Source organism: Paenibacillus sp. JT31N11, assembly GCF_056269285.1.
The window spans coordinates 1-50,916 of the sequence record NZ_JBWDNQ010000029.1 but is presented as its reverse complement, the minus strand read 5'-3'; the positions used below and the strand labels follow the sequence as shown (position 1 = coordinate 50,916).

Here is a 50,916-nt window from a genome sequence, read left to right as displayed (position 1 = left end):
ACAGATTTCGCCATGCGCAAGCATCCTAGCTACAAGGGTGGCTTGGTCCCTCCCTTGGTTGGACTTTCACCAACTAGATAATGCGTGCCTCTGGGCACGCCAAACGAAAAAAGAGCTGCCGCGCGGCAAGCTCCTCAACTCGTTAGCTTAACTATCGGAAATTTTCAGTTCCCCTTTTATGAATGTTTCCATCTCACTTAAGTAAGGGGAGTTACAAACGATCCCATTCTTATTCACCAGGACGTACATTGGATATGATTTTATGCCCAACTTTTTTAGATTTTTATTCAAGCGCTTATTTTCAGAATGACCAGCCATTTCCGTTACGTTAACCAGAATTACGCGGTAATCAATGTATTCCAGTTTTTTTTAAATTTTTTGCTGTATCTAGTGAGAAATTGAACGTATAAATTAATTTAAGGAGGTTGTTAATGGAGTTAAAAGGGGAAGTGATTAGATATATATTAATAGGTTTTTTTGAAATAATCATTCTTAATGGGGTGCAGTAGTATTAACTCAGAATAGTTTATGAAGGGATTAAAACCACAACGTAGTAATTATAAATTACATCTGTTTTATATTGGAGATACACCTCAAAATGACATGGATAAAGTACAAACTTTCATGCATTCAACACTTTTTAAGTTTTAACTTTTCCGTCCTATCATATAGCGGTCAAAATTGGTAGGGGTCATCTGACTCATCTTTTCCCAGCATAATATAAAGCTGCAGGATGTTCAGTCCTATTATCAAGGATCGGTACCCAAAAAAATCACTCTCCGCCATAACTTACCTAAGATGACGGTTCATCATGAATCGTCTTTTTTATTTCCATCGGATCCATAAATATAATCACTTCCATCATTTGGTTTAAAGGGGAAAAGGTATTGAATTGCAAAAGAAAAAACCGCCTATTATAAGGCGGTTTGAACTATTGTTGATTATTCATTTCTTACCGATCACGAGCTTTCCCCTATAGAGAAAACAGACTGACTGCCAACGTACTGATCAACAAACCCCGAATCCGAAGACGAAACGATAATAAGCAAAGAGCCGATTGTTTGAAGGATAAGATCATTTCGCATACCACTGGGGACAACATTTATGTATGCACGGGTCATCAGTACAGCCACAATAAATATCACTGCGGGTTACTTTGCTTTCTTCGAAGGAAGCCAACGTTTTTTCATTTTGCATACCATCGTATAGGCAGGATTAAAAACATTGCCTACCTCGTATTCTACGCACTGACCCATTAATTGACTTGCTTCCTGTACGCTTAAGCCATAGCCGTTCTCATCGGTCAGCCAGCGAAGCATCTCCGTCGATGCATGCTGAAGGGCCTGCTCAAGAGGTCTGGCGTTTCCTACCGTAAAAATCGAATCCTCCGACTCTCCGCGCGGCCAGCCGATCGTTTGCCCTTTGAGCAATGAAAGCGAGAATGTCGTATCCATTGAAATTTCGAGCCCTGTGCCCACGATTTCGCCGTCTCCTTGCACGGCGTGGCCATCCCCGAGATGAAAGAGCGCACCTTGGACGAATACAGGCAAGTAGATGGTCTCGCAAGCTCCAAAGCCTCTGTAGTCCATATTGCCGCCGTATTGGCCGGAGGTTGCGGTACCGATAGCCTGTCCCAACGCCGGAGCGACGCCGAAGCAGCCGAAAAAGGGAGCAAGCGGAAGCTGCAAGCCGGCGATCATGTCGGATTCGAGCTCCGGCTGAGCCGTCCGGCTCTCGGTATTGATCTTCCATCTCTTTCTTTCCGCTTTAGGAAGGTTCGGAACATAGGACGGATCGACGACATTGGGAGCAAGAACATCCATCGACCATGCCCACTCGCGGTTCGGCACAATCGATTCGAAGCGGACGACAAGCGTGTCCCCGGGCTCCGCGCCTTTCACATAAAACGGTCCGGTCATCGGGTTACCCGCCATCGCAGCCGAGTTTCCGTGCCGATCCCATCCTCGGGCATCCACCGTCGAGGTCGTTATCCGGTCGCCGTCGTTGACGGTCAGTACCGGCTCATGCGAGCCGATCGTATTCCAATACCTGCTTGGCGCCAACTCATGTACAGCCATTCAATCACCTCAGTTTCAAATTGTTTTTGATCCTTTAAGTATACTCTCATTAAGAGTAAATTCCACTTTATTGAGAATGAAAAAATTTTAAAAATATAAGAAAGTACAGATTTATACTTTGCTTATATTCGAAGGAGAGGAAAACGACTTCGACGCCTCTTTTTCATCAATCAGCTTGCATTACTAGCAGTTCTGTCCTACAGGTTGAAGTTTTTATTTGATGTTCGAAAATCTTGAACATGCACCGAGACCCGCTTTACTATTGTTTTCTTAAAAAAAACTCATTTGATAGAAGTGATCTCTCAAATTCATTATATGATACAATCGGTATCATCAATTCCATATAACGATACATAATTTATCTGTATTAAGCTGTTGTCTTTTCATGAGATCATTCAGAACGTTTATGCAACGGACAAGACATCTAAACATTGGAGGTAATCAAATTTGATCAGAAATCGCTTCGCAACCCGTGTACATCCGCTCTTTTTGTTTCCTATGGCTGTCTCAGACAAACTTCCGTCTTCCAACTTACCGGACAGATAGCTGACATTAACAATAAGCTCGCGGCAGCCGCTGCTCCAGCCATCAGGGATGATACCCCGGCTATTCATAAAAATGATCGATGAAGCGCCAAGCGGAGGCAAAATCGTCATACCCCTGGAGTTTATAATATTAATAAAAATCCGGAGCATATTGTTTATACGGATTATGGGAAAAGCTATTCCACTTTAAAGACACGGTATTATTATTTTCAAGAACAACGCGATGAGTCCCCGTAAAGGAGAACCGAACGCCGGAATATACGTTTCCTATACGGGAGGCGGACTATTATACAAGGAAATACAACCAATATAGGCAAGATCATTTATGGGAGCACGGTCGTAGAAGAAGATATAAAAGATATATTTGTTAATTTTGCAGCCAATATCCTGAAATAAGAAGGACCGGCCGTGCCCGTTTGGCGGCGTTGTACTGCCACTACTGAGTACAATGAAAGACTGTAAGAAATCACTTTGAAGGGAGGTGATAACATGGAACAACAAGTTAAGAATGTCTGGGAACAGCCAACCCTGGAAACGCTGCAAGTGAGCAGAACGCTGGAGGGAAAAGGCATGAAGTACATTGACGCTGTTTCTCCGAGCGATCTTGATATTACCGATACGCCTCCGGTCTCGTAATGTGTACTTAACCTGAAGCAAGTCCAAGTCCCTTATACATTTTTGTATAGGGGCATTTTTTTCATGACTATTCAAGGCGTTATTTACGGTGAAGGTTTGGGTAGATTCGCGCATTTAAGGATTAGGATTGTGATCGTTAAGTGGTCATAACTCAAAAACCAAAAGAGGAGCTGCCGTTTGGCAAGCTCCTCCACTATCGTACCCGTTAGCGTAATAACACCTGACTGAGATACACATCATTTCCAACCAGCACGTTGTAGTATCCCTTTCACAAAATCGCTCTTAGCATTTGTGTATGCCAAACGGTCATTGTGGAATCGTTGTGCGAGTTCCAACTTCAATTCACCATACATTTTGGCGTCCTCTGGATGACTTCTCAAATAATCTCGAAAAAGGATATGACGTTTATATTTGGCGTTTTCCATTGTGCACACGTAGAGGTGATGCCAAGACTTAACGTTTACAGCTGCCCGATCTAAGCCTATTGAATCTTAGTAGCTGCATAGCCTGACCGGCACTTCGTGCTGGTGGCATTCCCCTCCAACAGCCGGGAGGAAGCCAGCCCGATCAAGTATCGATACACATTAAGAGATCTGTTTGATCCGAAATGCTTTAACAGCCATGAAGATAACGTGTACGGCAATAACTAATCCTATCAGATAGATTAAACCTTCATTGATACGAGCCCAAATCTCACTCACTCTTTCAAATGCCTCGCTGCGGACCGGCGTTATACCGGATTGCGCTAGTTGCTGCATAAAATCGGAATTCCATATCGCCATATCCGAAAACATGAACAGCGCGAGGACGAAATAGAGCATATTGAGCAAGATTTCAAAGCCGACTAGCCTTACTGTCCACTTCCTTGAAATCATCATCAAGATATCTTTCAAGATGCTTAAGGCCAGCAGGATCCATATCATCGGCAGGAACCCGCGAAACACTTCTTCATCGAAGAATGACACAACCGTCGAATAACCGCCGTCCTCAAACCTCCATACACCAAGAAGGTCGATTGAGAAGGTAAACAGCACGAAGAATAAAACGGTAATGATTATGCTTGCTATAGGTTCTGCACGCTTAATTCGAATCCGACGATCAGGCAGGGCTGGTAATTCAGACAGTTTCCAGTCATGGGTGCCCTTTATTCCCAGCTTCCTTTTCTTCGCATTTACAACCTCTATTATGACAAACATGATCGTCACCCAGGCGAAGCCTTGAACGCAACCCACGATAAGGAAGGAAACCAGATTGCTCACCAAATGGTGAAGGACTTGCGATGGATTCATGAACGTTTCAATCGTGAACACGACTGCCATTGCAACTGCAATCGAGATAATTACCATCTTGAGAACGGACAGATAGGTCGAAAAGATTGCCGGACTAATCAGATATCTCTTATCTCCCCTGTACCTTTCAGATAATTCACTCGGATTCCCGAGTTCAAGAAGCACCTCTTCCACATCCGTTCTGGTCGCTTCTCTGCCTTGGACGCGCTCTTCAAGCATATCCTCGATTAAACCTTGCAGCTCTTTTTCTATATCCGTCCTCTGTTTCTCAGGCAGCCTTTGCGTCACCGCAAAAATGTATCTATTAACTAACTCCATCCCCATCGTCTCCTCCAATTAAATTTTCAAGGCTCATGTTCATGCTCCTCCATTCTAGACAAAGCTGCAGGTAAACTTCCTTCCCCATAGAACTGAGCAAATAGTACTTCCGAGGGCGAGTTTCATTGGTGTCCCATTTGCTTTCAAGCAATTGCTGCTTCTCCAATCTACGCAAGAGCGGGTACAAGGTGCTTGGATCGATGTTAATGCCCTTCTCCTCTAGGATGGAGACCAGGGAATAACCATACTGCGGTTCGGATAATTGACTGAGCACGCCGATAATAATCGTTCCACGCCGCAACTCCTGTGTTAATCCGCTGATCGTTTCATTGATATCCATTTATTTCATCAACTCCTGATTTCATAATACTGTATGCCACACACTGTTGTAAATAGTGCAATAACATTTATTTTATAATATTTGCGCAAAGGCCGGGATCCTCAAAATGAGAAAGTCCCGGCCCTTTATATGATGTACAGACCATACGAGCGTCTGCTCGATTGAGGTTACATGAAAGTATTTCTGCTGCCAGGTGTTGACATCGGTCCCTGCTGAATACCTATACAGGCCATCCTGCTGTCAATGCCCTGTCTTCAGAGTTCGACTTTAAACGCAGTGCAGATTTGCCGCAGCTCGTGCAATCGCTCCAGGTAACGATCATCCCGCTGACGATTGTCAAGATACATAATTGAGTAAAGAACATTTGCGCCTCGGCAATCCGGTTCTCAGGACATCCAAGCTTTTTCTCATAGTTAGTAGCTGACCAGCTCCAGTCACGTTATTTTTTGTTCCGGGATTCATTCTCTGAGAATGATGGCAGTTTGACCCGCGTGTTATTAAGTCATGTAATATGACACAAAAATAATTATTTTATAAAAACGTTTATGATTTCTTGAGTTTTAAGGAGTGCAAATATTCGTCAACCCCATATCCATATAAACCTCTGATAACACCAAAATATATGAATTATATGTAAACAAGAGAGAAATAGATTAATAGGAAGATAAACATAATTTTAAGCGCTTTCATCGACTGAACTCCTGATTGACTACAATTTTCCAATTGCATAGGATACAATTGTCAGATTAACTTCCACATGAAGTCATGTGGGTCACTTGCTGTAGAGATTTTATAGTAATCTATGTACCTATTAAAAGGGAGGTTTGTGAGATTTTGACCAACAACTTAAAGAAAATGAGGATTGCAGCACTTTCACCCAGACTAGGTTCTCAAATGAACCTAGTCACGTCGCACGATTCGTCGGGATCCTCGAGCAGACGAAAAAAGAACTTGTCTATACTCCTTGCTGGCATGATCGCATTTGGATCTTTGAGTGTCGGGTTATCCCCTAACTCCGTATCCGCAGTTTCAAGCATACCTTCCGACAATGGTATCACTTGGCAGATCCATGACGCTGCTCCGCCGGGACTTGATACCGGCAGCATCCGAACAGCGAGTGAATCTTCGCTTCAGGGGTTTGGCAATATTTTTGTCCGCGTGTCAACGAAGCCTGAACCACGTTTGAACGGTCAAATGATACGCGGTTTTGGACTTAAGTTCGACGGAGTTGACACTTTTGCAACCACGCAGGCCGTTGATCTTGGGGGCGTACATATCACCCGCGAAATAAAGGTTGATAGTGACGGCAGCTGGACGAGGTTCTTTGACACCTTCACGAATACCACCAAAGAACCCGTTACGGTTGATGTTTCGTTTGGAGGGGATCTCGGTTACGGTTCAGGCAAGGCTCAAGGTATAATACAAGCTACTTCGAGCGGCGATAAAACGATCACTCCGGAAGATTCGTGGACGCTGGCGGCGACTCCTAACCAGGAGCAGCGTCCGGTCGGCGTGGTGCTGGGAACACCTGGTCCATACCCGGGCGCGCTGACAAAAATGGGCAACCAGGAACGGAACCCGTTTGAAACGCCTCTGGCTGCCTCCGGCAATGAGGCAAATTTCTATGGATACGTAAACAGCTTAACCGTCAAACCGGACGAAACAAAGTCATTGGCCCACTTTGTATTCCTGGGCGCGACTGGTTCATCTGCAGTGAGCGCCGCTGCTAAAGAACTTAAGGAACTTTCAGTGGATCCGGAATTTTCTGATCTGTCCTCACCAGAAGTCTGCTCGTTAGTGAACTGGGATGTATCCAATCTGCCATGGTTTGACGCCAGTGTTTGTCCTGATGTCACCCGGCTCGATATTCCAGCATCTCCCGAGGCAGCTGAGCCGTATACAACGTCCAAATACGACATTGTAAACAAGTCTATTGGAGAGATGCAAAAGGACATGGAGGCGGGTATAACCACTTCGGAAGAAATCACCCGCGCCTATCTCGACCGGATTGCTGCGTACGACGGCGGACAGTTTGGATTTAATGCATTCCTGTACGTCGCAACCGATGCAATCGATCAGGCAAAAGCCGCTGATCAGGCTCGTAAGAACGGGGAAACCGGTGAACTTCTCGGTATTCCACTTGCGATTAAAGATCTGTACGATACCAAAGATATGCCAACTACTGGCGGGACTCTTGCACTTGAAGGCTGGCAGCCAGATACGGATGCCTACCAGGTAGAGAAGCTGCGTGAAAGTGGCGCCGTACTGATTGGGAAGACCAACATGTCCGAGTTCGCCAATTCAGGCAGCTACAGCGAAAGCGGCTGGAAACAGGTCTGGAACGCTCTCTATCCGTCGAAGACATCCTTCGGATCAAGCGGCGGCTCCGCTGTAGCAGTGGCTGCGAGCATGGCAGCCGGTGCACTGGGCAGCCAGACAGGCGTCTCATTATATGCTCCCAGCACGGGTGCCAGCTTGGCAACGTTCAGAGGCACCGACGGTATGGCAAGTACCCGCGGAGTCATGCCGCTTACTTGGGGGCAGGACTACGGAGGTCCTATCGCCCGGACTGTCACGGATCTGGCATATTTGCTTAACGCGACAACAGGGACAGACCCTCTTGATGTGTTGACTAAGAACGCTGATACGTACAAGCCGGATAATTGGACGGATTACCTCGACGCCAATGCGCTTAATGGCAAAAAAATCGGTTATATTCCTGCCTCCTTCGTCTCCAGCTACGCAGACGATGGAACTGGAGACGCGTTAATGGACAAATTTGCTGAGATCGAAGCTGCAGGCGGCACGATGATCGAAATGACGCCGCCGCCAAGCGGAGGAAGCAGCCCCGAGGGCAGCCGAAGCGAAGAAGGCTGGGCACGTTATATCGGTCTGCATGAAGACTTCCCATTCGCTGACGGAGACCAGCTGCTGGCTTCTCCTCTCGTCCTGCCGTACAATCAACGGGAGCTTCGTGACACCGCCAGAATGACTCCGGCCCAGGTCGACTCCTATCTCACCTATCGTGCGGTTTATAAACAAATCATTGCGAACTGGATGGATGGTTTTAATGTTGATGCCGTACTATATCCCGGATTTATCAGCGACATGTACAACAATGGCAGCGCCGATTCCCAGCTGTCTTCCGACCGGGGCACTGGCGTTCTGACTTCGAACGTCGGTCTGCCGACTGTGATCGTCCCAGTGGGCACAAATCCGCACGGGTATTCGATCTCCATGCAGCTTGTGGGACGTGAGTGGAATGATGGTAAAATCCTTGGAATGGGCTACGCCCTCGAGCAAAAATTCCACGGGCGGCAGCTATCGGCCTTCGCACCGCCGCTTACGTACAAACCTTAACTCGGATAAGCAACCCGGATAAGCCAGGGGCTCGCAGTTCATTGCCCGCCTGCACGCGTTCACCTGCTGACGTTTTCGCTGGCCGGACAAAAAAGAGAGATCAGCCCGTTTTTTCTGGCTGATCTCTTTTTAATTCGTTGGGTTGGTAAAAGACAACAGGAGTCGGACCTAACTGCCCGCAAGACCATGATTCCGTGCGCTAAATATAATATTGTGCCAGTCTGGATCTTTCCAACTAAAGACACTACTATAAGACCACCCGTAACCCTACTCCACCAATCCGGAACGTTCCACGCCTTGAATGAAATACCGTTGTAGAAAGAGATAGACAAGCAGCATCGGAACCAGGGCAAAGAACGTAGCGGCCATAACGACCGGCAGACTGAATACTTCAAAGCTGCTGCCCGTTAGCGTATCCAGTGACTGGTAGAGCCGCGGCAGCATCATCGGCAAAGTAAACTTTTCCTGGGATGTAAGAAAGATAGAAGGCTCGAAGAAGTCATTCCAATGCCAGACTAGGGAAAGCAGCGTTGTTACGACAATTGCGGGAGGAGTAAGTGGCATGATGATTTTCCAGTACACTTTAAAGCTCCCGCAGCCATCCACCCTGGCGGCATCCTCCAGCTCCCAGGGAAGCCCTCGAAACAACTGACGAAAGATAAAAATGAACAAGGCGCCTCTAAGCCCGTTTGCGAAAAATGCCGGTACGACGAGAGGCAGCATGCTGTCCAGCCATCCCATAGTTTTGTATTGGATAAATAAAGGCACAATGATCGTTTGCGGCGGAATGATCATCGTAAACATACACAAAACAAACAGTGCTTCGCGCCCGGGAAACTTGATTCGGGCAAATCCATAGGCAACAAAGGAACATGACAATACTTGCCCAACCACGCTTAAGACAGAGATAAGGGCGGAATTGTTAAAATGAGGCCAATATTCAAGACCAGCCATCCCATAATAGAAATTTTCCCAAGCCAGACTTGTAGGAATCCATTTGATCGTAAAATCCATAAGATCGGCCGGCTGCTTGAGCGACGTTGTAATCATATAAATGAAAGGATATAGGAATACAAAGGCCAAGTCGATCAGAATCATATAGACGAAAATACGATAAATCAACGCAATCCAGCGGCTTTTGCTGCCTATTCGGCTTAATAGACTATTATTCCTCTTCACGCAGCGATCACCTCCTCAATTATTTTTCTCCTGTGTAAATGACAAAGCGTTTGGTCGACACGAATACAATAATGAGCAGCAGAAATATAAACAAGAAGTAAATCCAGCCCATTCCCGAAGCGTAGCCCATCTCGATCTTGGTGAATGCCGTATCTTTAATGTAAACCATCATCCGGTTGTTAATGTCGGTGAAAGAGTCAACACAGGTGAATACCAGATTCAGTAGAATAATTGGCGTAACGAGCGGAAGGGTTATCTTCCAGAACATTTCCCACTCTGTGGCTCCATCGCATCTTGCGGATTCATACAGAGATAAGGAAATGCCCTGTAATCCGGCAAGGAAGAGCAGGATCTGCACACCCGTTTTCCAAAATATCACAGTTAACCGGCTCAACATATCAAAGACGATTTGGGAGAATGTCGGACCCATATAAAGAAACACTTCATCAGGCACGCCGATTCCGTTCACCAGTGTATCTTTTCCAACCCCCGCGTACAGCAGCTGCTGCATGGCCAGCCCCGAACCAATAAGTACGGGAAGAAAGAATGCGGCACGAAAAAATGCCCTTCCCCTGATGTTATGATTGAGCAGAATGGCGATAAATAAAGAAAACACTAAAATGAGCGGTGTATTGATAACGGCATCTTGAATGACGGAGATAAATAAAGGAATGAATTCGGTATCGAGTACGAAGGCTTTGTTGAAATTTCTCCAGCCGACAGATTCAAGCTGGAAATTACCAACGCCTACGACTTCATGAAAGCTAAGCCAAAGGGAGTAAGCGAGCGGATAAAACATAAACAAGACGAAGCCTAAGGCCCATGGGGCAATATACACGTAGCCTGCCAGCATTTTTTTTCTTTCCAAGCCGATTCTTCGCTCTTTCACGCTTATCCCCCCTTGGGCACGACGATATAGTTTTTATCCGGAACACGAAGACCATCGATTTCAATTTCCCGCGGTAAATAATTGACAATGACACGAGTGCCATCTCCATAAACGACTTCATAAACATCCTTTTGCAGTTTTCGATGCACCTGGATCGATAGAGACCATATTGGCTGCAGTTTCTCATTCATCTCTTTATACTGTTGGACCGATTGATCTACCCAGTTGTTGTACGAGGAACTGAATAAATCGCTATAGTAGGTGTCTTTTAGCTCTTCCGAGAAATTCTTCGTCAATTGATAGTAAGGCATATAACCATATTCCACCATTTTAAGGAACTGCAGCTGGGGATCATAAAACAAATTTTGCGGATATCCCGAGTAGGGAATGAGTCCGTGTACGACCATTTGGTAGAATGGAATGGTTTCATCGGTGAAGAAATAACCGCTGTCCTCCATTGGAATATCGAATAAGCGGGACGCTTTCAGAATGCTGTACCCATTCCCGCCTACAGCAGCGGCACCACCAAATTGCTTGCTCGACTTTTCCATCATCTCCATCCATTGCATGGCCGTTCCTTCTCGTGTCAGGGGGTAATCCTTGTTATAGTCATAGTAGTCCTGATAACCAATGCCATCAAAATTAATGCCGGTAATACCCAGTTTACTTAGCGGATCAAGCACGTCTCCTTGAAATTTCAAATTTTGCTTACCTGCATTCAGATTAAACGTTTCACTATAACGATCCGTCACGGCAAAATGGTTGGCTCCGACAACGACGTCGCTGCGTGTCGAGAATCCTCCGCTTCCCTTCCAGGCGTCGACGTAATTATCCTGAAGAAATAACTGGAATTTGTTATTTTTAGTATAAACGCTTAATTTATTCAAGCCGCTCAAACCGCCCAATTGACCGGAGGGAACGCTTCCAGAAGGATATTCCAGATAACCTTTTCTCGTCCATCCAAGCAAATTTGCGGAAATGGATTCCACACCCCGTTTCTTCAAGTCTTCCATCATTTCCTGCGCCTGAGGGAATGTAGTGGAAGCAATGAAATCATCGAACAGGATCTGGTGCTTCTTGATCCCCATCAGCAAATCAAGACCATACGGAATAGGATCCTCTTTCCTGATTTTTGAAGTCAGCCCTTGTTCGTTGACCAGGTATTCCCGGTATGCCGAGGCCATGTGACTGTAGTCGGCTTCCTCCCCGCTGAAGAAAACATAGCGGATCGTATGATCTTCCCGTATCAAGTTTTTCTCCGGTTTCTTGGTCAAATTCCCGTCCTTCTTGACAGCTTCATATTCCCGTCTATAGACGAGCTCGGAGGAAACCCGGTTTAAATTAATCAGATAGCCGCTTGGCGAGTAGAGAATATTCGCATCATAAGCGCCATCCGTAATCATCCCAAGGAATGCGTTATTACCGACCTTCAGACCGAATATGGGAAGCAGCGCATTCTGCTGCCTTTGATAATTGTTGAATGATATGGTATCCGGGCCGTAGACACTCGCCCGATAAGGATTCAAATAGTTGGGATGATTGGTTTTAAACGTAGACAGCGCGCCGGGACCGTCAGGATAAATGGAATACCCTTTCTTATGATCCGATGCCGCTCCGAAAAAAGGAAGCGGAGCAATCGCCATGACCCAATTATCGCTGGATTCCTTGATAGACTTTCCCGGTACTGTGACCTCAAGCGAGTTCCCCTTCAATTGAAAGCTCATATCAAAACTAATTTGCAATCTGGGCAAATCGTAGTGTACGGATATCCCGTTTTCCAGAGAAACGGCCTTCATCTTCGGCTGCTCCATGACCGAGTTTGTTTCCTGGGTCTCCAGGGCAGGCAAGCTTGGATCCGTGAACGTCAGATGAAAGGCCGACTGACTACTCGCCGTCCACAGCTCATTCCCATCTGTCTCCACGTCCTCGAGCGGTACTGCAGATTCCCACTTATATCCGTTCTTCTTATCCTTCACCACAATGGCGGAATCAGAGGAGCGGAACATTAACTCAAGGCGGTCCGTTTCCCCCACCTTCTCAAATTCGCTTTGTTCATGCGCCGGCTGAGCATCCGAGGCAGATGGTTCCGCAGAAGCCTCCACGACCCCGTTTTTCGGTTTTATTTCCTGATGTGCCCGGTCAATGGCTCTTTGCAGAGAGGGTAAGGCCAAGAGCACGAGCGCTGCAAATATCAGGATGACCGCGACATTGTATATCCACTTTTTGGATTTTTCCGTAATCATGGTACCCCCTTAATTATCCAGCAAGTATCGAACTTCTACGGCAATTTCGTTGATAAATTGGATGACATGGTTCGTAAGGGCAAAGACGAGGCCGATCGTCCCCCAGAAGGTAAGGAAAGCAAAAATGGATAACAGGACGACGCCAATCGACTTCTTAAAGGAATAATCATTAAGCACCTTGAGCTGTATAAAGATGAGCAAGGCCACCCACAGCCAAATCAAGAGACTGATACTGTTATAGAGTCCAATCTCGCCTTTCGATATGACGATGGAGAGCGCTGCCAAGGGAATCGCAAACACGATATACGGAATCAGCGCATAGGACATGGCCGTGAGGATTTGGCTGAAATAAGCTTCACCGTCCATAATTGCCGTAATCAAATAACAAGCGATGACCCCTGATAATAACGGCAGTACAAATCGGACTAATTCCAAATTCAAATCGGCGTCCCTGGGCTGAAGAGAAGTGATATGAAAGCTCGTCATATATATCGTCACGATTCTGACGCATAAGGTCAGAAGGATCAGCACAAAGGCTGAGATCAGGTGCTTGTTCTTCTGCAGCTCTTCAAATCCGTCCACAGGATGAAACAGTATTGCGATCCCGAGCCGAAAGGACCGCATGGAGGACTGTTTCATTGATGCTGCTCTATTCAATAGCCATACCTCCTTATGACGGAATTCGTTACGCGAATCATGACCTTCACAATAAGGTACACCACATAAATGATGAGAACAGCCACCAGCAGGATCCAGCCGAGGTATTGACGCATGAAGTCATGCCGGTACTCGGCAAAAGCAAGCGAATAACCATCCTGATCTTCACCCAGCTTGAATTCCTTCATAGCCTCTTTCCATTTCTCTTCCTTCATCAGGGCCTTGGCTACGCCTCGGTGGGCTAACGGATAATTTTCATCGATGTTCAATACTTCCTTCCACGGCTGCAGGGCTTCCTGGTAACGCCCATTAAAATGTAATTGACTCGCTTGATGAATCAATTCCGCAAACCGCGTCGGCTTGAAGATTTGAATATTATTCCGATCACGGTCAAGGACGTAGATCGTACCGCTTTTATCGATTACGATGCTGGTTGGATATTCGAATCGGCTCTTTACATCCCCTTGACCGCCGAATACAGCAAGCAAATTCCCTTCCTGATCGTATTGATAAATCTTACGCGACATGGCATCCAAGGCATTAATAATACCGTATTGATCTACGGCCAAATCGACGAAATACGGAACCTCCAACGTTCCGCTATCAATCGAGGACTCGCCGAAGAAAGCTTTTTTATAGATGTTCTCACCCATCGCATTAAACTTTTTAATCTGATCGGTATCGATCAGAACGGTAGGCGTATAGATAAATCCTTTACTGTCCATCGTCAAATTAGCGTTCTGTTGAGGCACGGCGTTGTTTAACTGCTCCCTCTGCTCAGGCGTTGCCAATAACCGGATGAGGAGATTCTTCCAATCAAATGGAACACGGTTTGCTCCAATATAACCGCGAAACCGATTCATGGCATCGATCATCATAAACCCGCTGTAATCCGTCTTATTCAGCACGTACAAATAGCCGCGACGGTCTATAATGACTTTATCGGGAGCGAATTCCATTTCCGGACTAATCAACGTGGATTCCGGCTTTACGAATTCCTCCACCAGCTTGCCATCAGGAGCCAGATGGATCACCCTACCGCTCCCCGTATCCGCAACGAACATATCGCCCAGCCCATCTACGAAGATGCCGCTCGGTTGATCGAGCACAACTCCCTGTTCCTTGCCGTAGATGCCAAGCACCTTCCCATCGGTGTTCATTTTCACAATCCGGTTATTATCTGTGTCTGCTATATACAAAAGACCCTTCTCATCGATAAACAGGTCCCTGGGCTTATTCAATCCCGGATTGCCCACATCCAGGATGACCTTATCGACGGTATACGTGAGTGGGATCGGAATCTTATAGCCATGCATCGGGTCAAGTGTGTAGGACATTTGCGGGAGAGCATAGGCTGGCAAACTGCAAATAAGAAACAGCAGACAGCCGAGCAGGACCGCTGATATTCGTTTGACCATTGTGTCCGCCCCCCTAGGATTTGATGCCGGAATGAACCATCGTATTCATAACCATTTTCTGAAACAAAAGAAAGATTAATATGGGGGGCAGCGTAATCAGGAAGGTACCGGCAGCAAGTGCACCCGATCGAGCTACCACACCCGGACCCCCGGCAAGCGTCTGAATCGCAAGCGGCAGAGTCTTCATGGTTTCACTTGTAGTGAAAACAAGGGCAGAGAAATAATCATTCCAGTTCCCGATGAAAGAGAAAATGATCAGTGTCGACCAAGCGGGCTTGCTTACCGCCATGATGACCCTCCAGAAAATGGTCCACTCCGAAGCGCCGTCAATATGTGCCGCCTCAATTAGCGCGTCCGGTATTTGATCAAAGAACTGCTTCATTAAGAAAATATTAAAGGCCACCGCGATTTTCGGCAGAATTAATGCCCAATATGTGTTGACCAAACCCAGACTGGAAACAATCATATAGGTCGGAATTTGCGTGACCTGCGGCGAGAACATCAGAGCCGATAGAATCATCGCAAAGATAAACCCGGCGCCAGGCGGCCTGAATTTGGATAGCACATAAGCACCCAAGCTGCACACAATCAAGCTGGCAACAACGATCGAGCCTGAAACGAACACACTGTTGAAGATGTATCGCGAGAAAGGAACGATAGAGCTGTCCGTAGCGGTAAGCAAGTCATAAAAGCTGCGCAGCGTCGGCTTTTGCACAAAGAATCTCGGCGGGTAAAGGAACAGCTCATCGAGTGGCTTGAATGCCGTCGAAACCATATAAATGATCGGCATTGCCGTGAACCCGACCAAAACAATCATAAAGACATACAATAGTCCCCTGTTGAAGCGGGTAACAAATTTCGCATAGTTCATCGACACGTCCTTTGCCCCCTTATTGTTCTTTGGACGATAATAATTTCATGACTATCCGTCCCAAACCAAGCGTAACAAAAAACAGGAATACCGCGATGGCAGAAGCGTACCCAAGCTCAAACCGAATAAACGCATAATCGAAGAGATGGGAAATAATCGTATGCCCTGCATAGTTGGGGCTTGGCATGCCGGCCATGGCTACGGCAATATCGAACACACCGAAGGCAGCCACGATGGAGTTCACTGCCCCAAACAACAGCTGCGGCTTCATAAGCGGCAGCGTAATAAACCAGAGTTCCTGGAAACGACTTGATACGCCATCGATTGCCCCCGCTTCATACAACTCAGGCGAAACATTCTGAAGCCCGGCAAGAAAGACCAGGAACCCCGTCCCCATGCTCATCCATAAGGAAACAATAATGATGACAGGCATGATCGTATCCGGGTCGGTCGTCCATAGAATAGGTTCGCTGATCATTCCCCAGTTCAACATCCAATTGTTTAACAGGCCGTATCGGTCGCCAGAGAAAATGTAGAGCCAGACGATGGATAATGCGATTCCACTTGTAATGGAAGGCACATAAAAGGCCAATGAAAATAACATTCTAGCCCGAAGCGTATTAATGACCCAGGCAAGCAGAAACGATAAACAATAGCTGAGCGGTCCAGCGATAACAGCAAAGATGAACGTGTTTTTGAGCGATTTGATGAAAATATCATCTTCCAGAAATAAGACGCTATAATTCGATAAGCCGACCCATTTGGCAGGCTGAAGCATGTTGTAGTAGGTAAAGCTGAGGTAAACGGATTGAACGACAGGGATAACGGTAAACACGATGAAGAGGATCAGAAACGGGCTGAGAAATAAGTAACCAAGCGCAACTCTCTTCCCTGCATGGGATAATTTGAATCGGCTTACCTTCTGTGATGCCAGATGAAACGGGCTTTTTACTTCGACACTGCTTTGCATCTCGCTCCTCCTTCCGCAGCCCTAATCCGGAGTAAAACCGAATTCTTTTTGTTTGGCTTCAAGCTCTTTATTAATATCCTTGATTCCCTGTTCCAGCGACTCTCTGATGTTCATTCCCCCAAGAACAACGCGGTTCCACGCATTGTCAATGTTCCGCGCAGTGAAATATCCGCCAAGCACATACGGCTGTTCCTTGTAATACTTCCACTGATCGGTTAAAGCCTTCAAGTCATCCTCTGGCCAAGGCAGCTGAGAGAAGGCTTCCATATTTGCTGTATTCCAGCGCGCTTCTACGCCGAGCAGAGCCTCGAGTTCCTGACCGAATTGAACCTGGCTCTCTGTACTGGTCCACCATTTGAGAAATTCCCACGCTTCCTTTTGATGCTTCGATTGTTTGAAGATTGCAACGGATTGAACGGCACCGCCGCTCGTTCGGTCAATCGTACCGTCAGCTTTCTTATGGCCAGGCGATGGTGCAACACCCCATCGTCCAATTAGTTCCGGTGCTGCAGTGGAGAGTAGAACGTATGTCAGATAGTCGGCAACGCCGATCGGCATTTCCCCCGTCCGGAAACGGTTGAAGAAATTGGCTGTAACCGGAAATTTATAATTGGTGTATAGTTCTGTCCACTCCGTAAAGGCTTGAAAGGCTTCAGGAGTATCAAGTCCTGATTTCATCCCATTCGCATGATAGAATTCGCCGCCATTCTGGTAAAGGAAAGGCATAAATCCAAGTGACGAGATCGGGTAGAACATCTGCATCCCATTTTGCTGCAGGATCGGAAGCATGGCGTACGTGTCTTCCCATGTTTGCGGGATGCTGACACCGAGCTCCTTCAATATATCCTTACGATAAACAAGTACGTTGAAATCCTGTGTCTCCGGGAGTGCGTAGTTGCCCCCGTTATATTGAAACGGAATTAGCGATCCTGGCAAGAATCGTTTACTGACCTCCGCATAATCCGGGAATTGCGATAAATCGACCGAGGCATCCCGAATTGCAAATTCGACAGGTAAATGTGCATCGACACCTGTAGCGACATCAGGCGCTTTGCCCGAACTCGCCGCAAGCAGCAGCGTATTGACCGAGCCTGCGTTTAATTGTCCCGCTGGAAGCGTATTGACATTAATCCGGATACCGGTTTTCGGAGTAAAATCTTCTTCCGCCATATCCTTCATGATTTCCGCCCATTCTTTGCCTCGCGATACCCAGACCTCAATGACCGGACCGGTTTCTTTAGCAGGCTCGCCTGTAGCGTAGACACTGCCAACGCCCGTATAATCCTTCGTGAAGGAGGCTATGAAGTTTTGGAACGTACTGATGGACTTCTGCAGGAAGCTGGACTTCACTTTGGGATATTCGGTATCCGGTGAACTGATTGCAAGGTAGTCGAGTATAAGCGGTACATTCTGCAAACCCATCAGCAGCGTGCTCAAGCTCGTTTGGCTATTGCTTAGCTCCGATAACTGCCTTGGAATCGAATCCGGATTCTTGATCATTTTTTCGAATGTATGATTCATCATACGAAGACTGTTCACCGTGCTTGGCTCTTCCTCCGATAATGCCTTCAATGCATCCATTTGAACGATCAGGTCGTCTGCGATCACCTTTAAATCCTCAATGAGCTTTGGCACTTTCTTGCCCAGTTCATATTCGAAGTTTGGATCCGGAGTAGGTCCCGTTACCATAATGATGCGCCTATACAGGTCGGACAGCTTCTGCGTATCCGCCGTTAAGTCCTCGATAATCGGCTGGTAAGGCCCGACCTCGGCAACCATGGTGAGCGTATGCTCCCCCTTCGATAAATGCATAAGCATAGGATCAGATTTGCTGCCTTGTTTATGCAGTGTTTCGATTCGCCAGCTTCGCGAATAGGTGAACGGGTATAATTCCAATTCTTTGAAAGGTACCTTCCCATCTATGAGAATTTGACGATAGGACGGAAGCCCATCGCCCCACCATTGTCCAAATTTCAGGCCAATCTTATATAATCCGTCCTTTGGGACTGTGAATGCCCATGTGGCTTTCTGACCACCTTTTCTCCAGCGCCAGTCGCCGAATGCATTCAGCCGTATACTCCCATCCCCTGCCGGCTCCATTAGCGGATCGCCATTGGATTCTCTACGAATGGTCGGATCGGATTTTGCAGGATTGCTTTCCGCTTGTACCTTCACATTTATATTCGAAACGGATTCATATCCTTCCGCCCCATAGGATTGTTTAATAGCGTCATAGCTTGGCAATTGTTTCGGTGCTGTTATCCGAATTTGATCCAATGCCATGGGTTCTACTAAATAATTCATCCGTATGGCATGTTTGCCCGTACTGAAGTAAAATTGAAAGGGTCCCGGATATAACCCGTTACCGTCCATGACCGGCAAACTCATCCATTCCGGCTCCTCCACTTGCTTGGGGCGAACATCATCTCCCTGATTGTTCTGAACGGGATCTCCTCGATCTATCCAGTTGCGATAGAAATAGATCCGCTGTGCTTCGCGAAATGGACTCTGTCCGTCTATTAGCAGCTCACGTTGTATCGGCAGCCGTTTCCCCGGCATTGGATAATAATTCGTCGTTATGTTGTAAAGTCCACTCGAGGGTATATCTACCGTCCACTCCAGCCATGTCGTACCTTTATCCCATACCAGAGCGGATGAATGACCTTCGACAGCTTCCGAAGCAGGCTTAGTACCGCCAAATGCCGAAAATTCATTTGCCGGGATGACTATTTCCGCTCCCGCTGCAGGTACATAGCCTTCTTTGTTATAAGCAGCTATTGTCTTCCCGTAGGTCGGCTGTAAAATATCGTCTATCGACAAATGATCTTTATCCGATTGCGGAATGCCTTGATTTTGATTCCGATCCCTTAAACGCTCGCTGGCATAAGATTGAAAATTTCCACCAAAGGTTACAGAACAAACAAGAGAGGCAAGCGATAGCAGCATGAATTTCTTCCAGTTCAATGCTTTGTTCCAACTTCGTTTCAAGAACCGTCACCTCATTGTCGTTCAATTCATCCAGGCAGTTGTCTTATTTGTCATTACAGGTAAATCGGTAAAGGAAAGAGGCAGCTTCGTATCTCCCCTTTACCGGTCTGATCATTTATTTGACAGCTTCTAGTTTTTTCAATTCGTTATCCACGTTCTTTTTTGCTTCATCCAGCAGTTTCTTGGGCTCGCCTTTCCCGTTCAGTGCTAAATCCGTCACACGGAATGTTTCATCCCACATTTTTTGACCTGCCGGGGTAACAGGGCGAGTATGCGCGGTTGGCATCAAATCCAGGAACACTTTCAATTTTGGATTATCCGCTATTTTTAGCTCCTCATTCACCTTCGGCATCGCTGTAATATCATTTCCGGCATCCGCACGTTTTCCCCAGAGCAGCGTACCTTCATAACCGCCGATATATTTGAGCAGCTCCCATGCTTCTTTAGGATGCTTGGCTCCTTTTGGCATAACCCAAGACCAGCCTCCTGCCCAGGTGGATTGAGCTTGTCCATCCTCTGCAGGCATCGGAGCGACGCCCCATTCAAATTTCGGTTTCACCTTTGCGTTATTGATCAAATCGTTCAATATCCAGTTTCCGTCAAACACAAATCCAACTTTCCCAGTCCAGAATGGATTGATTCCGGTTTTCCCCATTACGTCGTTGAAATTGTTAATTTTGGCCATGTCATACTTCTTCGCATAACCAGTCATCCATTCAAGCGCTTTCACGATTTGAGGGTCGTTCGGCGTTAATTCCTCGTCTTTTGCCCATTCTCCGCCAAAGTTCCATCCCTGGGTATATAAGAAGCCCTGATTCATCCATGGAATTAACCCGACCTGCTCATACCCGCTGCTTGTTTTCTTGAATATCTTCTCAGCCGCCGCGTCAAGCTCGCTAATAGTAGTCGGTGGCTTCTCCGGGTCAAGACCGGCTTCTTTCATTAATGTTTTGTTGAAATACATCGCGCGATTATCCGTGCCGAACGGCATAGCATATAATTCATTCTTGTAATTCCCTTCTGCCCAAACGCTGGGGTAGAAATCATCAGCGGTAACCGTGCCGTCTGCGAGATAAGGAGTTAAGCTCTCGAGAGAGCCCTTGGCTGCCCACGCTCCCGCCATAAAGCGATCGAGTAAGGCCACGTCCGGAGGCGTACCTCCGGCAATCAGAGTCGTCAATTTCTCGGTCCCTTGTTCGGTAATGTATTTTACTTTGATGTTAGGATGCGTTTTCTCGAATTCACTAATAACAATCTTCGTATAATCCTGCTGGAACTTGCCGCCCCATGACCAAAAATCGAGCGTTACTTGCTTGCTGCTGTCTTTGCTATTCCCGTTATCTGCCCTGCTGTTTGCATCATCTCCATTTGCTGTACTGTCTCCGGTTTTTTTATTATTTCCATTTGATGTATTCGTTCCGCTTGCTTCATTCGTGCCCCCGCAGCCTGTTAATGCAATGGAAACTAATAGTGCAGCCACAACAAACATAATCATTTTGCTTTTAAAATGTAGAGTTTCAACACTCTTTTTCCTCACTTTCCAGCCTCCTCTTTTTAATCATCTCAATGGATATCTTTGACACCACCTTAGTGTAAACGCTTTAATTCAATTCGGTAATGTGCCTATGTTTGTATTTAGTGTAGTATTTTTGTTTTATGGGTACGCTCAATCTTCGACCCTTCCAATGCCTTCACTTTTGCAAGCTCAGTATCGAGATTCTTCTTCATTTCGCCCAGGAGGGCTTTTGGTTCACCCTGCAGATTGACTGCCAGCTTTTGTACGCGATACATCTCATCCCACATGAATCCGCCTACAGGCGTTACCGGACGAATATATGCATGCTCCAGCAGCTTGATGAATACGTTCATTTTTTCCTTCTTATCCAATCCAAGCTGTGCGTTCACTTCCGGAATACAGGTCAGATCATAATTGTTAGCCGGTCGGCCTGACCAAAGAAGCGCCCCCTCTTTACCAGCAATGAATTTAATAAACCTCCACGCCTGATCTTGGTTCCTGGCTCCTTTGGGCATAACGAAAGACCAGCCTCCCGCCCAAGTAACCGATTTGTTACCCTCTTCTGAAGGCATCGGCGCTACACCCCACTCAAAATTAGCCTTATCGATATCGTTAAGCAGCCAGTTGCCTTCAAAAATAAAACCTACTTTGCCGGACATGAACGGATTTTGTCCGCTTTGCCTCAAACTATTCGAGAAATTCGTCATTTTCTTGTTGTCATATTTCCTGGCATAGCTTTGGATCCATTCCAGCGCCTTGACAATTTGCGGATCGTTTGGCATAAGTTCTCCGTTCTTCTCCCATTGGCCGCCAAAGTTCCAACCATGTGTATATAAGAACCCCTGAGCCATCCAAGGTATAATACCAACCTGATCATAACTTCCATTGCTGTTTTTTTTGAACATTCTTTCAGCCATTGCATCCAGCTCTGCTATCGTTGTCGGCGGTTTGTCCGGGTCAAGGCCCGCTTCCTGCATCATGGATTTGTTGTAAAACATAGCACGGCTGTCCATATTCCAAGGGAGGGCGTACGTTCTGCCCTTATATTGAGTTTCCGACCATACATTAGGGTAATAGAGGCTTGCCATATCATCATGGATGGCATACCGGGTTAAATCCTCCAGAGAATCCATTTCGGCCCATTGTCCGACCATAAACCGGTCAAACATTGCTACATCCGGTGCCTGGCCTCCTGCAATCGCGGTCTGCAATTTACCCGAAGCCTGGGTATTATCAGAGTTTTCAACAAAAGTCATTTGGACTTTGATATCCGGATTAACCGCTTCGAACGGTTTAACGACTGTATCGTAAAATTCTTTCTGAAATCCTCCTCCCCATGGAAACCAGAAGCTTATCGTTACAGGTTCGCTGCTCTTCTTTACATCACTCGAATCATCATTGTCATTGGCCGTCCCCGTGCCCGCTTCAGAATACGAAAATTCTTTGCTGCTGCAAGCGGCCAATAACATGATTACGGCTATCATGAGGATAAGAATGGAAGATACACGGCTTTTCTCACCAAGTAAAAGCTCTCTCATCTTTACATAAATCCCCCTTACAATTAATGGAATCCGTTGCATATTGCGGTGTCTGCTGCATGGGACGAGTTCAGCTGGCATGCTTAACCTGATCCCTCTTCGTGAGCGGTATCGTCATCGTAACCGTAGTACCTTCCCCGTATCGGCTGTGGATCTCAATCCCGTACTGAGGCCCGTATGCGATTTTAATCTGTGAATTAATGTTTCGCAGCGCAAAATTCCGATTATCCTGCGGTTCCGCCCCTTTCAATATAAGCTGCAGCTCAGACAACTTATCATCCGATATCCCGGCCCCATCGTCAGCTACAATGAACTTCATGCAATTGCATTCCCGAATAAATGCTACATCAAGCCTGCCTTTGCCAGTTTTTTTCTCCAGCCCATGATAAATCGCGTTCTCTACGATAGGTTGAAATATAAATTTAAGCGCCTTAAAATCCGCAAGCGATGTGTCTGCTTTCAAGAGAAGAGTGAACTTATCCTGATAGCGAACCTTCTGAATCATGATATAGCTATCGATCAATTGTACGACCTCACTGACGTACACCTCATCCCTGCCTTCGCTGAGACTCAACCGCAAATACCTGGATAACCCAAAGACCATAGTGCTGATATCGTCCACCTTGTTAATCCGTGCAATCCAGTGTACCGAATCCAGCGTATTGTATAGGAAATGAGCGTTAATCTGAGAGCCGAGCATCTTGAGCTGAAGATCCTGCTCCAACAACTTCTGCACATATAGTTCATTGATTAATTCCTTGATATGAGCGACCATCTCGTTAAAATGAATAAACAAGTAACCGAATTCATCTTCCCGCTTGTCCTCGAGACGTACATCGAAATCGCCGTTTTTCGCTTTATGCATAGCCCGAATCATCTTCTGCAGCGGCCGGTGAACCGTCGAAGCAATAATCAAGGCCAACAGGATACCGATTGCGGAAAACAGGACTCCGAGCGATAACATGTAGAAGCGGATATCGTTCGCTTCCTTCATCAACTCCGAGCCGCGGAGCATACCGACTAGAGTCCAGGGGGCTGTTTCCAACTTGTTGTAAACAACGAGCACCTTTTCTCCATCGATTCGTTTGCTGAATATACCCTGATGCTTTTGTTCCAATTGAACGCCAAGCATACTGGATAAGCGTATGCCGTCCTTGTCGCCGACAATCTGACCGGTTCCGTCGATAATGACATTCATGCCCGATCCGTCGTAATCGATTTCCGATAGAATATCCATAATCTCTTTGGGATCTATCTCATATAACGTAACACCGATAATTTCTCCGCGGCTATTAAAATCCTTCTCCGCCCGCCCGAAGCAGAACACGGGCCCGGATTCCGCCTTCCATGGCGTAATAAACGACTTACGGATACCGAAGTAAACCGCTTGTCCGTCTGCTTCGCGAATTTGTTTGTACCAGAGCTCGAGGGAATGATCGTAAATATAGGGATTATAGGCAGGGGTTGAATCTCTAGGCGAGTAATGATAGGAAAAGCCTTTCTCGCCAAACAAGTAAACGCTATCCACATCGTTTCTTGAATTGACCAGATTAGATAGAAAGGCCGTATTGCTATTGTTGTTCTCGATTCGTTCCATTTCGTCAGACAGCTCTCCATCCAGCTGCTTCTGAATTTCCTTGTTGCCTACGACCAGCAGCGAGCGATCCTCGTATCCTTCGATGATTTTTTCAATCCGTTTACTCATTTGCTGGACATTCTGAAGAGCCATTCCGCCAATCTTGTTCTCCATCATCTCGGTGGATTTGACATAAGAGAGATACCCCATCACCGTAATAATGATAAGCATACTGGCGACATACAACCCAAAGACCCTCATGCCTACGTTGGTAAGCTTTATTCTCCTAATGAATGCCACAGTCCTGATTCCTCCTCTTCTACATACCGTGGTTGCGGAACTGAGCTGGTGTCATCCCTTCATATTCTTTGAATATTTTTACAAAATGCCGAAAGTCCTTATAACCTACGCGATCTGCTATCTCATAAATCTTAAGCAGCGTCTGCTCGAGCAGCTCCTTTGCTTTTGCTATCCGAATTCGAATGAGATAACGGCTAAGCGTTTCCCCAACCTCTGCGTGAAACAGCCTGCTGAAATAAGAGGGGTTCAAATATATATGTTCCGCTACACTATTGAGACTAATGCCAAGGTGATAATTGTCATGAATGTAACGTAATGCTGTTTCGATGATGCGTTTCTGTCCAGACACAGACACAGTGGTATTCTTTGTTAAAAAGACACTCATGATCGTGGATGTCCATTCATTAAGGGGACACCGATAAAGCTGAAGCTTCAGTTGATGAGTAACTCTGAAGGGTTCTGAGGTATACTTAGCGGCGCATAGGTCTCGCCATTTGGAAAGAAGAATACCAATATACAAGTTCATCTCGCTTCGAACCGCAATGGCGGATGTTTGTTTGACGAGCTCTCTTAGATGCTCAGTCTGATCGTCAAGCATCTCGGAACATTTATGTTCATCCATCAGCTTCAGGGCGTGCAGCAGTCGATTAGAGCGTGCAGCATCCAGCGCATCTGTTTTAATCGTTGCGACGGGTATGCTCCCTGCAAAAGATACTGACTGTCGCGCCCCCGGCATTTGGAATGCTGCATACGCTGCCGGCAATGGATGTTGTGGAGGCGCATTGACATCCATATAACTGCTTTCCATGATTACCGGGCCATAGACATGACCGGATTCTTCAGATAAATAACCCGCACTTTTTGTAAGCGCTTCCTTAAATGCAGAATAAAGATTCTTTCTATCCGAAATATCGCTGATTCCAATGGTAATTCGGATGTCCAGATATTTTTGTGCTCCTTCGATGACTCGATAAGCACATCTGAATAATTGCTCATACATTGTCGGCTTGTCATGTTCTTGTGGAGAAACAATCAGCGCCAAATCAAGAAACTCGTTCTCATGTAAAGGACATGCGATGCATCGCATGCCATCGCCTGAAATCATCTCCTCCATCAGATTGCCAAGAGCGTATCGAATAAGTGAGCATTCCTTCTCATTCATGTCTCGTTCACCCCATTCGTGTACTACGGCAGCCAAAATAACGAGGCGATTCGGATCCAGTTCAATCTGGAACGTTTTCCATTTGATCTGTAATTCGTTGTCCGGCATAGGTTGAGTTAGACACATTTCCAGATGCTTCTGTTTCGCGAGTGGTAAACTCTCTCTAATCCGGCTTGACAATTCTTCCAAGCGGTAAGAATCCTCTTTCTTTTTCATGATTTCGCAGACACACCGTTCAATGATCTCAAGCAGCACCTTCTCCTCAATCGGCTTGAGAATATAATCGAACGCACCTAGTTTGACAGCTTTTTGGGCATATGCGAAGTCGCTGAATCCGCTAATAAAGATCACCTTAATATCTGTGCCGCGTAATTTTAGCTCTTCAATTAATTCCAACCCATTCATGGAGGGCATTTTAATATCGGAAATAACGATATCCGGGATATTGTCATCTATCAGCAGGAGCGCCTTCCGTCCATCTTCGGCTTCTCCAATAAGTTGGATACCGTATGCCCCCCAGTCTATGGTTTGTTTCAAACCTTCCCGGATCCAAAGCTCATCATCCACAATCATGAGTTTAAACATTCAAGTGTCCTCCTCAATCTATCGATATCTTTGGTATCTCGCATCCGTTCCGTCATATCCCCCCTTCCCCCATCCCTCTGCCCGTTGTGACCCATTTTACAGAAGCGAAAGGATTTATATAATGTGCATATTTTTGGATTTGGTGTACTATTTTTACTTCACGATTTTGGTCGCATGGGCAGTCATCTCCAATATCCCTATATATTCGTTAGGGAGTCCTATAGTCTGTCTACTTTATTCTCATACAACTAATATAGCTTGGCAAGTATTCCCAGTCCCATTGTAGCGGTAGGTTAATGGGCACACATATCGCGCGCCCTACATCTTCCGCATACATAAAGGGGCTGATTCCGGACCGGGCACGGCCCAAGTTCAGCAAAAAGAGCCGGCTGCAACAGCCGGCTCTTGGGCAAATAATTTATAAATGCTCTTAACTTGTGCGAAAAGATTTCACTGTGTGCATTTCCGGTCCCCTTCCGATATTGATTATAAAATGGGACATTTGCCGTTTGAGCAAATGCCCCCTCTTGCCTAGCGGATGAACGGCTTCAAAAATTCAACCGATCTTCTGACATCTTCGGCCATTGTCCGCACAGCCCGGTTCTCTTCGTTATGCAGCAGCTCGAAGGCCAGCCAGCCGTTATATCCGATATCCGACAGTGCCTGAAGCAGCTTCTCCATATCGATGTCCCCTTCAAGGAGATCTTCCGTTGGAGTCTGCCCCCGTTGATTTCTTAAATGGAAGGCATCGATTCTTTCCGGGTAGGTCCGAATCCATTCAATCGGGTCGTATCCCGCAGCATGCGCCCATCCCGTGTCCACGCATAGTCCCACATCTGCACTGGCGTACTCAATAACGCTGCGCAGGTCGCCTTCCGCATTATGCTTCTCATCCGCATGATTATGCAGGCTGACCTTCAGCCCCCATTCATCTGCGGCAGCGGATATGTGCGACAAATGCTCGCCTTGCCGTTTAAATTCGTCCTCTGTTTTGGGGAGCGCCGCGCCCCACCCGCCTTTGGGATCCGCATTTACAATCAGATCCGTCCCTCCGGCCTCTGCCAGCCTTCGGGCCAAGGGCATGACGCTCTCCTCGAAAGGAATCGCCGGTTCATGAAGATTAAGCCCGATATAGGCACCCGAGACGGATAAACCGTACATCCGGGCCAGACTTACGAGCTCCGGCTCCGGATCGATTTCAACGGCGTTCATTCCTGCTGCCGCACACTCCCGGAATATTTCATCCCAGGAGGCCTCTCTTCGGTCGAACCGGTATCGTTCATGCCAACCGTACATCGCGGTCGAAAATCCTTTTATGATCATCCCTCAACTCTCCTTTTACCTCCCGATGACAGCCGCATTGATAAACTCCTATAACACGGAATGGGGCACCGTCTGCGGCGTTCCCGATTCCGCGCAATCATAGATGGCCTGCAGGCATTGAAAATTGAAAACCGCTTGCTCATTAATGGTTGCTTGCGAGTCCAGTCCTTTGACTTTCAGATAAAAGTAATAGATCGGATGGTCCATAACGGTGAAGGGGCCGTTATGGGCCATTTGGTTCTCCGTCGTTTCCACTTGCCCTTCTTTATCCCGTTTGTAATCAATCTGATCAGTTTCAAAATACGGCGACCACTTCACCGCACCCAGTGTGCCTTCCAGCTCAACATGATGATACGGCTCGCCGTGCGTGCAGGATGCCCGTTCATATTGAACCCATACGGATTTGCCGCCGGCAAGACAATACTTCAGCATCGCGCCGACATGACCCTCGACATCGTATTTCGTATCCGCCGGATCGGCTGCCGTTACAGGCTTGCTTGTCCAGGCTGCAGCAACTTCAATCGACTCAGGCTGCAGCAGATCGTTGAGCACTGTGAAATCATAAGGACCCCAGTCCATCAGAATCCCGCCCGCGCTCTTGGCGCGGTCCAGAAACCATCTGCTCTCCTTCTGGTATTCCACGCCCGCCCGGGCGCGCTGGTTCCGGTATACGAATGTCACCTTATAAACCTCGCCCAATGTTTGCGAGTGGAGCATCGATTTGATTTCCTCGGTCTTGGAAAGGCCCAGGAAGCGGTCGCTGCAGCATCCCAGCATGCGGTTATGCCGTTTTGCGGTCTCAAGCAGCACCTTGGCTTCCTGACCGTTCATCACCAGCGGTTTCTCGCATAATACATGACGGCCGGATTCCAGCGCCATCCGCGATAATTCAAAGTGCGTGAACGGAGGCGTGCCGACTATGACGATATCGTCCTCTCTCGCCGGCTCAGCAAGCATCGTACGCGCATCAGAATAGCTTTTTGCCTCGGGAAACATTTCTGTGAACCCGGCAAGCGCCTGCGCGTTCGGATCAGCAACCTTGAGCTCCACAGGCCCGCCGGCGGGAAGCTTGCGTATGGCCTCCGCGTGATACCGGCCGATTACACCTGCGCCAATTAGATAAATTCTCATCATATCCTCCATTACTCCCAGGGCATCTTGGCCGGGAAACCGATTTTCTCCATGCGGAACGCTTCCTTTGCTTTCTGCGGCAGCTGATCATATGTTTCTTGCGGGATCGGAATATAAGAGCCTCCGCCATACCAGCTTCTGTTAAAAATCATGGCCAGATTCGTACGGCGGTCGTTGGAGATGTTCGGGGTTCCGCGATGCCACATCCGGATATCGCGAATCACAATCGAACCGGCGGACATGAGCACCTTCTCGGAGAGCATATGTTCAGCCGCACGCACGATATGCAGATGCGGATTCACGCTTCCGTCCAGCGTGTCGTGGTTTGCCCGGTCCGGATTCAGATGTGTACCGCCAGGCCAAACCTCAAGCGGCCCGTTCTCTTCCGTAACATCGACCAGCGGAATATTAACAACCAGGCTGAAGGTTGGCAGCGGAATCGACAAATCCGGGAAGAGAGGCATGATGTCGCAATGTACATGCTGGTAGTCGGAGCCCGGCATCGGCGTGTCCGAAGCCAAATACGTACAGCGGTTGTCAGCGCCGAGAATGCTGTCGAGCACGGCTGTGGCAATCGGATTGCAAATAATCTCCTCGTCGATGAAAGGCTGCATGAATGGGAGAAACATCTGCGCGCGATTCGTCCCCGTATTGAAGCCTTTACGTTCGATAAATTCATCGAAAAGCGGATCGAACGATTTGCGGATATGGGCGATTTTCTCATCGCTCAGCACTTTATCGAATAGAATATACCCATTGGTTTTTACCTGCTCAACCGCAATTTCCAATGTCTCCGGATTTAATTGTCTGGTCGAACGTTCTTGTTCCGTCAGTTGAATTTTCATTTGAATTCCTCCATTTATTCGATTTAATATCATTCACAATTTCGGGAAGTAGGCATTATCGAAAGGCTGCCCTTCTTTGGGCCGCGGTCCAAGCAGGCGGATGTTATCGACATTCTGCCCTTTGTTCCGGTAAACCGTATTCCCCGGCATCAGATGCGCAACGACTGACAGGCGCGGATGATCGGACAGATTAGGGCCCGAAGCATGCAGCGTATACGCATGATGAAAGCTCACTTCTCCCGCCTTCAGGATCATCGGCACCTCGCTCCACACCCGCCCCTCCTTGGCGAACCGCTCCTTCAGGGAATCCAGATCCTGATCGAAGAACGAATCGCTGGCCGGGATCAGTCCCCACTTGTGCGAACCCGGAACGACAAGCATGCAGCCGTTCTGTACCTCCGTATCCTGCAGCGCCACCCAAGCCGTCACCAGATTAGCGGTATCCGTGCATTGCCAATAGGCATAATCCTGATGCCAGCCCACATTCCCGGATTTCTCCGCGGCCTGCTGCCCGGTTCCCGGTTTATGAATGACCTGGTCGTACCACAGCCTCGCTTCGCCAGTGCCCATTAACTGCGCCGCGATCTGCCCAAGCAGCGGGCTGGTAACCGCTTCTCTCACTTCATCGTTAATCCACCAGGCATTGTCCATCTTCCGAAGCTGAAGCGGATTGCCGTTTGGATGCCAGTCTGACAGCGGAAAGCCGTCCCCGTCATAATCACCGTCCCAAATACGGTCATGGGCTCTCTGCAATCGTTCCAGCTGTTCGTCATTGAAGATCCGGCCGCTTATCCAATATCCGTTCTCCCGATAGAACGCGAGTTCGTCCCCTGTCAGTTGAATTTGTCCGTTCATACCTGTCCTCCCTGGGCGTTCTATTCCTTGACTGAGCCGAGCATGATGCCGTGAATAAAATATCTTTGCAGGAATGGATAAATAAGAAGAATCGGAAGCATGCCGATCACGATTTTCGCCGCATTCAACGTTTGATTGGACAGCCTTTTGAACATTTCAATCTTTTCTGCCGAGGATACATTTTGCAGATTCGTTTGAACGACAAACTGTTGAATATACGTTTGAAGCGGATATTTATCCATACTCCGCATAAATACGAGACCGTCAAAAAAGGAATTCCAATGGCTGACAATGCTGAACAATGTGACTGTGGCCAACGCCGGCGTGGACAGCGGAATGAATACCTTCATCAGCATGTACCATGGACCTGCTCCATCGATATAGCCCGCTTCCGATAATTCCTTGGGAATGCTCCGGAAGAAATTCATCAGCAGAATAACGTTGAATACCGGTACTGCAGTCGGGAGCACCAAAGCCCAAATGGTGTCGAACATTCCCAAGTATTTCATCAAAATATAGAGAGGAATGATCCCGCCGCTGAACAGCATTGTCACAATGATGAACCACATGTACAGATCACGGGAACGAAATTCCGCAACCTGACGGGATAGCGGGTATGCCATTGATACCGTTATCACAAAATTGATGATGCCGCCTACCAGCACCCGCTTCACGGATATGAAAAAAGAGCCGAGAAAATTTTTGTCGTTCAATATCGTGTCATACGCAAAGGTGTTGAAACCGACGGGCCACAAGGTTACTTTACCCGCCGCCGCTGCCGCTTTATCACTAAAGGATACTGCGACCGTATACAAAATCGGAGCCAATGAGAGAACAGCTATAACGGTCATCAGGAGGTATAAGGTGCCTCGTGACAGACGCGCCGTCCCTGTTTTGTTCCGAACCATGAGCTTGCCACCCCTTTCTGGTTAAAAGATGCGATAATTGGCAAATCTGCTGGCCAACCGGTACGAGATGAAAATCAAGATCAATGCGATTACCGATTTCATTAATCCAACCGCAGTCGCCAAACCAAATTGGGCTTGTACAATACCAACGCGATACACGTACGTATCGATGATATCGCCAGAGTCATACACGAGCGGATTGTACAAATTGAAGATCTGATCGAATCCGGCATTCAAGATGTTTCCGATGCTTAACGTTCCGAGAAGCACGATGGTCGGTGCTATACCCGGCAGCGTAACATGTCTTAATTTTTGCAGCCATGACGCGCCATCGATTTCAGCCGCTTCGTATAAGGTCAGGCTGATTCCGGTCAGAGCAGCCAGGTAGATAATCGCATTAAAACCGAATTCCTTCCAAACATCGCTTGATATGATAATCCACGGAAACAGGGTATTGCTTCCAAGGAACATAATAGGCTCCATGCCAAAAGCTTGAAGCGCATTATTAACCACCCCGTCGAGCGAGAGAAGGTCGATTATAATGCCGGATAAAATAACCCAGGACAAGAAGTGCGGCAAATAGACGATCGTCTGCACCCAACGTTTGAAGGCTACTTTCCTTACTTCATTCAATAAAATGGCGAAAATCAACGGCAGGACACTATTGGCGACAATCTTCCAAAAAGCGATATTAATAGTGTTGAAAAAGATCGTTTTGCTGTCTCGCATATCAAATAAATAGTTGAAGTTTTCCAATCCGACCCAGGGCGATTTCGTAAAGCCCAGCCCCATTTTGAAATCCTTAAAGGCGAGCACAATGCCGACCATCGGAATGACACTAAAAATAATGAGCAGAACCATTCCCGGCAATAACATCATGTGGTAGTGCTTCTGAAAAGTATTATGCTTCATTCTATTAACGCCTCATTTCCTGAAGAAACAGCAGAGGGACATAAAGCGCCGGTCAATCCTTGGCGCTTTATGCAATCCATTGGATTATTTCTGTATTTCTTCCGCAATCTCTTTAATAATCGTATCGCCGCCTTCGGCTTTCCAGTCCTCCACGAACTTATCGAACGCATCCAAATCCAGGCTGCCCAGCACGATTTTATAGAACGTTTCGTTTTCCAGCTTCTGCAGGTTGGCCCACCGCCGCTCCATCGTTTTGGTTGAAGCGCTGAATACGGGATCGATCGCATTCATTTCCAGCTCCAGTACGCCCGCTCCTACCAAATAAGCCTGGGGCGCTGCCCAATCGTCGGCATTCGCTTTGGGATTTGCCTTATCCTTGAGCGCCTGCTCGTATACCAATTGCATTTCCCCGTCCAATTCTTCCGGCTTCACCTTGCCTGCCAATGCATCGAGAAGCAGCTCGTGTTTTTTCGTTGCGGCATCAGGGTAATCCGTAATCATCGTAAGCGGCCACAGGGAATGTCCGACGATCAGATTCTTGGCCTTCTCATCCGGAGTATGCGACACCTGATCATACATGTTGGCATAGACGACAGCCGCTTCCGGATGCTTGAAGCCTTTCTTGACGACAAGGTAAGACTGGGCTGCAGGCAGTGACGAGATATTGTAATTGCCGTCCTTATCCCCAATCATGTAAGCCCGCCAATCCGCTTTCGGGTCATTCTTTACTGAGGCGGTCAGCGCCCAGGGCGTCCACCAGGGGCCGAAGAACGCGCCTCCTTTGCCGCTGGCTACAAGCTCATCCGGACTTTTCCTCAGCGCGAATTCCTTATCGATAAGACCTTCCTTGTACATATCGCGGATAACGCTCAGCGCTTCCTTGGCTCCAGGCATCGTCGAGCCATATACGATATTGCCTGCTTCATCCTTTACCCAGGTCAAGGGATACGAATTGAATGCATTGAAGATTCCTTTGAAATCATGCAGGCCGCCGCCCTGGGCGGAGAGCGTCACATTGTTGCCGGTTAAGCCGATCGTGTCGGCGGTGCCGTTTCCGTCAGGATCCTTCTCCACGAACGCTTTGAGCACGGCCCTCAATTCCTCAATGTTCTTGGGCGGCTGAAGGCCCAGCTTGTCCAGCCAATCCTGACGGACCCAGAGCATGGAAGGGGCATCGGCTTGAATGCCTACGCTCGGCAGCGCCAGCAATTTCCCGCCGTAGGTCGCGGCATCGATTACCTTGTTGTCGGTAGCCTGGTAAAACTTCCGGATTTCCGGCGTCACGTATTTCTCGTACACATCCGTCAAATCTTCAAGCTGATCCGATGCCGCCATGGCGCGGAATGTCTTCTCATCCACCACCATCATGTCGGGCATGTCGTTGCTTGCGACGGCCAGCTGCATTTTTTGATCATAATCGGTCGAAGAAGCGTACCACATGACCTTGGTTTTAATGTTCGTTTTGTCGAACACATATCGGGTATACTCATTGTCCTCGATCGTCTCGCCTTCCTTCATGGTCAGGTCCGGAAGGACGGACTTGATGATCTGGATCTCTACCGGCTCAGGCAAACGAAACGGATCCACAGGCGTATTGTCGGATGCTTGCTGCCCTCCCGTGTTTGTATCTGAGGCGTTATTGCTGCTGCATCCCGCAAAAACAAGAGAGGCGGCCAACACAAGGCCGAGCATTTTCACAACTTTCATATTCTCCCACCCTTTTTTGGATTGAATATTTTGCTAGCGTTTTCATTATAAAAGAAAAAAACTCCCGTCGGGAGCTCAAGCGTCCATAATCTCGTATACGATCGTACTTATATATACGTCCTCTATCCCTATCTAAAAGATGATTCATGGCTATTTTTTGGATGATAGTGCACCCCGCTGCTTCTGGCGGTATTCGCTTGGCGTCAGACCCGTCTGCTCGCGGAATAACCGGCTGAAATATTTTTCATTCGGGTAACCGGTTCTCTCCGCGATCATCACGATCGGGATTCCCGTCTGTCCGAGCAGCTCCTCCGCTTTGGCAATCCGCCGGTCGCGGACATATTCATTGAAGGGCTTCCCGATAATATCCTTGAAGCATTGGCTGAAATAGCTGCGGCTCATGTGAACCGTGCTGGCCATTTCGACAAGACCGGTTTGCAGCGTAATATCCTGTGCAATCAAGTCGGCCGCCTTGAGAATGCTGTCCACGATCGACCCGGAGTACATCGATTTATTCGTTAAATCGATCATGCTCCGCCGCGTCTCGCGGAGCCATTCCTCCCACTCGTACCAATACAATAAGCTGCCGATCCGGTGGCTTCCGGATATCGTATCGGCGGAGAGCGTCCGTTCCCATTCCCGGACAGCGGAGTAGAAGATACTCTCCAGCCTCTCCTTCGGCAGCCGCATCAGCTTCAGATCAGTCAACCACTCGTTGAATACCGGATCATTGTTTACCCAGCTGAGCGATGACCACCGTTTATGCATTTCACGCACATCGTCTTCGAACACGATCGGCCAGTTCTCCTGCTCCGATACAATAGATATATTGTACAACCGCTTACCCGCCTCCAATTCGTACAACAATCCCCGGTTGCGGAACTCCCTCAGCCATTTGACGGCCTCTCCTCTGTCGAAGCCCTCAATATCAGGCAGTCGTATCAGGACAATATCGGGCTCGACCTGCAGCCGTTCCGGCAAATCCTCACCCTGCAGCGACAAGGCAGCGCTATCGCCTTGGACCCACAGCCATAAATCCTGTTCCACTTCCGTCATATAGTCTCCCGGCCTAACCGGCAGCCGTCTAGTCCAATCGCTGTCCTGCCGGGGAGTCAGGGATAATAAAACAAGACCGGTCCCGCTCTGAAATTGAAGCTTCTCGTTCTCCTCCGGCAGGAACCGGCTCGCTGGCGGACGTTTCCCGGTTTCTTCGGCAATCCTCCCCATAATGCGCGCAAGCACATCCTCCATTTTCTCTTTTTCCAGCTGCGTCTTCACGATATAGTCGATTGCGCCGAGCCGTAGCGATTCTTGAATATATTCGAAATCCTGATGGAAGGTCAGGACGATCAACCAAATATCCGGGAAGCGGATGCGGACGGTGCGCATTAATTCGATGCCCGACATGACCGGCATGGCCAAATCGGTAACGAGCATATGGACATCATTATTCTGCAGAAATTGAAGGGCTGCCTCGCCATTAGCCGCTTCTCCGATAACCTGCAGCCCGAATTGCCCCCAGGGCATCAGAACCATCAGCCCTTTGCGGACCAATTTATCATCATCCACGATCAATACGTTCATCTCAAACACCAGCCTTTTGTAAAGGAATGCGAAGCAGAACGGTGGTACCTCCGCTCTCGTTGCTTTTCATTTGTATTACGGCTTCCGATCCATATCGCGATGAAAGCACGCGCTTGACGTAATTGATACCGATGCCAAACCCCATCTTCTTATTCTCGCCGCGCTCATTATGAAGCAGCTTATGAATGGTCTCCCCGGATAATCCGATTCCGTTATCGGTTACCGAGAGGACGACATGGGACGATCCTTCCAGGCTGACCCGCACCTGTATCACCCCATCGTCTCCCAATCCGTGATATAAGGCGTTCTCCACAAGAGGCTGCAGAATAAACTTGGGAATGTCCAGATTTTCGATGGTTGCGTCAGCATCAATTTCCACGCCAAAGCGAAAATCATAGCGTATCTGCTGCAAATTCAAATACTCCTTCAGGGCGCCGATCTCCTGCCGGATCGTCGTTTCTTGACCCTGCTTGTCCAGATTGTAATGGAGCAGCTTATTGAGTGACGTAACGAGACCGTCGATCTCGTCCTGGCCGTTCAGGCGCGCAAGCCAGCAAACCGTATCGAGCGTGTTATAGAGAAAATGCGGATTGATCTGGTACATCAGCTTTTCGACCTCAAGGTCGGCTTTTCGTTTCTCCTTTTGCTCTACTTCGGCAAGCAGCTCCCAGATCCGCCTGCGCATGTTCCAAAATTGATGCAGCAAATGATCGAACTCGGGAATTTGCGAAGTCTTAATCTCAGAATGAAAGTTTTTGTTTGTCAGCTGCATGATCTCTTTATTGAATTTTGTAAGAGGCACGTACACCATCCGCCAGAGCAGCCAGCCAAGCAGCAGACTGACGGCAATCGACAATAGGGAGAAGCCGGCAAACTGCTTGATCCATTCCGATATTTCCTTGCTGTACTCCGACTGCGGGATGACGGAAACAACGCTCCAGCCCTGATTGCTGACATTCCGAAATAAATAATATCCCTTATGCTTCAAGGATTTGCCCGGTACATTCTCGTCCGGATACATCGTGCCGACAGGAAAATCAGCCGGATTCTCGCTGTAGCTGACCAAACCCTGATCATTGACGATCAGATGGTCGACCTGCATGCCATCCTGGCTGCTCTCCAATATTTTCTCGGCAAATTTGAATCCGGTTTCAATATAAACGTACACATCGTCCCGATCCGGGATATTGGCCTGCCGGAAGACGGAGATGACGTTATTGTCGTCAAACCGGTTGCTGGCTTTGTGCGGACCATAATAAGTGATGCTGTCATACTGCTGCAGAATGGGCAAGCTGTCCAAATCAAAATCTTTTTTGATCGGGAAGTTCTCAAATAAAAAGCGATGGTCGTTCTTAAAATAATAGAAGGTCAGCCCGATCGACGGATTGGCAAAGTTGATAATATTGAGCTCATTGACGAGCTCCTTCTCTAAACGCGATTTTTCATATACATCCGCTGTATCCAGATAGTTTTGTAAATCTTGTCCAATACTTCCGTTAAATGCTAGCTGCTGTGTAACATGATTCAGGTTGGATAACGTGTTCTCCAGCGAAAGTTCAACCTGCTGCAAGTTATTTTGCACGCCTGACTCGATTTTGTTGTCCAGCATGGAATACATTTTATAGTATGAAAGAGTTCCAATTAAGGCCAACGGGATAAGCGAGCTGGTCAGAATAATGATGAGAAGCCGCTTCTTCAGGGATAGCCTGGTCAATAAGCTGCGGTTCAATGAATGCGCCTCCAAAACTCTATGAATTGATTAAATAGATTCCTGTAAGGTGGAAAAAAGACGTCTCTTCTTAACCGCGAGGCTGATTGTGCAGCCCACGAGAGACGTCCTTCAAGAAAGTTATGGTCAGTATATCAAAACATCAGCACATTCGACAATCATTTCCCAGTGCCCGGCAGGAGCTCTATGCAGCCCCGGACCATGCCGGTCGTAAACTTCGTTGCCGTAAAAGCTTACCTGCAGACCTTCGTAAGTCCAAGGCCTATCCCATCTCGATATCCAAAACCATTCCCCAGGAATGCTGCCCAATCGCGCGCGCCAAAAAGGCAGCCGGTTGAACCCGGCTGCCTCTGTCACGTGATAAAAAAGTCTGGAACCAGCTGCTTTGTTGAATTAATTGAGTTCGACGCGTCGCTTGAAAACACGAAAAAAGTAGGTGTGAAACCACCGAGAATTACCTTATAAAGGAAGTTTGACACTCTCTCTGCCACATCACTTCTATTTAATAGAAGTTGGCCCTGTTACTTCTTGAAGGTTTGCTTCACTGCCTCAAGATAGCCGTACCCATATAGGTCATCCGGTTGAAGATAACTGGTTTCCGTCCATTCGTTCCAGCTGTTAATGGAGATCAATGGACGTTGACCTGGATGACTGTCGGCATATTGCTTGGCCAGCTGAAGCGCCTTTTGCACATTGTCCGGTGTGTTCTGCTTCACAATGCCGGGACGGAATTCCTGAAATCGCGGATTGTTGTCCCATCCGATTGAAATATGCGGGAAATAAGGAATGTCATAGGTTTGGTCAATACGCTGCCATTCCTGAACGACATCCTTCATAATGTCATCATAGTCTCTGTCGATATTTGCAAAATGCACAAACTGATAGTGGGACAAGCTGTCAAATCCCAGCAGAGTGACAACTTCGCTTGTCGTTGCCTCTTTGCCGCCATCGACGCCGCTAAGATTGAAACTCATCTCGCTCCATAGGGTCAATTGAAGATGAAGTCCCGGAAGCCCTTCCTCTACCGCCCGGTTTCGGAACCATTCGAACGCGTCTTTGGTTGCGCTTGCTCCTCCCAAGCCCTTCATTAAATTTGCCAGATCGTAAATCATAAATACAGGCTTGCCGTCGATGGTGTAGTAGGAAGGGTGCTTGAAATAATCGGCGATCAACCGGCTGGCAATTCGTTCGAACTCGGGCCGGTCCACCGACGCCTCCCAAATGACCGTATCCTGCATATGAGAAAGCCGGATATCCCATGTATGATTGACGTCGTGATTCGCCCACATCAAGTAAAATTTAACCCTGTCATTGTTTCGCGCTTTCAAGTAGCCGTTATTTAAACACTGCTCCAGGAAAGGCCGCTTGTCATACCAATACCAATCATAGATAAACACATTGACTCCGTGGTCTGCCGCAGCATTAATTTGCATTTCCATCACATAAGGATCCGCTTCATTGACATATCCCCATAAAGGTTTCCTCGGCCAATCGTGTTCCGGAAATTTTCTCACGGCATTTTTGACGGACTGCCACTCTCCGATTCCTTCGGGCCAGAACATCCTGGTTCTGGGTTCGTCCCCCGTATAAGCCGGCCAGACATAAGCGGCTACATCATAGTTATTCATGTTCTTCATGAGAAGCCCTCCTGATATAAACGTATGAAAAGCAATAGTTGCCAAACTGGCGTCAACCCTTCACGCTGCCGAGTACAATACCTTTCATAAAATACTTCTGAAGAAACGGATACACGGCCAGAATCGGGGCGGCCGCGATAAAAATCTGCGCCGATTTCAATGTGCGGTCGGACACCTGGGACAACGTCTTGAGTTCCTCCTGCGAGGCGGTCGTAAACAGGGACATATCGCGGTTGACGATGATCGTCTGCAGATAGGATTGCAGTGGATAATGATCCGGCGAGCTCATCAGTATCAGCCCGTCAAACCAGGAGTTCCAGTGCCCTACACAGGTAAAGAGCACTAATGTCGCAAGAGCCGGCTTCGAAAGCGGCAAATAAATTCGACTTAGAATGGTCCAATGACCCGCGCCGTCGATGAAGGCCGATTCGCCGATTTCCTTCGGGAGCTGGCGGAAAAAGTTAAGCAAAATGATGACGTTGAATACAGGGACCGCACCCGGCAGAATCAGCGCCCACACCGAGTCCAGCAGGCCAAGCTGCTTAACCGTCATATACCAGGGAATGAGTCCGCCGCTGAAAATGATCGTGATAAACAGGTACCACGAATAAACATTCCGACCATACAGGTCACCGCGTTCCTTTGACAAGGGGTAGGCCGCGAAAATAGTTAACAGCATATTGACAGAAACGCCGAGCGCCACACGCTCCAGCGTTACAAGGAAGGAGGTGAGAAACTGCGGATTATTAAGCGCATATTTATAAGAGCTTAGGTTAATGTCGACAGGCCATAGCGTCACCTCCCCGGCAGCAGCTGCGGTACTGCTGCTGAAGGACACGGCCAACACGTGGATAATCGGAAAAATACATAGCAGCGCACTGACAGCAAGGAGTAGATAATTTACGCCTTCGAATACTTTGCCGCCGAACGTTTGGTGATGCATGCTGCACGCTCCTTTGTCAGAAAATGCGATAGCCTGCGAATTTGGAGGCAAGCTTGTAGCCCGCGACGATGAAAACAAACGAAACGACTGATTTGAACAGCCCGACCGCGGTAGCAACGCCATATTGGCTGTTCAGCAATCCGATCCGGTAAACAAACGTGTCCAGAATGTCGCCGGTCTTGTATACGACAGGGCTGTACAGGTTGAACACTTGCTCGAAGCCTGCGTTCAGCACATTGCCGAGACTGAGCGTCGCCATCAGCACAACGATGGGCATGATACCCGGAATGGTGACATGCAGTACTTGGCGGAAACGGCTGGCGCCGTCCATGACGGCAGCCTCGTAGAGCGAGGTGTTAATGGAAGTGATCGCCGCCAGATAAATAATCGTCCCGTAGCCGAACTCCTTCCAAACATCGGTAACGACCAGGATATAAGGGAATATTTTCTCGTTTGCCAGGAAAAAAACAGGTTCGATCCCCATTCCTTTCAGCATGAAGCTGATGATGCCGTCAGTCGGGGACAAAATGTCAACCAGGATGCCCGACAGAATGACCCAGGACAAAAAGTGCGGAATATAAATCAGCGTCTGAATGGATCGCTTCACGAAGCTGCGGCGGACCATATCAAGCAATATCGCAAATATGACGGGTACGAGCAGCCCGAAAATGATCTTTAGCAGCGCGATAAAGATCGTATTCCAGAGCACCTGCATCGTCTCCGGCATCGCATAAACATAGTTAAAATTCTCGAGGCCGACGAACTTCGAATTGAAGAACCCTTTCGTCGGATTGTAGTTTTGAAATGCGATCAGTATGCCAACCATCGGATAGTAGCTGAAGACCGCGACCAGCAGAATGCATGGGAGCAGCATGAGATGCATTGGAATCTGCTGCCTGAATTTCGCTGCGGCACGCGCACGTTTGGTATAACCGCCGATTTGAGCCGCGGTTTGTCTAATCGCCATTCCCTTTACACTCCCCGTTCTATTTGTAGCCGGTTGAAGGATTGAATTCATCCACCCAACCGGCTTCGTTGACCTTACTTGGCTGCGTTGACTTCTTTGGTAATGTCGTCCCCGCCGAGCTTCTTCCATTTCATCACGTAAGCGTCGAATTCATCGACGGGCGCCGTTCCCATAATGATTTTTGTGAATGTCTCGTCGCGCATCTGCTTAAGCGTCGCTCCCTTTTGAGTAGTCGAGTCCGTATCGGTTTTGATGTAGCCGTTTTGCAAAAACAGACTATTCTTGTCGTAGTAGTCGATCACGTTGAATGCGCTGTTGTCTGGGCCCGCCCAAGCGTAGGCGCTCCAGAGCTTATTATCGCCAGCCTTGTACTTCTCGATCTGTTCCACGTTATCCTTGACCCAGTAATTCTCCAAGACCGATTGATCCTTTTCCTTGAAATACTTGTTCACGCTCTGATGGATGAACAGGTTCTGCTGCGGGTAGAACGTCGACATAGTGGCCAATTGAAAGCTTTGATCCGGCGCTTTTTCGAGCTCGCCGTTCTTACCGTGATAAGCGGGATCGAATTCCGGGCTGATCGCCGGGTCTTTGGCATAGAAATAATTGTAAAGCTTGATCGCTGCTTCCGGATTTTTCATATTCTTATTGACGACGTAGAACGTGCCTGCAGAGCCGTTAATCATCGGCTTAGCGGGCTCACTGTCTGCAGAGACAACCGGGAACGCCTGCCAATCCGCTTTCGGGTCCTTGTTCTTCGCATCCTGCAGCGGGTAGAACGGGTTGAAATGCTGGCCGAATTGCATTCCGACTTTGCCAGCCGTTACCGACTCTGCGACCTTTGCGGTGTCTTTGACGGAAAATTCCTTGTCGATATATCCGTTCTTGTACAGTTCCGCCACCTTGGCGAGTGCGCTCTTGATTTGCGGCTGTATCCCCCCAAAGACAAGATTGCCCGTTCCGTCATCTATCCACCCGTTAATGTAACCGTGATAGCCCTCGAAGAAACCGTCAAGCCCGGCAAAACCGCCCATCAAGTCCTTCACGAGCCCAAGTCCGTAGGTATCATTGACTCCGTTCTGGTCCGGATCGTTTTTAGTGAACGCCTCCGCGATTTTCATTACATCGTCCATTGTCTTTGGAGGCTCCAGACCGAGATTTTTCAGCCAATCCGTCCGGATCCAAATCATCGATGCTGCATCAATAGCCCCATTCAGTTGCGGGAGACCCATCAGTTTGCCTTCCACAGTAGCCTGATTTAAACCGATTTGCTTGTCGGCTTCCATCATTTCCTTTGTAAAATCGGAGGCGTACTGATCAAACAGTTTCGTAATATCCATGGCCACACCCGTATCAACCAGCATCTTGAATTGACGTGAGTTGGCAGGGATGATGTCCGGCAAATCATTTGCAGAAATCGCCACGTTCATTTTTTGTTCCATCTGTGCCCCGGGTACCGTCCAGAGGTAGTTAACCTTGATTCCCAATTCCTTCTCATAGCCTCGGGTCCATATGTTGTCGCTTGCAACATCCGGCTTGATGGCGACGGCTTTCTGGACCTGATCGCTTAAGCCCATAACCGATGTAACGGTAATCGGAGGGCTGTATATTCCCTTCGCGTCTTCCGCATTAGAGACGGCTGCTTCCCCCGTGTTGTCGTTCGATGTATTGCTTGCTTGCGGTGAATCATCGCTTTCTTTGTTCGTTGTCGCGTTATCTCCGCAGGCCGTAAGAACCAGAATTGCAGCCGTAAGGACAGCAATCAGGAAAATTTTTGTGTATGAAGATTTCTTTTCCATGCTCGTTCCCCTTTAATCATTATTTACAGTGGCCACCGTGTTTTCATTATAGAAAAGATTAAAGCGTTTTCATATCATCATTTCTTTACGCTCCATTCATTTGTTTACCTGCAAAATGCATCTCTGTAATCCTGTGGGGCGAGACCCGTCAACTTCTTGAAGGAACGGGCAAAGTTCGAAGCGGAACCATAACCGAGCGATGCTGCTATGTCGTGGATGCGGTTCTCGGAATCGGCCAGCAGCTGCTTGGCCCGGTCTAAGCGGACAGTCTGGATGAATTCGGAAAGGTTAAGACCGGTTTGTTGTTTAAAGAAGCGGGACAGATAGGTCGGATTGAAATGAACTAGATCCGCAAGCCTCACAAGAGAAATATCCTCGTGAAGATGCGCGTCAATATAGACTTTGACTTTGGTAACGATATCCTGGGAGCGGGTCTCCTGCTTATCGGTACGAAGCATCTCCGTACCTGCGCCCAACCGGTAGTCAAGAAGGAGCGCGAGCGATTGATACGCTTCCGCAATCCGCTCCCATTCAATAGTCTCCGTGCAGACCGCAAACGAAACCGTCCGCTCCGTCGTTTCCTTTGCTGCCCTCTGGATGGTTTCGAGCGTTCCGCGGATGAACAGTCCGATTTGCTCATCCCGATTGCCGGAGAATTCAGACCCGTTGCTTGTATTTTTCGCCTGCAGGAGCCATGCCATCAGATTCGAACCGGAAGCGGTCATGACGCTCTCCACAAGTGGCGAAAAATACTGCTCGGCAATCAGACGGATCGTTTCGACTGATGCCTTCCTGGCCATATATCCTGACGGTACCGGCGAGAATGGCGTGTCGAATCGGCATACAGCCATCCAGACCGGCTTGAAGGGATTGAGAGGCAAGCCGATCCGCATCAGCTCTTCGGCAATGGCGGAACCGGGCTCCATCTCTCCGCACAGCGCGGCTGCCAGCATGTCCTGCAGCATCATCTCGTTCAACACCTGAAGCCTTTCTTCCGCCTCGGCAATCAGCGCTTCGTCACGAAGCGACCGTTCAATCTCCGCGATGGTCTGCCGAGCGGCCTCTCTTACCTTGCCATACCCTTCCGTTTTCAGAATATATCGGACTGCACCGTTCTCCATGGCGCGATGCGCGTAGTCAAACTCCTTATAACCGGTTAAAAAGATCACACGGCAGGATGGCCAATTGCTTCTAACATGATGAAGCAATCCGATTCCATCCAGGCCAGGCATACGAATATCCGAAATGATAATATCGACTTTCATCCGGCCCAATAGCTCGAGCGCTCCCTTCCCGGAATAGACGCGATGCACATCCATTTCCCATTCACCGCAATCTTTGAAATCTTCATACAAGCCGTCGGCGATAATTGGTTCATCATCGACTATCAAAAGCGTATACATCGGAATCCCCCTTCTTGTTCAGATTGTTGCCAGCCGGATCGTTACCACGACACCGAACTCGCCGCTTGCAATGCTGAGACCGCACCCGTTCCCGAGAAGCAGCCTGATCCGCCGGTGTATATTGCTCAAGCCTGTGACTTCCGCGTGTTCGTTCGATTCTATATCGGACTCGAATTTGCGGAGCTGTTCGTCTGTCATTGGCGCTCCGTTGTTCGCTGCCTCAATGAGCAACCCGTCTTTCTCCGGAAGGAACCGGACTCTCAGCAGACCGTTCTCTTCCAGATTCTCCAATCCATGCTCGAAAGCGTTCTCAATAATGGGCTGCAGAATTAACCGCGGCACAATTACGTTTGCATAGACCGGCGGCAGCTCGGCGAACTCCACCTGAATTCTGTTGGAGAATCGCATCGACTGTATGTCGCAATAGGTTCGCGCGTGGTTGACTTCCTGCTCGAGAGTTACCTCATCCGAAGCATTTCGGGTTACAAATTGGAAATATTCCCCCAGCTGAAGCTGAAATTTCATTAATTGCTCATATTCGCCCCGCCTGGTCATCGTGTAAAGGATAAAAAAACTGTTATAGAGAAAATGCGGGTTTATCTGGGCTTGCAGCTGCTTCAGCTCCGCCCGCTGCACCATGATGGTCTGCTTATAGTTCTGGTCGATCAGCGATCGCAACCGCCCGAGCATAGAATTGAATCTGTCGTAGAGAAAACCAAACTCATCTTCATAGCGATGACCGATCGAGAAATCCATGTCTCCGTTTTCAAGCCGTTTAAACCCTCTGATCAGTGTATGCAGCGGCATCCTGATAAAGCGGAGAATCGTCAGCGAAAAAAGAATAATGATCAATAGTACCGCTACAGAAAGCAGCCAGAACGAGAATTCGTATTTTCCCAGCCCGGCAAACAGAGAGCTTTCCGGAATATAGCTGACCAGTGTAAGACCCATATAGGATGAAGTGCGGTAAATATAAAGGTAACGCTCATCTGTAATCGTAATTGAACCGCTGCCGCTGTCGGAAATGCCTACCAGCACGCGGATACGTTCCTGAGTTGGCGCTACTCTGTTGTCTGAAATCAGCAATTGCTTGCGGGCATCCATAAGGAATGAGCCGCTATTCTCGTTCAGGTTGAATTGCTGCAGAGACTCCTTGAGCCGAGGGAGGGATAGCTTGATCTGCACAGCATATAAAGGCTGAGGGCTTTTCTTGATGTAGTTCGGCGGAAAAAAAGCGTTAAGAAGCAGCTGCTTATCGCTATAAATCAACTGCGAAGGAGTCGAGTTGTCGAAGAACGTCATCCATTTCAAATCCGTTTCCTGCAAATCTTCTATACTGCCTTCTGCAGGAATTGTCCGCCCTATGGATGGAATGTAGGCGATTACATTTTCAATGTAATTACTGCCGTTTTTAATCGCACTCAGCCTCTGCTGCAGCTTGTTTAAATAATAGCCGCGTTCGTAATTGTCCATGAACGGAACACTATTGGCCAGCCGGTTAATATCGTCATTGTAAAGCGTATCAGACTGTACCAGCTTGAGTCCCTGAATCTCCTTTTCGAGTTTATCCAGATAGTAGGACATCTGAGCTGCCTTTGTATTGAGAATTTCCCTTTTGATCGCGGTCACGCCCCATTTGTACATACTGATGCCGATCCCGTACAGCGGTACCATAACGATCAGAAAGGTAAGGACAAGCCGTATAAATATCGATCTTCGCCAAAAGCCGACTATTTTCAAAGGCCATCTCCTTCCTTATACTAAAATATTCCCTCCCTTATTAAGCCATAAGTTACCGAAAAACACAGCCCCCTGTCAGAGCTCCTCTGCCTGGAAAGATAGAAAAGCTCCAAAACTATATAAAATGGAAGTAGACGAGAGATTGTTTTAAATGTAAATAAATTCCATATATTCTACTGCGCTAAAAAAGAGCGCGTATATCTGGATACGCCCTCTTTCAGGTTTTTTCCTGTTTTGTTGATCCCTTGATAGATTTGCCTAATGGCTTCAACAGGCAGCCCAGGCTCCCGGTCAAGGCACCAACCTGTTTTATGTAATATTGTGTTTGACGGGATCTTTTGCTCATCTTGCTGCACTGGTTAACCGCTTTCATAACCAATATTATAGTGGTTAATCTCCCCAGACGCTGGCATAGGCGTAATTTCGTATCGTCCCGTGCCAGCGATACCATGGCGAGCCTCCCTCTTGCTGTGCATAGAACAATGCCACTTCTGCCTCCGGATCAATGACAACATAGCATCCGCGGGCGCCATCCCAGCCGAATTCGCCATTTTGGCTCAAAGAGTTGTTTTCCTCCCTATCCACCAGCGTCCGTACGCCAAGACCATAACTGTAGCCGTTCTTGCTCACTCCGCCGAATTTGGCGAAATCCTGCTGCGCCTCTTGGCATAAGCGCTTTGTCCTCATCTCATTGACTGACTCTTTTCTTAGGATGCGCTCGCCGTTTGACGCCAAGCCATAATTGCATAACGCCTCGGCAAACAAGATGTAATCGGCTACGGTAGAGTAGAGTCCGCCGCCGCCGCTCTCATAAGCCCTGCCTGGTTGGAGGACAAATGTCTCCCCTATGCTCTTTGCAGTATGCGTTTTTCCGTTGAAATTATTGTAAAGCTTACAAAAGCGCTTCTCATCCTTCAGAGCAAAAGAAGTCTCACTCATGCCGATCCTGTCAAAAATATTCTCCTTGAGATAGGTCCCGAAGGTCTTCCCCGACAGCACCTCGATAAGCGCACCCAATACATCATGGCAGGCACCGTATTTGAAATGTGTGCCCGGCTCGAAGATCAGCGGTTCTTTGGCAAGCGCCTTGATAACATCCAGCGTTTTGCCCTCGCCGTTTGATTCCTCGATAACTTTTCGGGTCTCCCCGGTATCCCGTTTATCAAGACCTGCCGTCATGCTAAACAGATGCTCAATAGTGATGTTGTTCTGCGCGGGACGCACTTCTTCCGTCCCATCCTTCAGTATGTGCCGGACGGTCATGTTCCTGTACTCGGGAATATACGCATATAGCGGATCGCTGAGCTTAAACGTTCCAGCCTCGTACAATTGCAGGAGCGCCGTACAGGTTATGACTTTGGTCGCTGAATAGAGCCTGAAAATCGTATCGGGTCCGAATTTGATTTGATTCTCTACATCGGAAAATCCTGCATAGTGCTCAAAGACAGGCTTGTGCTTGTAATACATTGCAAAACCTACGCCGGGAATGTTTTTCTCCATGTAAAAACGATTCAGATAATCCTCCAGTTTCGAAAAGTTCATTTTCACTCCTCCTTCCACCAACTCCAAATGGGTTATTTGCAGCTTGCTCCCGGATTTAAGTCTATTAATCCGCTTCTAAATAAATATACCACTAATTAGAAGTGATAAAGAACCTCCAGAACCCAAAACGGCTTGCGAGAACAGCGGAATGCAGGTGATTGCGCCGAATATGCCCATCCCCATCAAGAAGCCCGATCCCCTGGATGGCGCGTTAAACTGTGTCATGTCCTGCGGCCCGAGCCAGCGAGGAACAGTCCCATGCCCTTGTAAAGACGTACTGTACAGCAGTTGAAATTCAACTTCAGCAATTCAACGCTCAAGATAAACCCAATCAAATGTTATGAGACGTCCAGTCCGACTTTTAGGGCAATCGCCACAAGCGTATTCACGTCCCCGATATGCAAGGAATCGGGTAAAATAGGCTTTGTACAACCGTTCCAACAATTCGTTCGTTTTTTCGAATTGCGCCGAATAATGCAGTAGACGGTGCGCGTTAAACGTGTTCGTGTGTTTCGCAGTATCATAATGGATTGTAAGGCCTTCAAGTTCTGCTCGCTTTGTGATATCGTCATGTACAGCTTTCATATGTGCTCTCGTCGATCCGAATTTCTTGGCCGATAGCCCATAGATATCGTCATTTACGTTAATTTCCATGTGAGGATCAAGTTCAAAGCTGCGGTACACGATATCCACCGAATCGCGATGCCCGAACTTCTTTAACCTTTCTTCGAACTTCCGCTTTCCGATACAACAGTATGGACACACGATTTCCGTCTTATTTCCTCCTGATTTCTGGATGCATGCCGGATGAGGAGGAACGTGGAACATTCCCATCCCCTATCCTCTCCGGGCGCATCATAACCGTTATTTTTAGTGCGTGTTCGTGTGGTTTACTTGTTGCGCGACTCCGGTACGGGAGGCCGCCATGATCGTGTCGTACAGCTGGTGGCATTTGACGGCATGTGCGAAGTCCGGCGTTTCATTCGTGCCTTCGCGAAGATCTCTAGCCAAGCTTGCATAAAATTTTCCGATATTGCTTGCCCTTGCCGGTCCTTCGGGAATCGCTTTGATATCTTCGGTGAATTGGCTTGGAATGACGATCTCGCTGAGCGTCTTGTCTTCGCCTTTACCGCCTCTCAATTTCAGTTCGGTATTTTGCATATTGCCGTTGAAATCGGCGGTGATGACGAGCTCGCCATTCGTACCAATGATCTCCCAACGCAAATCGAAGTCTCGCGATGTCCCGCTGCGGTATAAGGTCGTCGCCAACACGCCGCTCTCAAGTGTGCCGATAACGGCCATGTGATCCGGAGCCGTCACTTTGATCGTCGTCCCATCGTCTGCGATTTGAGCTTCGGGGTGACGAACTTCCAGCTTCGCGGACACATTATCATAATCGCCGAGTACGTAATTCAGTCCGTCGATGGCGTGAAGTCCTGCGGACGCCAACATGGTCGCGCCTGAGTTCACATCGTACGTATAAGCGAATTTCCGGATCGTGACGGGTCCCCAGATTAAAGCCGTTCCGGATAGCGTAGTCGCAAGCACATCGCCAATATAACCTTGAACGATCAAATCACGAGCGTGTTGGATCGCCGGAGAATAACGCGCCTGCAGTCCGATAAACGTTCGAACGCCCGCCTCCTTAGCACGGTCCGCCAAGTCTTGCGCTTGTTCCGTGGACATGCCGAGTGGCCATTCGCTATATACCATTTTGCCCGCTTCGATCGCAGCACGAGCGATATCGTAATGGTATTGCACGTTAATTGCGATTACGACAAGGTCTACTTCAGGATAATTAATCAGATCCTGGTAATTATCGAATCCTGGAACATCGAACGCTTTGGCGGCTGCATCCGCAGATTCACGGTTGCTCGTGCTCAGCGCGACCAGTTCAAAGTCCGGCAGCGCTTGAACCGCCGGGATGTGCGCCGCGACGGCCCACCCAGGGTTAGACGTACTTGCACCGATAACACCTACACCAATTTTCTTATGGTTAGCTTGCTGTTGTCGATTTGACATTTTACTTCCTCCTCTAATCTAATTGGCGATCGCGGACCTTGACTCTATTCCCTGCAATATTCACCCGCCTATAAAAGATGGATAAGATATGTTCTAATAACAGTTATTCGAACACGTTAGTGGACCGCGGTCCGCTTGCTAAACAATATAACCGGACCGAAGTCCGGTTGTCAACTGGATAATGCTTTGGAAACGGGGGAAATTTAATGTTGGAGAGAAACCTTCGCAAAGACGCGCAAGAACGCAGACAAATCATTTTAGAAAAGGCAGCCGCTTTGTTCGCCGAATATGGGGTCGAGCATGTCAGCATGCGTCAGATCGCACGGGAAGCCGGAGTCGGCCAAGGCACTCTTTCCGAAGCTATACGAACAAAGGGGAATTGTGCTGGGATCTCATCGGCGAAAGCTGCATCCAGAACTACGATCGGATCCAATCGTTTTTAGGCGATCATACCTCAAGCCCGATTAAAGATCGTTTGGAAACCGTGCTTCTGTATCATTTGGAATCGCTTGAGACGCATTCTCCCGTTCTGGCGGCCATTCAGGCGAACAGTGGCGGCGATAAGCAGCAAAACGTCCCTTTCTATTCGGAGCATTACGAGTCCATTCATTCCGTTATCGTCCGATTATTGAACGAATTCGCGACGAATAACGAGAAGCTCGCCCTCGTTGCTGTTTTCATGGCGGATGCCATCATGGCGACGCTGCGTCCGGACGTTTATATTTTCCAAAGGCAGCATCGCGGTTATTCAACAGAAGAGATTAAAAACAAACTCTTTCACGTGTTCATCGAGCCGCTATTCCACAAGTGATGAACGTTGTCGCATTCGAAACGCAAAAAACAGCCGCCTACGCAAAGTAAGCGGCTGTTCAGGTTGGCGGCTCCTAACATTGTTTGATGCTATAGCCTTTATTGATTCAATACATAAACGATAAATAATGGTTGCTGCCTACGCATGAGTTGTTTCCGCCTTGAGAGCGAATTCATTCACGGAAGCGATTTGAACGGGGCTGTTTATTTTACGCTAAAGAACTTATTTTCAATTAAAAAACTTTATTTTCCCTCTCCTATTCGTGTCAACAAGGTTCCTCTTTACGGTATTCCTTATGTTTTGTATGCTCCATTGAGTATCCATTCGTCGCAGCAGCATGTAATTGATCCGAGTCTTGTTCGGTTGCAGATTCAGGATCGAAACCAGCGCCGCTCGCTCCGCTGCTTCAGAACCCGGATGTTTTTTAATCCGGAACCTGTCGCTTTCTATCTGCTCCAGAACCCGGATGTTTTTGTAATCCGGAACCTGTCGCTCTCTATCTGCTCCAGAACCCGGATGTTTTTGTAATCCGGAACCTGTCGCTCTCTATCTGCTCCAGAACCCGGATGTTTTTGTAATCCGGAACCTCTCGCTCTCTAT

The 50,916-nt window shown here is 48.0% G+C and carries 38 protein-coding genes; 4 read left to right on the top strand and 34 right to left on the bottom strand.

All coding sequences use genetic code 11. From position 1 onward, the window contains the following. Window positions 1-1,151: 1,151 nt before the first annotated feature. Window positions 1,152-2,078 carry an acetamidase/formamidase family protein gene (locus AC0YNV_RS38835; protein ID WP_475772808.1) on the bottom strand — a complete coding sequence of 309 codons (927 nt, stop codon included), beginning with the start codon at window positions 2,076-2,078 and terminating at the stop codon, window positions 1,152-1,154. A 1,034-nt stretch (window positions 2,079-3,112) separates the two neighbouring features. Between AC0YNV_RS38835 and AC0YNV_RS38830 the strand changes: the two genes are divergently transcribed. Next, on the top strand, window positions 3,113-3,259 hold the full coding sequence (locus AC0YNV_RS38830) for a paeninodin family lasso peptide (RefSeq protein ID WP_210044200.1): 147 nt from the start codon (window positions 3,113-3,115) through the stop codon (window positions 3,257-3,259). A gap of 236 nt (window positions 3,260-3,495) precedes the next feature. Here the strand turns inward: AC0YNV_RS38830 and AC0YNV_RS38825 are convergent, their stop codons facing one another. The 3 genes from AC0YNV_RS38825 to AC0YNV_RS38815 all read right to left on the bottom strand — a co-directional run bounded on the left by AC0YNV_RS38825 (window position 3,496) and on the right by AC0YNV_RS38815 (window position 5,206). Continuing rightward, complete coding sequence (locus AC0YNV_RS38825; RefSeq protein WP_475772807.1) at window positions 3,496-3,684, bottom strand: GrpB family protein; 189 nt, start codon at window positions 3,682-3,684, stop codon at window positions 3,496-3,498. A 159-nt stretch (window positions 3,685-3,843) separates the two neighbouring features. After that, complete coding sequence (locus AC0YNV_RS38820; RefSeq protein WP_475772806.1) at window positions 3,844-4,866, bottom strand: hypothetical protein; 1,023 nt, start codon at window positions 4,864-4,866, stop codon at window positions 3,844-3,846. After that, the gene (locus AC0YNV_RS38815; protein ID WP_475772805.1) at window positions 4,853-5,206 is read right to left on the bottom strand and encodes a PadR family transcriptional regulator; all 354 of its coding nucleotides are present in this window, start codon (window positions 5,204-5,206) and stop codon (window positions 4,853-4,855) included. The genes AC0YNV_RS38820 and AC0YNV_RS38815 overlap by 14 nt, the downstream gene beginning before the upstream one ends. Before the next feature lie 951 nt (window positions 5,207-6,157). Between AC0YNV_RS38815 and AC0YNV_RS38810 the strand changes: the two genes are divergently transcribed. After that, a complete protein-coding gene (locus AC0YNV_RS38810; protein ID WP_475772804.1) occupies window positions 6,158-8,566 on the top strand; it encodes an amidase in 2,409 nt (802 codons plus the stop codon). Between the two features lie 267 nt (window positions 8,567-8,833). Here the strand turns inward: AC0YNV_RS38810 and AC0YNV_RS38805 are convergent, their stop codons facing one another. From AC0YNV_RS38805 to AC0YNV_RS38660, 30 genes are all read right to left on the bottom strand, one after another. Beyond that, complete coding sequence (locus tag AC0YNV_RS38805) at window positions 8,834-9,745, bottom strand: carbohydrate ABC transporter permease (RefSeq protein WP_475772803.1); 912 nt, start codon at window positions 9,743-9,745, stop codon at window positions 8,834-8,836. Window positions 9,746-9,764: 19 nt separating this feature from the next. Continuing rightward, window positions 9,765-10,634, bottom strand: a complete 870-nt coding sequence (locus tag AC0YNV_RS38800) for a carbohydrate ABC transporter permease (protein WP_475772802.1) — start codon at window positions 10,632-10,634, stop codon at window positions 9,765-9,767. A 2-nt stretch (window positions 10,635-10,636) separates the two neighbouring features. Next, window positions 10,637-12,877, bottom strand: a complete 2,241-nt coding sequence (locus tag AC0YNV_RS38795) for a DUF5696 domain-containing protein (protein ID WP_475772801.1) — start codon at window positions 12,875-12,877, stop codon at window positions 10,637-10,639. A 9-nt stretch (window positions 12,878-12,886) separates the two neighbouring features. Continuing rightward, window positions 12,887-13,534, bottom strand: coding sequence for a Yip1 family protein (locus AC0YNV_RS38790; protein ID WP_210044170.1), 648 nt, complete (start codon window positions 13,532-13,534; stop codon window positions 12,887-12,889). Next, complete coding sequence (locus AC0YNV_RS38785; protein ID WP_475772800.1) at window positions 13,531-14,952, bottom strand: SMP-30/gluconolactonase/LRE family protein; 1,422 nt, start codon at window positions 14,950-14,952, stop codon at window positions 13,531-13,533. Before AC0YNV_RS38785 ends, AC0YNV_RS38790 begins: the two co-directional genes overlap by 4 nt. Window positions 14,953-14,965: 13 nt before the next feature. After that, entirely contained in the window at window positions 14,966-15,823 is an 858-nt protein-coding gene (locus tag AC0YNV_RS38780) for a carbohydrate ABC transporter permease (protein ID WP_475772810.1), read from the bottom strand. A 19-nt stretch (window positions 15,824-15,842) separates the two neighbouring features. Next, entirely contained in the window at window positions 15,843-16,793 is a 951-nt protein-coding gene (locus AC0YNV_RS38775; protein WP_475772799.1) for a carbohydrate ABC transporter permease, read from the bottom strand. Between the two features lie 21 nt (window positions 16,794-16,814). Continuing rightward, window positions 16,815-19,781, bottom strand: coding sequence for an extracellular solute-binding protein (locus tag AC0YNV_RS38770; RefSeq protein ID WP_475772798.1), 2,967 nt, complete (start codon window positions 19,779-19,781; stop codon window positions 16,815-16,817). Window positions 19,782-19,896: 115 nt separating this feature from the next. Then, entirely contained in the window at window positions 19,897-21,318 is a 1,422-nt protein-coding gene (locus AC0YNV_RS38765) for an ABC transporter substrate-binding protein (RefSeq protein WP_475772797.1), read from the bottom strand. A 98-nt stretch (window positions 21,319-21,416) separates the two neighbouring features. Then, window positions 21,417-22,835 carry an ABC transporter substrate-binding protein gene (locus tag AC0YNV_RS38760; protein WP_475772796.1) on the bottom strand — a complete coding sequence of 473 codons (1,419 nt, stop codon included), beginning with the start codon at window positions 22,833-22,835 and terminating at the stop codon, window positions 21,417-21,419. 70 nt (window positions 22,836-22,905) lie between these two features. Next, the gene (locus AC0YNV_RS38755; protein WP_475772795.1) at window positions 22,906-24,711 is read right to left on the bottom strand and encodes a cache domain-containing sensor histidine kinase; all 1,806 of its coding nucleotides are present in this window, start codon (window positions 24,709-24,711) and stop codon (window positions 22,906-22,908) included. 19 nt (window positions 24,712-24,730) lie between these two features. Continuing rightward, window positions 24,731-26,458: a response regulator transcription factor gene (locus tag AC0YNV_RS38750; protein ID WP_475772794.1), complete on the bottom strand. Its 1,728-nt coding sequence runs from the start codon at window positions 26,456-26,458 to the stop codon at window positions 24,731-24,733. A 531-nt stretch (window positions 26,459-26,989) separates the two neighbouring features. After that, window positions 26,990-27,781 (bottom strand): sugar phosphate isomerase/epimerase family protein, encoded by a 792-nt coding sequence (locus AC0YNV_RS38745; protein ID WP_475772793.1) that lies wholly within the window; start codon window positions 27,779-27,781, stop codon window positions 26,990-26,992. Window positions 27,782-27,829: 48 nt separating this feature from the next. Beyond that, window positions 27,830-28,915, bottom strand: a complete 1,086-nt coding sequence (locus tag AC0YNV_RS38740; protein WP_475772792.1) for a Gfo/Idh/MocA family protein — start codon at window positions 28,913-28,915, stop codon at window positions 27,830-27,832. An 8-nt stretch (window positions 28,916-28,923) separates the two neighbouring features. Then, the gene (locus tag AC0YNV_RS38735) at window positions 28,924-29,757 is read right to left on the bottom strand and encodes a phytanoyl-CoA dioxygenase family protein (protein WP_475772791.1); all 834 of its coding nucleotides are present in this window, start codon (window positions 29,755-29,757) and stop codon (window positions 28,924-28,926) included. A 33-nt stretch (window positions 29,758-29,790) separates the two neighbouring features. After that, the gene (locus AC0YNV_RS38730) at window positions 29,791-30,612 is read right to left on the bottom strand and encodes a phytanoyl-CoA dioxygenase family protein (RefSeq protein ID WP_475772790.1); all 822 of its coding nucleotides are present in this window, start codon (window positions 30,610-30,612) and stop codon (window positions 29,791-29,793) included. A 20-nt stretch (window positions 30,613-30,632) separates the two neighbouring features. After that, complete coding sequence (locus AC0YNV_RS38725; RefSeq protein ID WP_475772789.1) at window positions 30,633-31,520, bottom strand: carbohydrate ABC transporter permease; 888 nt, start codon at window positions 31,518-31,520, stop codon at window positions 30,633-30,635. Window positions 31,521-31,541: 21 nt separating this feature from the next. After that, the gene (locus AC0YNV_RS38720) at window positions 31,542-32,432 is read right to left on the bottom strand and encodes an ABC transporter permease (RefSeq protein WP_475772788.1); all 891 of its coding nucleotides are present in this window, start codon (window positions 32,430-32,432) and stop codon (window positions 31,542-31,544) included. 84 nt (window positions 32,433-32,516) lie between these two features. Continuing rightward, complete coding sequence (locus tag AC0YNV_RS38715; protein WP_475772787.1) at window positions 32,517-34,139, bottom strand: extracellular solute-binding protein; 1,623 nt, start codon at window positions 34,137-34,139, stop codon at window positions 32,517-32,519. 150 nt (window positions 34,140-34,289) lie between these two features. After that, a complete protein-coding gene (locus tag AC0YNV_RS38710; RefSeq protein WP_475772786.1) occupies window positions 34,290-35,723 on the bottom strand; it encodes a response regulator transcription factor in 1,434 nt (477 codons plus the stop codon). A 1-nt stretch (window position 35,724) separates the two neighbouring features. Then, complete coding sequence (locus AC0YNV_RS38705; protein WP_475772785.1) at window positions 35,725-37,452, bottom strand: sensor histidine kinase; 1,728 nt, start codon at window positions 37,450-37,452, stop codon at window positions 35,725-35,727. Between the two features lie 521 nt (window positions 37,453-37,973). Next, the gene (locus AC0YNV_RS38700) at window positions 37,974-39,089 is read right to left on the bottom strand and encodes a glycosyltransferase WbsX family protein (protein ID WP_475772784.1); all 1,116 of its coding nucleotides are present in this window, start codon (window positions 39,087-39,089) and stop codon (window positions 37,974-37,976) included. 52 nt (window positions 39,090-39,141) lie between these two features. Beyond that, window positions 39,142-40,032, bottom strand: coding sequence for a carbohydrate ABC transporter permease (locus AC0YNV_RS38695; RefSeq protein ID WP_475772783.1), 891 nt, complete (start codon window positions 40,030-40,032; stop codon window positions 39,142-39,144). Window positions 40,033-40,048: 16 nt separating this feature from the next. After that, on the bottom strand, window positions 40,049-40,999 hold the full coding sequence (locus tag AC0YNV_RS38690; RefSeq protein ID WP_210044142.1) for an ABC transporter permease: 951 nt from the start codon (window positions 40,997-40,999) through the stop codon (window positions 40,049-40,051). A gap of 74 nt (window positions 41,000-41,073) precedes the next feature. After that, window positions 41,074-42,798: an extracellular solute-binding protein gene (locus AC0YNV_RS38685; RefSeq protein ID WP_475772782.1), complete on the bottom strand. Its 1,725-nt coding sequence runs from the start codon at window positions 42,796-42,798 to the stop codon at window positions 41,074-41,076. A gap of 104 nt (window positions 42,799-42,902) precedes the next feature. Continuing rightward, entirely contained in the window at window positions 42,903-44,201 is a 1,299-nt protein-coding gene (locus AC0YNV_RS38680; protein ID WP_475772781.1) for a response regulator transcription factor, read from the bottom strand. An 18-nt stretch (window positions 44,202-44,219) separates the two neighbouring features. Beyond that, complete coding sequence (locus AC0YNV_RS38675) at window positions 44,220-45,941, bottom strand: sensor histidine kinase (RefSeq protein WP_475772780.1); 1,722 nt, start codon at window positions 45,939-45,941, stop codon at window positions 44,220-44,222. 390 nt (window positions 45,942-46,331) lie between these two features. Beyond that, window positions 46,332-47,483, bottom strand: coding sequence for a serine hydrolase domain-containing protein (locus AC0YNV_RS38670; protein WP_475772779.1), 1,152 nt, complete (start codon window positions 47,481-47,483; stop codon window positions 46,332-46,334). Between the two features lie 309 nt (window positions 47,484-47,792). After that, window positions 47,793-48,311, bottom strand: coding sequence for a DsbA family protein (locus AC0YNV_RS38665; RefSeq protein ID WP_475772809.1), 519 nt, complete (start codon window positions 48,309-48,311; stop codon window positions 47,793-47,795). A 42-nt stretch (window positions 48,312-48,353) separates the two neighbouring features. Further along, window positions 48,354-49,505 (bottom strand): Gfo/Idh/MocA family protein, encoded by a 1,152-nt coding sequence (locus AC0YNV_RS38660; protein WP_475772778.1) that lies wholly within the window; start codon window positions 49,503-49,505, stop codon window positions 48,354-48,356. 206 nt (window positions 49,506-49,711) lie between these two features. Between AC0YNV_RS38660 and AC0YNV_RS38655 the strand changes: the two genes are divergently transcribed. Together AC0YNV_RS38655 and AC0YNV_RS38650 are read left to right on the top strand one after the other, a co-directional pair. Continuing rightward, entirely contained in the window at window positions 49,712-49,948 is a 237-nt protein-coding gene (locus tag AC0YNV_RS38655) for a TetR/AcrR family transcriptional regulator (protein ID WP_475772777.1), read from the top strand. Further along, a complete protein-coding gene (locus AC0YNV_RS38650; RefSeq protein ID WP_475772811.1) occupies window positions 49,885-50,316 on the top strand; it encodes a hypothetical protein in 432 nt (143 codons plus the stop codon). The genes AC0YNV_RS38655 and AC0YNV_RS38650 overlap by 64 nt, the downstream gene beginning before the upstream one ends. Window positions 50,317-50,916 lie beyond the last annotated feature (600 nt).

Excerpts from the sequence above, each read along its gene's own strand:
- AC0YNV_RS38775 (WP_475772799.1), bottom strand. The coding sequence starts at position 16,793 with ATGCAAAGCAGTGTCGAAGTAAAAAGCCCGTTTCATCTGGCATCACAG.
- AC0YNV_RS38745 (WP_475772793.1), bottom strand. The coding sequence starts at position 27,781 with ATGATCATAAAAGGATTTTCGACCGCGATGTACGGTTGGCATGAACGA.
- AC0YNV_RS38680 (WP_475772781.1), bottom strand. The coding sequence starts at position 44,201 with ATGTATACGCTTTTGATAGTCGATGATGAACCAATTATCGCCGACGGC.
- AC0YNV_RS38715 (WP_475772787.1), bottom strand. The coding sequence starts at position 34,139 with ATGAAAGTTGTGAAAATGCTCGGCCTTGTGTTGGCCGCCTCTCTTGTT.
- AC0YNV_RS38655 (WP_475772777.1), top strand. The coding sequence starts at position 49,712 with ATGTTGGAGAGAAACCTTCGCAAAGACGCGCAAGAACGCAGACAAATC.
- AC0YNV_RS38700 (WP_475772784.1), bottom strand. The coding sequence starts at position 39,089 with ATGAAGAACATGAATAACTATGATGTAGCCGCTTATGTCTGGCCGGCT.
- AC0YNV_RS38735 (WP_475772791.1), bottom strand. The coding sequence starts at position 29,757 with ATGAAAATTCAACTGACGGAACAAGAACGTTCGACCAGACAATTAAAT.
- AC0YNV_RS38780 (WP_475772810.1), bottom strand. The coding sequence starts at position 15,823 with ATGAACTATGCGAAATTTGTTACCCGCTTCAACAGGGGACTATTGTAT.
- AC0YNV_RS38660 (WP_475772778.1), bottom strand. The coding sequence starts at position 49,505 with ATGTCAAATCGACAACAGCAAGCTAACCATAAGAAAATTGGTGTAGGT.
- AC0YNV_RS38725 (WP_475772789.1), bottom strand. The coding sequence starts at position 31,520 with ATGGTTCGGAACAAAACAGGGACGGCGCGTCTGTCACGAGGCACCTTA.
- AC0YNV_RS38740 (WP_475772792.1), bottom strand. The coding sequence starts at position 28,915 with ATGATGAGAATTTATCTAATTGGCGCAGGTGTAATCGGCCGGTATCAC.
- AC0YNV_RS38690 (WP_210044142.1), bottom strand. The coding sequence starts at position 40,999 with ATGGCGATTAGACAAACCGCGGCTCAAATCGGCGGTTATACCAAACGT.
- AC0YNV_RS38730 (WP_475772790.1), bottom strand. The coding sequence starts at position 30,612 with ATGAACGGACAAATTCAACTGACAGGGGACGAACTCGCGTTCTATCGG.
- AC0YNV_RS38695 (WP_475772783.1), bottom strand. The coding sequence starts at position 40,032 with ATGCATCACCAAACGTTCGGCGGCAAAGTATTCGAAGGCGTAAATTAT.
- AC0YNV_RS38820 (WP_475772806.1), bottom strand. The coding sequence starts at position 4,866 with ATGGAGTTAGTTAATAGATACATTTTTGCGGTGACGCAAAGGCTGCCT.
- AC0YNV_RS38815 (WP_475772805.1), bottom strand. The coding sequence starts at position 5,206 with ATGGATATCAATGAAACGATCAGCGGATTAACACAGGAGTTGCGGCGT.
- AC0YNV_RS38665 (WP_475772809.1), bottom strand. The coding sequence starts at position 48,311 with ATGTTCCACGTTCCTCCTCATCCGGCATGCATCCAGAAATCAGGAGGA.
- AC0YNV_RS38710 (WP_475772786.1), bottom strand. The coding sequence starts at position 35,723 with ATGAACGTATTGATCGTGGATGATGATAAATTGGTCCGCAAAGGGCTG.
- AC0YNV_RS38685 (WP_475772782.1), bottom strand. The coding sequence starts at position 42,798 with ATGGAAAAGAAATCTTCATACACAAAAATTTTCCTGATTGCTGTCCTT.
- AC0YNV_RS38785 (WP_475772800.1), bottom strand. The coding sequence starts at position 14,952 with ATGGTCAAACGAATATCAGCGGTCCTGCTCGGCTGTCTGCTGTTTCTT.
- AC0YNV_RS38760 (WP_475772796.1), bottom strand. The coding sequence starts at position 22,835 with ATGAGAGAGCTTTTACTTGGTGAGAAAAGCCGTGTATCTTCCATTCTT.
- AC0YNV_RS38750 (WP_475772794.1), bottom strand. The coding sequence starts at position 26,458 with ATGTTTAAACTCATGATTGTGGATGATGAGCTTTGGATCCGGGAAGGT.
- AC0YNV_RS38830 (WP_210044200.1), top strand. The coding sequence starts at position 3,113 with ATGGAACAACAAGTTAAGAATGTCTGGGAACAGCCAACCCTGGAAACG.
- AC0YNV_RS38720 (WP_475772788.1), bottom strand. The coding sequence starts at position 32,432 with ATGAAGCATAATACTTTTCAGAAGCACTACCACATGATGTTATTGCCG.
- AC0YNV_RS38835 (WP_475772808.1), bottom strand. The coding sequence starts at position 2,078 with ATGGCTGTACATGAGTTGGCGCCAAGCAGGTATTGGAATACGATCGGC.
- AC0YNV_RS38825 (WP_475772807.1), bottom strand. The coding sequence starts at position 3,684 with ATGGAAAACGCCAAATATAAACGTCATATCCTTTTTCGAGATTATTTG.
- AC0YNV_RS38670 (WP_475772779.1), bottom strand. The coding sequence starts at position 47,483 with ATGAACTTTTCGAAACTGGAGGATTATCTGAATCGTTTTTACATGGAG.
- AC0YNV_RS38795 (WP_475772801.1), bottom strand. The coding sequence starts at position 12,877 with ATGATTACGGAAAAATCCAAAAAGTGGATATACAATGTCGCGGTCATC.